Genomic DNA, 57,671 nt, shown 5'->3' on the forward strand with positions numbered 1-57,671 from the left:
TTCCGCCACCTCATGCACCAAACTGTATGAAGCGCTCGGCGCACGCCGTGAAAATATCCTAATGCTGGATAGTAAGGGAGTCATTACCAGCGATCGCGAGAATCTGACCGAGCAAAAACGTTACTTTGCCACCGACCGTCGCGATGTACATACTCTGGCAGAAGCCATCAAAGGCGCCGATGTATTCCTCGGACTGTCAAAGGGTAATGTGTTGACCCAGGACATGGTTCGCAGCATGGCAGACCATCCCATCGTGTTTGCCCTTGCCAACCCTACTCCGGAAATCTCTTACGAAGACGCCATGGCAGCACGTCCGGACGTACTGATGTCCACCGGTCGTTCCGACTATCCTAACCAGATTAATAATGTAATCGGTTTCCCCTACATCTTCCGCGGTGCCCTCGACACGCAGGCAAAAGCCATCAACGAAGCCATGAAAATTGCTGCCGTGCACGCCATTGCCAACCTTGCCAAGCAGCCCGTGCCCGATGTGGTGAACGAGGCATACCACGTAAACAACTTCACCTTCGGTCCCGAATACTTCATCCCGAAACCGGTTGACCCGCGCCTCATCACCGAAGTGTCCTGCGCTGTGGCCAAAGCCGCCATGGAAAGCGGTGTAGCCCGTAAAGACATCGAAGACTGGGATGCCTACCGCCTGCAACTGCGCGAGCTGATGGGTTACGAAAGCAAACTGACCCGCCAACTCTACGACACCGCCCGCCGCAACCCGCAACGTGTGGTATTTGCCGAAGGCATCCACCCCAATATGCTGAAAGCTGCTGTGGAAGCCAAGGCTGAAGGTATCTGTCATCCTATTATATTGGGCAACGACGAAGCCATCGAGAAGCTGGCAAAAGAACTAGACCTTAGCCTTGAAGGTATTGAGATAGTAAATCTGCGTCATCCGGATGAAGCGCCGCGCCGTGAACGCTATGCCCGCATTCTATCTGAAAAACGTGCCCGCGAAGGAGTCACTTACGAAGAAGCCAATGACAAAATGTTCGAACGTAACTACTTTGGTATGATGATGGTGGAAACGGGTGAAGCAGACGCTTTCATCACAGGTCTTTACACCAAATACAGCAATACCATCAAGGTTGCCAAGGAAGTCATCGGCATCCGTCCGGAATACAAGCATTTCGGCACCATGCATATCCTGAACTCCAAAAAAGGTACATACTTCCTGGCCGATACGCTGATTAACCGTCATCCCAATGCCGAAACGCTAATCGATATTGCCAAGCTGTCGGAATATACCGTCCGCTTCTTCAATCATACACCGGTAATGGCCATGTTGAGTTACTCCAACTTCGGTGCGGATAAGGAAGGTAGCCCGGTAAGTGTACACGAAGCAGTGGATTATATGCAACAAAACTATCCTGACCTTGCCATTGACGGAGAAATGCAGGTGAATTTCGCCATGAACCGCGAAATGCGTGATGCCAAGTACCCGTTTACACGCCTGAAAGGAAAAGACGTAAACACACTGATTTTCCCGAACTTGAGTTCTGCAAACTCTGCTTACAAGCTGTTGCAGGCGATGGATACGGACTCCGAACTGATTGGTCCTATCCAAATGGGATTGAACAAGCCTATCCACTTTACCGATTTTGAGAGCTCCGTGCGCGATATCGTTAACATCACTGCAGTAGCAGTTATCGATGCTATCGTAGACAAAAAGAAGGCTGCCAAATGAGACGACCGTTATCAAAATTCCAAATAGTTTGCATTGTGCTGCTTTGGGCAGCACTTTGCTACATTGTTTTGATATCTGTCGAACGAATTGACGGTCCAATTATCCTAACGCTTGCCATTTCGGCGGCTTTAGTGTTTATTCCCGTCATAAAGTCTCTAAAAAGAGGATAAATAATATCTTTTTATTCCATTTTGCGGTATAAAACAATAAAATTGTTGTTTTATACCGCATTTTCTTTATAAAATGTTTGCTCGTTTCATTTTTATGTGTACTTTTGCAACCGCAATGAGAGGAAAAGGAAACAAACCGAAAATCGAATTGTTTTAGGTAACATATAGTAGCAACCAATAAAAGAAATAGATTATGAATGCAGCTAAGGTATTAGAAGACCTGAAAAGACGGTTCCCCAACGAACCGGAGTATCATCAAGCAGTAGAAGAAGTTCTTTCTACGATTGAAGAAGAGTATAACAAGCATCCGGAGTTTGACAAAGCCAATCTGATTGAACGTCTTTGCATCCCCGATCGCGTTTACCAATTCCGTGTTACTTGGGTAGACGATAAAGGTAACGTACAAACCAACATGGGCTATCGTGTGCAGCACAACAACGCTATCGGCCCATATAAAGGCGGTGTTCGTTTCCACTCTTCTGTAAACCTGAGCATCCTGAAATTCCTTGCTTTCGAGCAGACATTTAAAAACTCATTGACAACTCTGCCTATGGGTGGCGGTAAAGGCGGTTCGGACTTCTCTCCGCGCGGCAAGTCGAATGCTGAGGTTATGCGTTTCGTTCAGGCTTTCATGCTGGAGTTGTGGCGTCATATCGGTCCTGAAACAGACGTACCTGCCGGTGATATCGGTGTAGGTGGTCGCGAAGTAGGTTTCATGTTCGGTATGTATAAGAAGCTGGCTCATGAATTTACGGGTACTTTCACCGGTAAGGGCCGTGAGTTCGGCGGTTCGCTGATTCGTCCGGAAGCTACCGGCTACGGTAACATCTACTTCTTGATGGAAATGTTGAAGACTAAGGGTACTGACTTGAAAGGCAAAACTTGTCTGATTTCCGGTTCCGGTAACGTAGCTCAATATACGGCCGAGAAAGTATTGGAATTGGGTGGTAAGGTATTGACCATGTCTGATTCTGACGGTTATGTATACGATCCGGACGGCATTGACCGCGAAAAGTTGGATTACATCATGGAGCTGAAAAACCTCTACCGTGGACGTATCCGCGAATATGCTGAACAATATCCGGGTGTGAAATATGTGGAAGGAGCCAAGCCTTGGGGCGAAAAGGCTGATATCGCTTTGCCTTCTGCCACTCAGAATGAATTGAATGGCGACCATGCCCGTCAGTTGATAGCTAATGGGGTAATGGCAGTATCCGAAGGTGCCAACATGCCCTCTACACCGGAAGCCATCAAGGTATTTCAGGATGCAAAGATTCTGTATGCTCCGGGTAAGGCAGCCAATGCTGGCGGTGTATCAGTATCTGGTCTCGAAATGACTCAGAACTCCATCAAGTTGAGCTGGAGTGCAGAGGAAGTGGACGAGAAATTGAAGAGCATCATGAAGAACATTCACGAAGCTTGCGTGCAATATGGTACGGAAGCCGACGGTTATGTAAATTACGTGAAGGGTGCCAATGTGGCCGGATTTATGAAGGTGGCAAAGGCTATGATGGCACAAGGGATTGTGTAAGGACTAAAGCCATAGTACAACTATAACAGAAGAAAGGTGAGGAGCTCAAAGCTTTTCACCTTTTTTCTGTTTAGATAATATAGAAGAAACAAAAAATTATCTCTTTTCCAATCCATTGTCACATAAATCAGATACTTTTGCAGAAGTTAATGAAAGAAGACCATCATCATTGAATAAAATCAAACGATTATGAATACAACAGAAATCCCCGTACTGCTGTTGACCGGTTATCTGGGTAGTGGCAAAACGACGTTGGTAAATCACATCCTTTCTAATAAACGTGGCATTAAGTTTGCCGTTATCGTCAATGACATAGGCGAAGTGAACATTGATGCAGACCTTATACAGAAAGGTGGCGTGGTGGGAAAGAAAGAGGAAAGTCTGGTAGCTCTACAGAATGGTTGTATCTGCTGTACGCTGAAGACAGACCTGATAGAGCAGATGTTCGAAATCATGAAGATGCAACGCTTCGACTACATCGTGATTGAGGCGAGTGGCATCTGTGAACCGGAGCCTATTGCCCAAACACTCTGCTCCATTCCTCATATGGGAGGAGCGTATACTAAATACGGTATTTGCCGCTTAGACTGCATTACCACCGTGGTGGACGCCTTACGTCTGCAAAGTGAATTTTCTTGCGGAGATGATTTGACACGCAAAGGCATTGATGAGGAAGATATAGAAAACCTCATCATTCAGCAGATTGAGTTCTGCAATATTATCCTGCTGAACAAAGCAGCAGAAGTACAGCCCGAAGAATTAAAACGTATCAAGCAGATTATCCACACCTTGCAACCCGGTGCCGAAATTATAGAGTGCAACTATGCAGATGTAGACCTGGATAAGATTATCCATACCCACCTCTTTAACTTTGAGCGTGCCGCAACTTCTGCCGGATGGATTCGTGGCATAGAGCAACAAGTAAGCGAAGAGGAGGAAAAAGAGGCGCATTACCATCATGAAAAGGGTCATCATCACCATCACGAAGATGAACATCATCATGAAAGCGAACATCATCACGAGAAATGTCATCACCACCATCACGAAGGAGGTGAAGTAGAAGAATACGGTATTGGCACATTTGTCTACTACCGCCGTCCTGCATTCGACATTCATAAGTTCGACCACTATGTCGCTACCAAATGGCCCCGCAGCGTTATCCGCGCCAAGGGTGTCTGCTACTTCAGCCACAACCGCGACATGTCCTTCCTCTTTGAACAAGCAGGTATACAGAAGAAAATAACTGAAGCCGGACAATGGTATGCCACCGCTCCCGAAGAAGACATGATAGAACTGATGCGCCAAGAACCGGGATTGCTAAGAGACTGGGACGAACAATACGGCGACCGCATGCTGAAGATAGTATTCATCGGACAAAATATGGATAAAGAGCAAATCATCCGCGACTTGGACAAATGCCTTGAATAACTTCCTAAAAAAGTGCTCCCCGTCATTCCGATCTTAAGAACAACGGGGAGCATCGTCCCACGCGCGTAACTCTATTTTAAGAATCAGGAACCATATCAATTCTCCGTAAAACGGAACATTTTGAAATACACCTTCTGCTCTGTGTCGGATACATTCACCAACCTCATCTTCGCAACACTCAACTCCTTGAGAGATGCCTTCACCTGCGTTCTGTATCCCGGTTTCAAATCCACCGCCTGCCAGTTTGTACCATCCGAAGTTACTTCCAGTTTAAACTTAGAATTAGCCACCTCCGCATCTCCCAAATCAATAAGTACCGAATTCAACTGGCGGGCATAATCCATCGAAATGGTCAGCACACCGCCTGCCTGCCAGTTGATGACTTCATTGGACGGAATAATTGTATTCACCTTTCCCTTCTGCTGAATAGGAAGCGAAGCCAACTGATTCACGTCGCTCTTCAACGTGTAGGGAGAATAAACAGCCTTTGTATCAAGCCCGGCATGGAACGCTGCATTATAGCCCGTTGTCGCCGCTTCGAACAAAGCATTGAAAGTAGGCATCAGATGCAGGCTGCCGCTCTTTATGCCCGCTTTATATTGGGCATCCGTCTCACCCATCAGCACCAGCAGGGCGCGGGCGTGTTCGTAGCTACCTATAAATGCATCCTTCTGCTGGCGCAGGCGTATCATGTTCAGCACCTCCGCACCATACTCTCCCACTTGTTTGAACTGAATGAGCCAAGGCCTTATTTCAGTTATCAACGGACGATTCTCATTTCCCGATGCAAGCAATCCATCAGCGGCAACGATTATCTTCCGGCATTCCTCAGCTACCTGCCGATAGGCATCTTCATCTATCTCGCTTTTCTCTTGATAAGCTTTCAACAAGGCAGAGAGAGCAGGCTGAATGGCAACGGACTCTTCACGGCGGAAACGATGTCCATTCTGTCCCGGGTCGGAATTATGAGCAGCGAAGATTTCCAAATATTCGGCATGAAGTGGCATAAGGTCTCTGACTGCATGTTTCCAAGAAGTTTCACTATCATAATTCTCCATATTCCAAGTATAATCAGCTACACTGTACAGAGAGATTTTGGAAGCCTCGGCATGTTCCATCGGATTGGAAACAAAAGCAGACATATCATCTTTTATATCAAGCCCGTTTCCATAAACCGGCCCTAGCAGCAAATGGTCTTGTACATAATCCGAAACGGGGAAATTCCACCAAATATACGCCTTACGTTTCAGCAGCGGATTGACGAAGTCCAGCGTAGACTTATCTATAGTAGCAACTACCATATCACCGGTCCACATCACCTTGATACCCTCGTTCAACTTATCACCAAGCGTAGTGAGATAGCCTCCTTCTACATCGGTCCATGACTTGTTGTACTCTGTGGGACACAATATCAATGGTGCAACATCCCGCTTGACTTTTACAAAATGGTCGTCAATATAGTTCAACAGTTCAGCCTGCTTGTCCGCCTTTGTCCCTTCACCCGAAATATCATCAAAGAAAACGGCAAAACCACGCACACCCAACTGGTACATGCTTTCGAACTTCTGCAACAATAACGAGCGGTCTTCTTCATTCCAGCGAATATCCTGACCCGGATGAATGGCCCAATAGAAAATGACATTGTTCTCCTTCGCCCTATTTACCAATACCTTCAGTTGTTCTCCTTCTTGGGCAGGATAAGGCTTGCGCCAGTTGGGAGTCCGGTGATAAGGGTCGTCTTTCGGTCCATAGATATAGACATTCATTTTGTTCCGACCATAAAAATCAAGCTGGCGTATACGCGCCTCCTGACTCCAAGGAGCACCGTAAAACCCTTCCACCACACCCCGATAGGGAACATCGGGATAGTCCGTCACTTCAGCCAAAGGCAGCTTACCCAAAGCAAGCAACTGCGCAAGAGTCTGTACACCATAGTACGCTCCCCGCTCGTCAGCACCGGCTATGACGATGCAGTCTTTTTCAATTTTCAGGAAATAACCTTCGGATTTGCGTGGAATCCTATGTTGGTATTTCTTGATAATCTTATCTCCTTTCACTCCTATATATACACGGAAAGAAGCGCCAAGCACCTCTTCCGGCATCAATGAACGGAGTAAAGGCAACGCAGGTCCGTCCTGCACGGAATTGCCGGAAAGGATCTGGTATTGTTGGGGAATATCAACAGAATCTTTTTGCGTAATATATTCTTGGGGAGTAGGTTGCAAATGAAATTCTTGCGCACAAAGCGTCGCTGTCGTCAACATACCGAATGCTCCCAGTAATAGTAATTTTTTTCTCATAAGCGGATTATTAAATTAAGGAATATCTATGTATTAAGAAAACTCTTCCATGCATTCAAGGTTGATACGTTCAAAAATAAGAAATAAATATGAAAACACGTACAAATACAGACATTTATTTCAGTTTAAAGATTCATTTATTCTGCATCCGTTTGAGTTCATCGCACACTGCCGGATGCAGGAAGTAGCGTACATCTTTTCCCTCCTCCATGGCTCGACGGATAAAAGTGGAGCTGATTTCGAATACCGGAGAAGAAACAGTCCGTACATTCTGCGGTAAAGAGGCAGTCTCTACCGGATAGCCGGGACGAGGATAAACCAGAAGATGATTTTCGGCAATAATGCGTTCCGACTCGTACCAACGGTGGAACAGCTTCCAGTTGTCCGAACCAATGACAAGATGGAAAGTGTGTTGGGGATAAGTCCGTTTCAGCACGTCCAACGTATGAACAGTATAAGAAGGCCGAGGCAGATGGAATTCAAAATCGGAAGCGCGAAACTTGGGATAACCCTCAGTGGCTAGCTGCACCAGCTTCAAACGTAACTTGTCATCCATCAGATCGTTTTCTTCCTTCAGCGGATTGTGGGGGGTGACCATAAACCACACTTCATCCAGGTCCCCGTATTCGCAAAGATAGTTGGCGAGGGCCAAATGTCCGATGTGTATCGGGTTGAATGAGCCACTGAAGATTCCTATATCCACTATTCTATTAATTTAAACAAGAAAATCACAAAGGGTGTCCTTTCAACGCACGCCAGGCAGTCCATGAATTGACAGCCGTCACCACAGCAATAAGAAACATCGGAATGCTTGTCCGAGATTCCTGATAATGTATATACAAGATACCGACAACAAGGGCACAAAGAAATAAGATGCAGTTAATAATCAGCAATGCCCTATTGAGCTTCGGATTATTCTTCTTTTTCGGTGCCAACTGGTTATGCAGTCCTCCATTTTGCTTCATGAGTTCAAAAATTGAGTAATCACTTTCAAGGCTTCCGCTTTAGCTGTTTCCAAGTCATCATTCACAATCACCGTATCAAATCTCGATGCAAAGCCCAATTCATATTCGGCTTTCGCCACGCGACTCTCTATCACTTCGGGAGCATCTGTTCCGCGTCCTACCAGGCGCTTGCGCAATTCCTCCACCGAAGGCGGTTGAATGAAAACAGACAATGCACGTTCACCATAGAATTTCTTAATATTGCAACCACCCACTACATCCACATCGAACACAACATTCTGCCCGGCAGCCAATTGTTTTTCCACCTGCTCCTTCAGTGTCCCGTAAAAACGGTCCTGATACACCTCTTCATACTCCAAGAATTCATCATTGGCTATGCGGTGGCGGAATTCATCGGGAGTCAGAAAGAAATATTCCACTCCATCTTCCTCCGTTCCGCGAGGCGGGCGACTGGTTGCCGAGATGGAAAATGAGAGATTCAGATTCTGAGTCAGCAGATAGTTGATAATCGTCGACTTTCCGGAACCCGAAGGGGCTGAAAATATGATAAGTTTTGCCATGAAATTTAAATCACATTACATTCAATACTTGTTCCTTGATTTGCTCCAGTTCATCCTTCATCTGAACGACAATCTTCTGCATCTCCGCATGATTGGACTTACTGCCCAAGGTATTGATTTCACGTCCCATCTCCTGAGCGATGAACCCTAACTTCTTGCCTTGGCCGGTTCCGGTTTCCAGCGTATTGATAAAATATTTCAGATGATTGCCAAGACGCTGTTTTTCTTCGTTCACATCCAGCTTTTCGATGTAGTAGATGAGTTCCTGCTCCAGGCGGTTCTTGTCATAATCCACACTCAAGGTCTTTTCCAGTGCATCTGTAATACGTTCCTTCACTTTGGCTACACGCTCTTTCTCATAGGGAGCGATAGTCTCCAACAGATGGGAGATGTTGGAGATCTTCTCACGGAACTTCTTTTCAAGGGCAGCTCCTTCCTGCTTACGGAAGTCCACCAGCGCACCGACAGCCTTTTCCACAGCCGAATAAACCACAGTCCATTCTTCCTCACTCAGTTCCTGCGTTTCATTCTTGGTCATCACATCCGGCATGCGGAGCAACGTGGCAAACCAGTCCGTCGCATCCGGTACAGGTATTCCAAGATTTTCGGATATGGCACGAATCTGCTTGTAGTATCCCTCCACCAATGTCTGATTGATGGGAGTGGCACTTTCCGCACTCTCTTTCTTTTCTATCCAAAGGCTGAAATCCACCTTTCCGCGTTCCAGTTTCCGTGATATTTCATTACGGATTTCCATCTCTTTCTCACGATAAAGCGGAGCAATACGAGCAGATAAGTCCATTGCCTTACTATTGAGCGACTTTATTTCAACGTTGATTTTCTTATCAGGCAGTTCGACGGTTGCTTTGCCGTAGCCTGTCATGGATTGTATCATAATGTTATAGTTTTGCGCAAAATTACACGATTATTTTAATTAGTGAAAATAATCACGTAAATTTGCCACAATAAAATCAAGAATAAAAGTTATGTCATGTATCTTGCATATTGAAACGTCCACTTCTACCTGCTCCGTAGCCGTGAGCGAGGACGGACAGAACGTTTTCAAGAAAGAGGACCTGAATGGCCCTTCACACGCCGTTTCATTGGGAGTCTTTGTGGACGAGGCGCTATCCTTTGCCGATAGCCATGCCATGCCGTTGGATGCAGTCGCCGTAAGCTGCGGCCCAGGTTCGTATACCGGGTTGCGTATCGGCGTGTCAATGGCAAAAGGTGTCTGCTATGGACGTAACCTGCCACTTATCGGACTGGAAACCCTGAAAGTTCAGTGTGTACCGGTATTACTCTACCACGATGAGCTACCCGACGACGCACTGCTCTGTCCCATGATTGACGCCCGCCGCATGGAAGTCTATGCTGCCATCTACGACCGTGCCTTGAAACCGGTGCGCGACATTGGAGCCGATATTGTGGACGAAAGTTCCTACCTGAAATTCTTAGAGCAACATCCCGTCTACTTCTTCGGTGACGGTGCGGCCAAATGCAAAGAGAAAATCACGCATCCCAATGCACACTTCATCGACGGCATCCAACCTCTTGCCAGCATGATGTTTCCGTTGGCAGAGAAGGCAATAGCCGAACAAGACTTCAAGGATGTGGCCTATTTCGAGCCCTTCTATTTGAAGGAATTTGTAGCCGGCACGCCAAAGAAACTTATTTAGGGTTTAGCGATTAGGAATTAGGGATGAATACCATGCGGTATCACTGCGTAGCCCATTAATCACTAACCACTAATCGTTAAACCCTAATCACTAATCATTGAACATTAATCACTAATTAAAGATGCAATATAACACCCAACAAAAACGGATGCCCCTGCCCGAATATGGTCGCAGCATCCAGAATATGGTAGACCACGCGCTGACAATCGAAGACCGCGCAGAACGCCAGCGTTGCGCAAATACAATCATCAACATCATGGGAAACATGTTTCCCCATTTGCGCGATGTGCCCGACTTCAAACATAAGCTGTGGGACCACCTTGCCATCATGGCCAACTTCCAACTGGATATAGATTATCCGTACGAGATTATCCGCAAGGACAATCTGAACACTAAGCCGGAGAGTATCCCCTACCCCAGTACCAAAATCCGTTACCGCCACTACGGCCGTACGCTGGAAGTACTGATAAAGAAAGCTATCGAATTCCCGGAAGGAGACGAGAAACAGAACTTGATAGCCCTCATCTGCAATCACATGAAGAAAGATTACATGGCATGGAATAAAGATACCGTCGATGACCGTAAAATTTCAGATGACCTCACCGAACTCTCTGACGGAAAACTGCAAATGACAGACAGCATCGTCCGACTCATGGCCGAACGTATTGACCAGAACTACCGTCCGAAGGTGAACAACCAAAATAACCGGAATAACAACCGGAACAATAAACGAAAATACTAAAATTGAATGATTAGCGATTAGTGGTTAGTGATGAATGTCATGTGGCATCACCATGCAGACCACTAATTACTAATCACTAACCCCTAATCACTAACTTCATGGCATCATTTGTAATCGAAGGAGGACACAGACTTTCCGGTGACATTTACCCCCAAGGAGCAAAAAACGAGGTGTTGCAAATTATCTGCGCCACATTGCTCACTGCCGAAGAGGTGACTGTGCACAATATCCCGGACATACTGGACGTCAACAACCTTATCCAATTGATGCGGGATATGGGAGTCAGCGTATCTAAAAAAGGCATTGACACTTACAGTTTTCAAGCTGCCGACATTGATTTCGCCTATCTGGAAAGTGACGCGTTCCTGAAAAAATGTTCCAGCCTGCGCGGTTCCGTCATGCTGGTGGGGCCGATGGTGGCACGTTTCGGCAAGGCCATGATTTCCAAGCCGGGCGGAGACAAGATAGGACGCCGCCGTCTGGATACACATTTTATTGGTATCCAAAATTTAGGAGCCAACTTCATCTATAATGAGAAACGTGGCATCTACGAAATATCAGCCAAACAACTGCATGGCAGTTATATGCTACTCGACGAGGCATCTGTAACGGGAACCGCCAATATTGTAATGGCAGCAGTCCTTGCCAGAGGCAAGACCACCATCTACAACGCCGCCTGCGAACCCTACGTGCAGCAACTTTGCAGAATGCTGAACCGGATGGGAGCTAAGATAGAAGGCATCGCCTCCAACCTCCTGACTATCGAAGGAGTGGACGAGCTGCACGGAACCGAGCATACCATCCTCCCCGACATGATTGAAGTGGGCAGTTTCATCGGCATGGCAGCCATGACCCGTAGCGAACTGACCATCAAGAATGTCTCCTACGAGAACTTGGGAATTATCCCCGACAGTTTCCGCCGCCTCGGCATCAAGATGGAGCAGCGAGGAGATGACATTTACGTGCCCTCACAAGAGACGTACCAGATAGAGTCCTTTATCGACGGCTCCATCATGACCATTGCCGACGCACCCTGGCCCGGACTGACACCAGACTTGCTCAGTGTGCTGCTGGTGGTTGCCACCCAGGCAAAAGGCAGTGTACTCATTCACCAGAAAATGTTCGAAAGCCGCTTGTTCTTTGTGGACAAGCTGATAGATATGGGAGCGCAAATCATCCTCTGCGACCCGCACCGTGCCGTTGTCATCGGACATGACCACGGCTTCAAACTACGCGGCGGCAACATGACCTCGCCCGATATCCGTGCCGGTATCGCCCTGCTGATAGCTGCCATGAGTGCGGACGGCATCAGCCGCATCCATAATATAGAGCAGATAGACCGGGGATATCAGAATATTGAAGGACGACTGAATGCACTCGGAGCAAGAATAACAAGAATAGAATAAGATGATAAAGAGAGAAGAAGTATATAAGATAGGTATATTCAACAAGCCCCACGGTATTCACGGAGAATTGTCGTTCACTTTTACGGATGACATCTTCGACCGGGTGGAGGCCGAATACCTAATCTGCCTGCTGGACGGTATACTGGTGCCTTTCTTCTTGGAAGAATACCGTTTCCGCTCCGACACCACCGCCCTTGTCAAACTGGAAGGCGTAGACACGGCAGAACGCGCCCGCATGTTCACCAATATTGAGGTCTACTTCCCCGTAAAGCATGCGGAAGAGGCAGGACCGGGTAAACTGAGTTGGGACTTCTTCGTCGGTTTCCGTATGGAGGAAGTACATCACGGCGCGCTGGGAGAAGTGACGGACGTGGACACATCGACCATCAACACACTGTTTGTGGTAGATTATCAGGGAGAAGAACTGCTGGTGCCGGCACAAGAAGAGTTTATTATAGACATTGACCAGAAGCACAAGGTCATCACCGTAGACCTGCCGGAAGGTTTGATAGCTTTGGACGAAACAGAAGAGGTATGAAAAAGAAACGGAGAAAAGCATTTTGGAGCAACATCAAGTTCAAGTACAGACTGACAATTACAAACGAAAATACCCTTGAGGATATCATCACGTTACGCGTATCCAAGCTGAACGGACTGTCCGTATTACTCTCCGTGTTGTTCATATTGTTTCTCATCGCCTCCTTGATTGTAGCCTTCACCCCGCTGCGCAACTACCTGCCCGGATATATGAACAGTGAAATCCGTGCCCAGGTAGTGGAGAATGCCTTACGCGTAGATTCCCTTCAGCAACTGGTGAACAGACAGAACCTTTATATCATGAATATCCAGGACATCTTCCAGGGCAAGATAAAGGCAGATACCATACACTCCATCGACTCGTTGACCAACCTGCGCGAAGATTCGCTCATGGAACGTACACAACGGGAAGCCGAATTCCGCAAGCAGTACGAGGAGACAGAAAAGTACAACCTGACGAGCATCACCGCCCGCCCCGAAATAGACGGACTGATTTTCTACCGCCCCACACGCGGCATGATTTCATCTCCCTTCAATGCCGAAACAAAACACTTCGGCACGGACATTGCCGCCAATCCGGGCGAAAGCGTATTGGCCACCTTAGACGGTACCGTCATACTGAGTACCTACACTGCCGAGACGGGTTATCTGATAGAAATACAGCACAACCAGGACTTCGTGTCAGTTTACAAGCATTGCGGCTCTCTGCTGAAGCGAGAAGGCGATGCGGTGAAAGGGGGTGAAGCCATCGCACTGGTAGGAAACACCGGCGAGCTGTCCACCGGTCCCCATCTTCACTTCGAGCTGTGGCATAAGGGCAGGGCCGTAAATCCCGAGCTTTACATCGTATTTTAATCTCCAAATAGTAAATTGTAAATAGCATAATAGTAAATGAAACAGATTGCCATACTCGGTTCTACCGGTTCCATCGGTACACAAGCGTTGCAGGTCATCGAAGAACATCCCGACCAGTACGAAGCATACGTATTGACCGCCAATAACCGCGTAGAGGAACTCATAGCCCAGGCACGCAAATTCAAGCCTGAGGCAGTGGTAATAGCCAACGAATCGAACTACACGCAACTGAAAGAAGCGCTTGCCGACCTACCTATCAAGGTATATGCCGGCGCAGATGCCCTCTGCCAGATTGTGACCGAAAATCCCATCGATATGGTATTGACCGCCATGGTGGGATATGCAGGGCTGAAGCCTACCATGAATGCCATCCGCGCCCGTAAGCCGATAGCCCTTGCCAACAAAGAGACGCTGGTGGTGGCGGGAGAGCTCATCAATGACCTGGCACGCTTCAGCGGTGTCCCCATCCTGCCCGTCGACTCCGAGCACTCCGCCGTTTTCCAGTGCCTGGCCGGCGAGATAGGCAACCAAATAGAAAAAGTGATACTGACTGCCTCCGGAGGTCCGTTCCGCACCTGCACCATGGAGCAACTGGCAACCGTCACCAAAGCGCAAGCACTGAAACACCCCAATTGGGACATGGGCGCCAAAATCACGATAGACTCTGCTTCCATGATGAACAAAGGGTTCGAGGTTATCGAAGCCAAATGGCTGTTCGGTGTACGTCCCAACCAGATAGAAGTCGTGGTACACCCGCAATCCGTCATTCACTCCATGGTACAGTTTGAGGACGGTGCCGTGAAAGCACAACTGGGAATGCCGGACATGCGCCTGCCCATCCAATACGCCTTCTCCTACCCCGACCGGTTGAAAGCCTCTTTCCCGCGCCTGGACTTCAAGCTGTGTACGGAACTGACGTTCGAGCAACCGGACACCACCCGTTTCCGTAACCTCGCCCTGGCCTACGAAGCATTGCATCGTGCAGGCAATATGCCTTGCATTGTCAATGCCGCCAATGAAGTGGTGGTAGCCGCCTTCCTGCAGGACAAAATTTCGTTCCTTGGCATGAGTGAAGTAATAGAAAAGACCATGTCGCGTGTATCCTACTTACAGAAGCCCACCTATGAAGACTATGTGGCTACGGATGCCGAAGCCCGACGGATAGCAGAAGAGCTGATTTGATAGATACACCGGAATGAAAAGAATTATAAAAAACATCTACTCATTTGATACGTTAAATAAGAAAACGTACCTTTGCGAAAATTATAAAAATCGTAAAACAGCAAATAATTAGATGGAAACATTCTTGATTCGTGCCCTGCAACTCATTATGAGCCTCTCGTTGCTCGTTATTGTTCATGAGGGGGGGCACTTCCTTTTTGCGCGTCTGTTCAAGACGCGGGTAGAAAAGTTCTGCTTATTCTTTGACCCTTGGTTCACATTATTCAAGTTCAAGCCCAAACACAGTGACACGGAATATGGTATCGGGTGGCTACCCTTAGGTGGTTATGTAAAAATAGCAGGTATGATAGACGAATCTATGGATACCGAACAGATGAAGCAACCCATGCAGCCATGGGAGTTCCGTGCCAAGCCGGCATGGCAGCGCCTACTGATTATGGTAGGCGGTGTATTGTTCAACTTCCTGCTCGCATTGTTCATCTATTCCATGATACTTTTTACTTGGGGCGACGAATATATACCAGTACAAAAAGCCCCATTGGGTATGGATTTTAACGAAACAGCCAAAGCCATAGGCTTCCGCGACGGCGATATCCTAATATCTGCCGACGGGGTACCGTTCGAACGCTATGACGGCGACCTGCTGACCAATATTGTCGATGCCCGCCAGGTAAGCGTATTGCGTGACGGGGAAGCTGCTTCAGTCTACATCCCCGAAGACATGATGAACCGCTTGCTGGCAGACAGTGTGCGTTTCGCCAGTTTCCGTTTCCCTTATGTAGTCGACAGCCTGATTGTAGGATACCCTGCCGCTTCCGCCGGTCTGCAAGTGGGCGACAGCATCACCCACTTGGATGGAAAGTCAATAAGCTACTACGACTTCAAAGAAGAGATGCTGAAGCGCAAGAAAGCCAACGCATCCCATGAGGTAACCTTAACATACGTCCGTAACGGTGTAACAGATACTTTGAGCATGATAACCAATGCCGACTATGAAATAGGCGTGGCAGCACGTACAGCAACCGACAAGCTGCTGCCCGTTGTCCGTAAGGAATACAGTTTCCTTTCCTCTTTCCCTGCCGGCGTATCTTTGGGGGTAAAGACTCTGAAAGGCTACGTAGGCCAGATGAAATATCTCTTCTCCAAGGAAGGAGCCAAGCAACTCGGAGGTTTCGGAACCATCGGCAGTATTTTCCCCGCCACGTGGGACTGGCACCAGTTCTGGTACATGACGGCATTCCTCTCCATCATCCTTGCCTTTATGAATATTCTGCCCATCCCCGCACTGGACGGCGGACACGTGTTATTCCTCATTTACGAAATCATTGCACGCCGCAAGCCCAGCGACAAGTTTATGGAACGTGCGCAGATGGTGGGCATGTTCCTCTTGTTCGGTTTGCTGATTTGGGCAAACTTCAACGATATACTGAGGTATTTCTTTTAAAGAACAAGACATAAAAAAACGCATCATCCATTCGCAGTAGAACGGATGATGCATTTACATCAAACAGATGATGTGTTCGGGGCAAGCAGACGATGCGTTTGAGCCAAACACATCATCTGTTTTTTCTGTGTCTTATACCAAATGGCCGATCCACTCTTCTCTATCGCCCGGAAGCAGGTCTATTACCGGAACTTCAACCATTGTATAGCAACCCGGCTGCTGACGCATAGCGGCACGCGCCACACATACCAGCACTTGTGCCGTGAGGGCAGGATTGTTAATACGCATGTTGAACTCAAATAGCTGGTTCTGCGTCTTGCCGGACACACCCTTACGGGTCAAGTTTACCCCATGACCCATATCGAGCAGTGCATCCACACTCGGAACCAATTTTACATGTGTTTCGTCATTCACGAAGTACGGGTCGGCTTTGATGGCTGCAGCCACCTTATCAAATTCGTAACCATCCTTCAACTCAATGTACACCATACGACGGTGAATGCCGGTTCCTGTAGGAATAGTCATGGAAAGAGCGGCTTTCACACCTTCGATGGCCTTTACAGCCACGGTGTGTCCCATGCTCATACCCGGACCAAAATTAGTATAGGTAATGCCTTTCGGAGCAATGGCTTCCAGCATAGTGCGGACAATGGAGTCACTACCCGGGTCCCAGCCGGCAGAAATGATGGATACCGTATTATGCTTTTTAGCCTCTGCATCCAGTGTGCGGCGCAAGGCAGTGATACCCGTATGGATATCGAAACTGTCCACAGTATGAATGCCTAAAGCAAGGATCTCCTTTGCATACTCTTCCACCTTGCGGGTAGGCGTACAAAGGATAGCAACATCCACGTCTTTCAGTTCCTTGATATTCTTCACAACGGGATATGCACTCAGTTCCGCAGGACAGTTTTCAGCTCCGGCACGGCGTACTACACCGGCAATTTCGAAATCGGGAGCTGCTTGCAGGGCTTCGAGCACATAATGCCCGATATTACCATAGCCAACGATGGCCGCTCTTACTTTTTTCATTCTTTTTATGAATTTATTTATCAGTTTTCTACTTTATCGGCGCAAAAGTAAGCATTTTAATTTATTATATCGGCAGAACTCCCTGCTGTTTCACACAGTTTTTCTTTTTTTAGTGAGTGAAAGTCCAATAATAATTCATACATTCGCAGATGATATGTATGCAAGGCGCATTTTGGGCCGACAAGTAAAAGAATTATGATAGAATACATCAGAGGCGGAATTGCCGAACTAAGTCCGGCAACCGCAATAATAGACTGCAACGGATTGGGATACGGCGTCAATATTTCATTGAACACGTATGCCGCCATCCAGGGCAAGAAAGAATGCAAACTATATATATACGAAGCTATCCGTGAAGACGCCTATGTCCTCTACGGATTCGCCGACAAGCAGGAACGCGAACTATTCCTGCTGCTCATCTCCGTTTCAGGCATCGGCGGAAATACAGCCCGCATGATTCTCTCGGCACTCTCGCCATCCGAACTGATAAATGTCATCAGCACGGAAAATGCCACTCTACTGAAAACAGTCAAGGGTATCGGGCTGAAAACAGCCCAACGGATAATTGTGGATTTAAAAGACAAAATCAAGACCGGCAGCGTTGTAGCCGGCAACGCAGGGACCATAGGTACACTGGTATCGGCAGCCAACGCACAAGTACAAGAAGAAGCCGTAGCCGCCCTTACCATGCTGGGCTTTGCACAAGCCCCCTCACAAAAAGTAGTGCTTGCCATTTTGAAGGAAGAACCAAGTGCACCGGTGGAACAAGTCATCAAATTGGCATTAAAAAGACTATAACCTTTATCTAAAACAAATCATGACAACAATCAACATGCAATATTGGTTGGGGGCCAATGAACGCACCCGCGTACTGCCAACAGACAAATGGTACCTCGACTTCGCCACAAGCATCCTGCCCCTCGTCAAAGCCTCTCCTCTGTTCAACAAGGAAGAGCTGCGTACCCAAATTGACGCAGCCATCTCCCTCGGCATGTACTTTCAAGATGCCATTGCCCAAAGCGGAGGCTGGAAACTTTTCTCCGAAGCCTTTCAGGGAGTATACGGAACTTACCTGCCGTTCTATCCGCTGAGTGACGATTATACGCCCGATGAAATAAATCAGGAAGACATTGCATTCGTACTGTGGACATTGAAATCACAATTCAGCATTTTTGACAAGGAATACACCTTGTTCAGTCCTTATGACAAAGACCTGCTTGCATTAAGCCAAAGCGCCTATGAACTGATGGATGCACGTTTCGAAGAAGCTCCCATCAGCAAGGGAGAATCTTCCTTCCTTTGGGTAATGGGACTTGATTTACTGGATATACCCATTACTCCGCTGCCGGAAGTCACTCCGGAAACCAAACTGAGCAAAGATGCCGCCCACTGTCTGGAATACAGCCAGGGGAAACCGCTGCTATACTTCACCGATTACAAGGAGCTTTGCACTTTCTTTGTCAATGTCTTGGGATGGGAAAACAAACGGTCCGCATTATTGCCCGACCTGGAATACAAAAAAGAGTTCGTGATTTATGCCAACGCCAAAGGTATGCTCGTAGCCCACAACGTGGCCGCCTATTTCTGTGAAGAACATAACCCGATGTACGATGCCAAACGCGCTGCTGCAGAGGGTTACAAGATGTTCTGCCAACCTGGAGAGTGTCCGTTCGACCTGCTGAAATACGGAATGACCAAAGGAATTCTACCCGATGTGGAACTTCCCTTCTTGAAAGGAAAAGAAACACTGCATCAATATTGGGACTTTATAGCCCGCTACTACTTATGTGAATATTATGAAGGCGAGTAACCATTCCGGCATAAAGCCCAAACGGAGCAACAAGGCCAAGCCAACCGGAAAACGGATTGGTAAATCCAAACCTTCGAAAGCGAATAATCAGCTTAACAGAAGGGTAAAATAATTGAAAATGGATAATGGAAAAATAAACAGTGCAGCGTATTTATTGAAACCGCATGGCAATTTTCCATTATCCATTATCAATTTTCAAAGTTCCACAATCTCTTCCTTACACAACGTCAGTTTCTCCACTCCTTCCGCTGTTATAACCCAAGAGTTTTCGATACCAACGGGACCAATGCCCGGCAAAACAATTTTCGGCTCCAATGCAAAGACCATACCCGGCTCCAACTCCTGCTTCATACGCGGAGCCAATACCGGCATTTCATTGATTTCCAAACCGATGCCATGACCGATAAACTTGGCCTTTTGAGTGGCTCCCATAAAGTTGTCGGCAAAGCCTGCTTTGGTGACAATATCGATAGCGAGATTGTAAAGGTCCTCACAAACAGCACCCGGTTTCGCTTTTTCTACAACAGCCTCTTGTATGTCCAGGCAAACTTGATGGGCAACATATGCCTTTTCCGGCAGCTTTCCGATAGAGAATACACGGCTCATGTCTCCCATATAGCCATAGAAGTTACCCCCCATATCAACCATAAAGCTCTGACCGGGCTGCAACAGTGCACCGTTCACACTGATAGGCAGTGACGGGTCAAGTCCCTCGCCTCCCAGAGCAAAATCATAGGGGGCAGGCGCAGTGGCATTGTCTCCTGCCAGCAGACTTCCCATAAAAATCTCCATACTTTGTCCGAAGGTACGAAAAATACCCAGACAACCTTCCAGACGCATCAGGCGCTCTATTTCGATGGATAACTGGCGGTCTGTCATTCCTGGTCTATAAACCGAGGGTATTTGTTCGTAAGCTTTAGCATGTGCAATGCCGGAACGACGGAACATCTCAATCTCTATTTCAGTCTTGACACTTCGGGCCTTCCGGATAAGTGCCGTACCACAAGGAAGCACCTCCGTTTCAGGGAAACACGCAGCCAAACGGTTATATTCCGTAAAAGACAACTCATCCCCCTCCAGCATCAACCTCGCAGGTATGGGCAAACCACATTCCTTTAGTAAGTCAGGCAGTTGTTCCGGTTTACGGATAGGATGAATATGTTCCCCTTCAATATTGTTAGGACGTTTGATGAATAAACGGGCGGGAGCATTCAACGGCAGATACAAGTAACCGCTGACGACACGTCCGTACGTATAGATTAAGTTTACATTGCAAGCGATAAGAGCGGCATCAATCTCTTGTTGAGCCATGAGAGAGCGTATTTTATCACGTCTCAGTTTCAATTCAGGTAGTAACATCTCTTTGTCATTTATGGTTTCTCGGATACAAAGATACAACTTTTTTAATTGAGAATAAAAAAAGTACTGCCCGATACCTTCACAGGCGTAGAGCAGCACAAACCACAAATACAAATACAACTAAACAAAGTTTCTCTCTTAGATAATTCCCTGACCCATCATGGCATGAGCCACCTTCATGAAACCGGCGATATTCGCTCCCTTCACGTAGTTGATGTAGCCATCGGGTTCTGTCCCATATTTTACGCATTGAGCATGAATTCCGTGCATGATGGCGTGGAGTTTTTCATCCACTTCGGCTGCACTCCAGCTGAGGTGCATGGCGTTCTGCGACATTTCCAGTCCGCTGGTAGCCACACCACCTGCATTGACAGCCTTGCCCGGTGCATACATAATCTTATTTTCAATGAAAAGATCGATAGCTTCGGGCGTACATCCCATATTGGAGATTTCTCCTACACATGTCACCTTGTTGTCAATGAGATGTTGTGCATCTTCGCCGTTCAGCTCGTTCTGAGTAGCGCAAGGCAGAGCGATGTCCACTTTCACTTCCCACGGGCGTTTGCCTGCCACGAAAGTAGAGCCGGGGAATTCGTCGGCATACGGTGCCACAATATCGTTGCCCGATGACCGGAGTTCCAGCATATAATCTATCTTTTCGCCACTGATACCGTTCGGGTCGTAGATGTAACCGTCGGGACCGGAGATGGTAACAACCTTAGCACCCAATTCGGTAGCCTTAGTAGCAGCACCCCAAGCCACATTTCCAAAACCGGAGATGGCCACGGTCTTGCCCTTGATGTCAATGCCTTTTGTCTGTAACATTTGGTTTACAAAATACAAGCCACCAAATCCTGTTGCTTCGGGACGAATCAGCGAACCGCCAAATTCCAAGCCTTTACCAGTAAATGTGCCCGTAAATTCGCGAGTCAACTTCTTATACATACCGAACATATAGCCCACTTCGCGACCGCCTACACCGATATCACCGGCAGGAACATCCATATCCGGACCGAGGTGACGCCACAACTCCAGCATGAAGGCCTGACAGAAACGCATAATTTCAGCATCGCTCTTTCCGCGCGGAGAGAAGTCGGAACCACCCTTACCTCCACCCATAGGCAATGTAGTCAAGGCATTCTTGAAGGTCTGCTCAAATCCCAGGAACTTGAGGATAGAAAGATTTACGGAAGCATGGAAACGAATACCGCCTTTGTACGGGCCAATGGCATTGTTGAACTGCACACGATAGCCGAGGTTCGTCTGAACTTCACCTTTATCATCCACCCACGTTACGCGGAAAGTAAAGATACGGTCAGGTTCAACCAGACGTTCTATAATTTTCGCTTTCTCGAACTCGGGATGTTGGTTATAGATATCTTCGATGGAAAGAAGAACTTCCTTTACGGCTTGAAGATACTCAGACTCGCCGGGGTGCTTTGCCTCTAAAGAGGTCATGATACGTTCGATATTCATAATATTACGTTTTAAAGGTTATTACCTTGTTGACTTTACGCTATTCAAACAAAATGTCAATGAATAACACCGCAAATATAAGAAAACTTTTCAAAACAGCTAAATTTTACGGTTATATTTTGATTAAAGAATGATAAAATGTCAAATCCCCGGCATTCTTTCCTCATCCCAAAGTGTTCCATTCTTCCGTTTTTCAGCCAACAATTCGCTATAACGGTATAAAAATAGAAAAAATATAAAAAGAGAACAAGCAAAATGACAATAATGTCATAATTCCGGGTTTAAAAAACACTTTCCGAGGTTCACCTTCCATAAAATTTCGCTACTTCGGATAGCTTTTAAAGCTTTTATGGCAGTTTTCAAACCTCCTTCTGCCTAATAATGGCTAACATTGCAACCGAAACCAAAGGTTGACATCAACATGAGAAAGACATTATTATTTTTATATCTTTTATCTCTCGGCAGTATTGCCGCATACGGTCAGACACGTCTGACCCAAGACCCCAAACTGGAACGACAACTCCACGAAAGCGGACTGATACATCAACCCCTCCCCCTGGATATTGAAAACTCTTTCGAAACCAACGGATGGAAAAAGGAGGTCTTGCAAAGCGCTCCTCTCACCCGCTCGGCAGGTACAGAGGGATGGAGTCATTCCGGCGCAGGAAGCATGTCCTTCAGTACGGAAAAGACCGTTTCCGGCAAAGGCAGCATCAAACTGCAATTCCCCACATTCACCGGGAAAAGGGCGACCGGCTCTCCTTCCGACCCAGACTATGCCACCTACGGAAACAGCAGTGTTACCTATCATCTAGACGGCGCCAATCTGGAGAAGTACAACCGCATCGTATTCTCCATCTATCCCGATTGCGACGGCGCGCGCATCGTCAACATGAACCTCACGTTTCGCAATGCAGATACTCCTGCCAAGAAAGGATATAATCAGCCTTCGGGTTCACACCTCATTAACCTTATTAATAAGGAGTGGAACCAATGCTTCCTCGAAATAGACGAGTATCAGCGCGACAAGGTGATGTCCATCACCTTCAGCACAGCCCTCAAAGGCAAAGACCGGACAACAGGAGATTCAGCTATCTACTACCTGGACAATCTACAACTGCAAACGGTGAAAGCCCCTGAGAAAGTCAGCGGATGGATACCTGCCGATGGAAAAATCTCCTACTCGACAACCGGCTATGCCGTCAACCACCCCAAAACCGCCCTCATCAACACAAACCTCACCATAGACGCCGGAAAGCGCTTCCAACTGCTTACCCCAACCGGAGAAATAGCTTACGAAGGAGACATCCGAAAAGAGAAAACCACTCTCGGAGAATTTGGCCTTATTGATTTCACCTCCTTCAATAATCCCGGAGAGTATCAGCTGAAGGTCGGAACATCGCTAACTCCCACCTTCCGGATTGGAGAAAGACTTTGGGAAGATTCACAATGGAAAGTGCTGAACTTCATCTTCTGCCAGCGCTGTGGACATCCGGTTCCCGGCAAGCATTCCACCTGCCACGTAGACCTCATGTCCCGACATGACGGACGCAGCATCTCCTACTCCGGCGGATGGCACGATGCAGGAGACTTGTCCCAGCAAACCTTGCAGACGGGAGACGTGACCTTTGCTCTGCTCGAAGCCTATAATAAACAAAGAAATATCAACCCAGCCCTCGCCGCCCGCCTACGTGAAGAGGCGGAATGGGGAGTAGAGTTCATCCTAAAGAACCGCTACGGCGATGGTTACCGCGCCAGCAGCATGGGATTGCTTATCTGGCAAGACGGTGTGTTCAATACATTGGACGACATATCTTCCGTACGTGTACAGAACATGGCATTTGACAACTTTCTCTATGCCGGATACGAAGCTTACGCCTCCATGACGCTGGACAACGACCCGATGCTGCAGGAATACCTATTGCGCGTGGCCGAAGAAGATTTCGCTTTTGCTATGGAGAAGTTCAAAAAAGATGGCTTCGACCAGTTCGTCCAGCCTTACGAACACAGTTACAACACTTCGAAAAGTCAGTATATGGCTACCATCTCCTGGTCGGCAAGCCAATTATACAAGCTGACCGGAAAACCTTCTTATGCGGACATCGCCGCCGAATACATCCGCTACACCCTCGACTGCCAGCGCACGGAACCGCTGAAAGACAAAGACGGGACACGCGGATTCTTCTACCGGGACAAATCCCGCAAATCCATCGTACATTACATACACCAGTCGCGCGAGCAGGTCTATATGCAGGCTATGGTGATGCTTTGCGAAACCCAGAAGGAGCACCCCGATTACCCTAAATGGGTGAATTCCATACAACTATATGGAGACTATCTGAAAGGAATGATGAAGTATACCCATCCCTACGGTATGATTCCAAGCGGTGTTTACCATGCAGAGGAATATAAGGATACCACCAACTTCTACGCCCTCCATCTGTTTCCCCCTGCCAATGCCAAGGAACTGTACACGGAACAGATTAAACGAGGAGTACAACTGGACAAAGAGCACTACATGAAACGTTTCCCCGTGTGGTTCAACATTTTCAACGGCAATACCGCCATCCATCTTTCCAACGGAAAGTCCGCCGCCATCTGCGGAAACTTCCTGAAGGACAAGGAACTGCTCAACATCGGTCTGGAACAGTTGTACTGGACCGTAGGCAAGAATCCTTTCGGACAATCCTTGATTTATGGAGAAGGACACAACTATCCGCAACTGAATACCTTCTCTTCGGGAGAAATGACAGGAGAGATGCCCGTTGGTATCCGTACCCTGGGTAACGACGATGTCCCCTATTGGCCGCAAACCAACAATGCCTGTTATAAAGAGGTATGGATTACCTCGGCAGGCAAATGGCTGTCTCTGATTGCGGAATATTAGATAATGGAGAATTAATAACTTATAAATTATAAATTACAAATTATGAAACATCTGTTTATTTTATTGTTTACGGCTTGCACCCTGCTGACGTACGCACAAGTCCCCGAAGGTTATCCGGCAAACTATGCCAAAGCTCCTCGCTTCAAGGCCTTGATTTATTACACGCAACATGCGGAAGAAGCACACGTACAATTTGCAGAACAAGCAACCACTTTCTTCAAGAAGCTCAATTACGGTGACGGCTTTGTTCTGGATATTACTACCGATTTTTCAAAATACCCATACGAGAAACTGAAAGAATACAATGTCATTATCATGCTTAACACATCCCCCAACACCAAGGCCGAACGCGATGCTTTTGAGCAATACATGGAAAACGGAGGCGGTTGGGTAGGTTTCCACGCAGCTGCCTACAACGACAAAAACACGCATTGGCCCTGGTTCGTTAAGTTTCTTGGTGGTGGGGTGTTCTATTGCAACAACTGGCCTCCCCAGCCAGTATTGGTCGAAGTCGACAACGAAGAACATCCCGTTACCAAGAATCTGCCTGCATCATTCGTGGCTCCCGCCAGCGAATGGTACCAATGGACTCCCAGCCCCCGCCAGAACAAGGACGTAGAAGTACTCTTGTCCCTATCTCCCAAGAACTATCCACTGGGAATCAAGGATGTAGTGAATTTTGGCGACTTCCCCATCGTATGGTCCAACAAGAATTACAGAATGATTTACCTGAATATGGGACATGGTGACGAAGAGTTTATCGACGGTACACAGAACCTGCTATTGGTTAATGCTTTCCGCTGGGTAGTGAGCAAAGACAAGAACGGTGACCCGTTCCTCAAATGAAACAACTCCCATAACAGTAATCAAAAGAATAAAATAGGATAGTATTCTTCAAATCTTCTCCAAAATACAACACTTTTATGCCGAAACAGATACTTTTCGAAGGAAAAGGTATCTGTTTCGGTTGTTTCATATAGATACCCTTGCTGGTCCCGACAAGTTGGAATGATAGTTTCCTATAGTCGAAACCAAGAGTTTTAACCTTTGAAACGAATGGTTTTATCGAAAGAAACTTTTGGTTTTGCTTGTTGAAACCAATAGTCTTACTTGTCGAAACTTTTCGTATTTAGTCTTGAAACTAAAAGTTTCATGCTGAGAACTAAGATTATAACTATTTCAACGACCCACGAAACAAGTATGCATACCATCTTTTACAAAAATTGGAAAGCGTGATGGATGGTTGTAGTGTTTTTTATCTATCACAGGTATCCATCACACTTTAATTAACTTATAATCAAAAGAATAATCTCTTCGCGTGACAGCATGACAGATGTTTTGCCGAAATAAACTTTAGTGAGAGATACCGCCACTGCCTACACATAAAAATCCCCAGTATTCCAAAAGGAAATACCGGGGACTCTTCAGAAAGAAAACCAATCTAAACTTATAACCAGCCAGGGTTCTGTGTCAAGCCACCTTTAGCTCTATCCATTTCCGACTGGTCAATCGGGAAGTACCTGAACTTCTCCGTCCAACCTTTGTTACCTAAAATCTCTGTTCCTTTATCGAAACGCAGAATGTCAAACCAACGCTGCATTTCATCCATAAACTCATACCCACGCTCTTCAAAAAGAATATCCAACAACTCCTGCTTGCTCTTTCCCGCCAAGTTGATACGATGCTCTTTGTCTTTGAAAGCGCGGTCTCTGACCTGGTCGAACCAGCCTTGCGCATCGGCACTGGCAGTTCCGTTGATGCGTACATCAAGCTCCACAGCCAGCAGCAAAACATCGGCATAACGGTAAATACGCCAAGAGTTATAATAGTTATCCGTAGGGTTCACCGTAGACGTCGTCTCCTTTCTCGGATGAATCTTATAGTGCCCCAGGCCTTCGTAATTTTCCTGCTGGTCACTGACTTGGAAAGCACTTCCTGCCGGCAGTTCACCTTTGGCCACCATTTCTGCCACTTTCTTAGCCTCGTCCGCATAGACAATGACTGTTCCTTCTCGGCGCGTATCGCCTTCCTTAAACATGTTGTAAACGGAACTCGGCATGGTATTCTGCCCATAACCTTCGCCCAAGCCGCCCTGCTCGGCACTTCTCGGGTCAACAATGTTACGACCACCCAAAGAACGTGCAAGACCAAACCCTTCACCGGAGTTATTGCCGGCATAACATACCTCAAAGATAGATTCCGCACACCATTCTCCGTCTTTCACCCATAAGCTTTGATAATCAGGGTTCAACTGGTATCTTCCACTGGTGATTATTTCTTTCATGTCATTCAATGCCACCTGATATTTAGTCTCATCACGATGGAACAAAATAATTTTAGCACGAAGCAGCTTGGCAGCATCCCGGCAAACGCGTCCCTGCTGTGTAGCACTGCGCTGGGGCAGATACTTAGTCACTTCGTCATCCAAGTCACCTATCATAAACTCATAAATTTCTTCACGGGTTCCTTTGGCAACGCTATACATTTCACTGGCTGCCAGATAATGTTTGATAAGCGGGAATTGCTCATACCCCATAAACAGATGGTAATAGAAAATGGCACGGTAAAAGCGCGCTTCGGCAGAAATGGAATTGACAAAGTCTGCACTGAGGTTGCATCCAGCCAATTTGTCAATCAACAGATTGGCAGCAATGACTCCATTGAACAAGCCAAAATCCCACTCATTCCACCAAGAACCATATCCCCATGCACCGAAACAAGAAGTCGCGTCATAGGTAAAAGTATCCCATTTCGTCTTGTAAGACCCCTCACCGATACCACCGCCGGTTTCGGACTCATCACCCAGCAAAGAAGAGTAAGACCAAACCTCCGGCATACGGGTCTGCATTTCATTCATCACGGCATACAAGCCCTTCATCATATCGTCTTCCGTCTTATAGAATTCGGTTTCCGACACCTGAGTTCTCGGATTCACTTCCAGAAAATCTGAACAAGCTGTGGTCGACAAAGCCATCGCACCCAAAGCCAATACCTTTAATATCTTATTCATTGTATCTAATTTTTAGGTTAATCAAAATGTAATATTCGCACCGATAGTATAAGTACGTGCTTGCGGATATGTTCCCCCGTCAAATCCATCACGTGTTCCCACTTCAGGATCATAACCGCTGTAGTTGGTAATTGTAAACAGATTTTCGCCCTGCACAAAGAAACGCAGCCCCTTGACGCCGACACGCTGCAACATCTGTCCGGGCAGACTATAGCCAATCTGCAACACTTTCAAACGCATATACGAACCATCTTCCACAAAAAAGTTTGAAACCTGATAGTTATTGTTGTCACCATCTATCACACGTGGCACCCAATTGGAAGTGCCTTCACCATGCCAACGGTTCAGCCAAGATTTGTCGTAGTTACCAAAAGTCACATTGGAACGTCTGTACAGTTTATAAATGTCGTTTCCGATACTTCCCTGGAAGAATGCACTGAAATCAAATCCTTTCCAATCGGCAGAAAGAGTGAATCCATATGTCCAGTCAGGGTTCGGCTTGCCTATCATGGTACGGTCATCACCATTCAACCCATTTTCACCATCCAAATCTTTAAAACGAATATCTCCAGGCTTGGCATTCGGCTGTATCAGCTGAGTCTTTCCGTTAGAATCTACGTAGGTATAGCTATCTATCTCCTGCTGATTCTGGAAAATACCATCATGCAAGTAACCGTAGAAGAAGCCGTACGGACGCCCGTTCTCTCTCCAACTGACCTGGCCGCCCATACCACCGCCGATATTATTGAGACCGACACGGTCGGGGCCCTGGTCTGTTACGGTATTCTTCACATAAGAAGCATTTCCATTGATACCCAGATTCACTTCACCCACCTTAAAGCGATAGGACGCTTCGAACTCGATACCTTCGTTCTTCACTGTACCCGAATTGACCGTCATACTGCCATAACTGGTATAAAGAGGAATCGGCATGGAAAGCAGCATGTCCTTCGTCTTCTTCACGAAATAGTCGGCAGAGAATGTCAATGCACTGTTGAAGAAACGCAAGTCAATACCCAAGTCGGTCTGTTCGGAGGTCTCCCATTTCAAATCGGCATTGGCATAGCCACTGGGCAGCATGCCCGTATATACCTTTCCATTTATGACTGCATTCTTACCCTGACTCATCATACTTGTATAGGCAAAGGAGCCAATACGTTCGTTACCATTCTGTCCCCAGCTTAGACGTATCTTGGCAAAATCCAACCAGGAAGGTCTGTTCTCCATGAACTTCTCACGAGTCAACACCCAACCCAAAGAAACCGAAGGGAATGTAGCATATTGGTGCTCGCGACTGAAGTTTGACGAACCGTCCCGTCTCACTACCGCTTCGAACAAATACTTTTCATCATAATTATAATTGATACGTCCGAATATGGATGCAATGCGGTGATCTTCCGCCCCACCCCATACTTTGGACTGTTCTTCGGGCGCTGTGGCCGTGTCTATATATCCCTTGTCTATATCCACCACCAGCAGATTATAATCTTCCGCTTCCAAATTGGAGTAATGGTAGGAAGACATACTTGTACCGAACAGTGCACCTATATTATGACGGCCGAAAGACTTTGTATACGACAGTACATTTTCCCACTGCCAATAGGAAGACTCCCTTTTCTTATCCTCTACCTTGGAAGTGGCATTCTTACTGGTAGCATTCAGCTCGTAGACCGGAGTTACATTCTTGATGGAATTGAACACCCATTCCGCACCATAGGTAGTCTTGAACTTCAAACCCGGTAACAAGTCCACATCAAGGTTAAAGTTCGCACCGAAATTCTGAGGCATAGTCCTCTGGTTATGACTGACCTGCATGGCTGCCAGCGGATTGGTTATTTCACGCATCTCGATGATATTGTATGCCAGGCCGTTGGGAGCAATGACATGATTTGGATAAGTTACGGCATATTGCTCCAGTATAGCAGGGTCGGTCTGATAAACCGGCTCGGTAGGAGGCAACATATTCATGGAAGTAATCAAGCCCGCTGCTTCACTATTGCCAATAGTATTACCAGTCTGGATTGACTTGGAATAGCTTGCAATTGCACCAAAACTAATCTTATTCAACCAATTTCGTGATTTCGTGTCCAGTAATACATTATTGTAATTCAAGCGTACATTGTAGCGTTCATAATCAGCATGTCCTTTGGCATAAATACCTTCTTGCTTTACATAACCGAAAGAAGCATAATAGGTAGAGTTGTCCGTACCGCCACTCAACGAAACCTTGTGGTTCATAATAGGAGCATTCTTGTTCTGCAGTTCCTTTTGCCAGTCGGTATTGACGCTGGAAACAGTCGGGAAATAAGGGTCCTTACCTGCGTTGGCAGCCATTTCATTCATCAACATCTGATAATCCGCACTACCCAGCAAATCCACCTTCTTGGAAGGATTCTGAATACCGTACGTAAATTCATAGTTCAAAGTAGCCTTCCCTTTAGTACCCTTCTTCGTAGTTATTAGCACAACACCGTTAGCACCACGGGCTCCGTAAATAGCGGCGGAAGCTGCGTCTTTCAGCACTTCAATAGACTCTATATCAGAAGGATTCAAATGACTGATACCACTTTCAGACGGCATGCCGTCTACTATATAAAGCGGATCGGAGTTGTTGACCGTACCGGTACCTCGAATACGAATCTTTGATTCCGCACCGGGCTGACCTGAATTAGAGATAATCTGTACACCGGAAACTTTACCTTTCAAGGCATTCTGAATATTTGTAGGATTACCTTTATCCAACTCTTCACTGGTAACACGGCTCACAGCAGACGAAAGTACACTCTTCTTTTGTACACCATAGCCTACTACCACTACCTCGTCCAGCAACTCTGAAGAATCAGTAAAACGGACTTTCAGATTTGTATCTGCAGCAGTCAGTTTATACTCAATAGGCTCATAACCGATAAAAGTGAAAACCAACACATCACCCACAGAAGCTTTCAGACTGAAATTTCCATCAATATCCGTCACCGTACCGATAGCCGGATTACTTTTCATACTGACATTAGCACCCGGAACCGTTTCTCCGGAAGGGTCATAAACGATACCCTGCACATTAATTTGTTGTGCGAAGAGCTGCAAAGTGCAACTGAGAATGCAAAGCAGCAAAAGGACTCTTTTTCTTTTCATGATAATAGTATTAGTTTATAAAATAGGAAATTATTCATATTGTATTGATACAAATTCCAATACTTCGATAAGCGAAATTACGTAATAAACAAGAAATAGAAGTTGAATATTTCTCATAAGGAGTTCATTTACTAACACATCCATAAAAAACGTTTTATTTTAAACTTAAAGTGATAAAGTTTAAACCCATAAAAAAACGGATACGTTTCTGTACGTACCCGTTTTCTTCCAAATCCATTGAGAATAAAGAGGATTACCTTCCTAAAGTCCAGTCAATGGCATTTCTGAACATGGTCGTAAACCCTTCCGTTTCGTACAATTTGCTGCTATGCCCTATCTGGAAATAAACATTGCGTGCCTTTTTGTTTTCATTGACCCAAACCACCGGATGATCGCCCATCTTGATGTCCGACGCAGGCGTATAACTCGACTCATCCACATTGGCCAGTACATGTACATTGGGACGCGGACTCTTGTCATAAGTATACCACTCGTCATCGGGCACAACGAAAGAGGCCGGAACACCCTTCATTACCGGATGCTGCTCATCTTCTACAATCAGCGTACCGTCGGCCAGCGGAGCTATGTAATTCTTGAAACGCACGCCACCCATAAAATCAGAGAACCATTGCCACATGGGATAACCGTCAAACTCGCCCAGCAAAGTGGCATGATGGAAACCAATCCAGCCGCCATGCCCTTCTTCTATATACTTGACAAAAGCATCTTCCGCTTCCTTCGGCCAAGTATAAGGTGGGAAATCCAATTGGATAACCAGGCTGAACTGCGACAAGTAAGCCTCCGTTATGTTCCTGGCATTGTTTATCTCGGTAATACTGAAATTCCTTTTTGCACCTTCGGCCGCCAACCACTTCAAGCCAGCATCCGTAAATCCTCCGTGCTGTCCGCCACGTTCCGTCAACACCAGCACCTTCGTCTTGTGCAGCTTGCCCAACAGGTTTTCTGCCACCGTATGGCGCAAATCACCCTGTTCATTGTCTCCACTATAGTCCCAATACATGCCTCCCAGCAAATCCTTATCCAGAATATACTGGCACTTGATGGCAAGTGAACGGGGATTCTCAAAACCAAATACCAACGTATCGTTCTTATCGGCCAGATAAGGCACTTGAGCCACATCATCCCACTTCTCCGTATATTGGGTATCCGTATTCCCTACCTTATTATAATCCTGGAAACTGGGATAACCATTGCCACCACGACCATAGAAGGGCATACCCATCACCAGCTTGGAAGGCGGTACGCCTGCTTTCAAATGTGCGGTAACGGCACCGTCCGAAGTAATATCACCGCTATGTCCCGACGGATAAAGCGCCGAATGGTGCTTGGGAGCGGAAGCCATGTCATAAGCCATGATATTCACAAAATCAACGAAAGGCAAGATAGCCTTGAAGTCAATGTAACGGGCAGAAGCTACGGTGGCAAGTGTCAGTTCCTTTTCATTGCCGATGGCAGCTCTGATAGCCTGCATCAGAAGTGTAAAATTCTCCGTATCGTCCGGTGACGAGGATATATTTGCCATAGAGCTGGTGGGATATTCCCAATCGATGTCAATGCCATCCAAAGCGAATTCCTTCACCACACGGTCACAGTCCGCGGCAAAGGCACGGCGATACTCATCATTGGCAGCCATCTCACTGAAACGTCCGCTTCCCCAGCCGCCGATGGAAAGCAACACTTTCAGCTCCGGCTTCTGTTTTCTTAAATCAACAATCTGCTTCAAACGCTTCTCATTGTCAATCTTGACGCCATTGAAATTCTCGTTTACATGCCCGAACGCATAGTTAATATGCGTCATGTACTGCGGGTCGGGCATCACCTCACTCCACGAAGTGACGTAAGCAACCACGACCTTTGAATCGCGGGAAACCGCAAGTGCCTCTTCTCCGGACTTAACGCTACCGCATGAAGCCAATACGCCTAAAGCGACAGCCATCATCATTTTAATTTTTTTCATAAGTACTATCTTTAATTACAAATTATCGCAGGTCTGACGGACCCGTGAACCTATCAATGCATAATACAGCATAAACGCTTCTCCAAAGAGGACAATGAACCATGACCATCTCCAGCCTCCAAGAACATCGGCAAGCACTCCCTGCAACAAGGGCAATATGGCACCGCCTACCACTCCAATCATGAACACACCCGAAGCCACCGAAGTGTATTTTCCCAAATGGGCAACGGACAATGTAAAGATAGCTCCCCACATGATGGAATGAAACAGACCTACTGCCGTGAGCAGCCACGGATTATTCAGAAGAATAGCCAGCAAGGCAAGTACTCCTGCCGATACCGTAGTAACCGTCAACTGCACGCGAGGAGAAATCTTGCTCAGGCTGCTCCCCACCAGGCGGCCCACAAGCATGCCACCCCAATAGAGCGTAGCCATCAGCGCCGGAGAAGCATAATCCATCTCAATGGCATACAGATTGATATTGGCTCCGATACAGACTTCCACTCCCACATAAAAAAAGATAGCCACCACACCCAATGTCAGATGGCGGAAGGACCATACACTCTTTTCCAACCTCTCCCCTTTTTCTACCCTGGTTCCCTGAATATCGGGTAAAGACAATTTCATCAACAGCAGCACAATTAAAGAAATAACCACCATCAATGCCAGAAACGGAACCATCAACTGGTCAATCTGAATATCCTCCATAGACAAACCGCCAAACACGACACCAGTTACGAAATAAGGAGCAAGCGTAGTTCCCACAGAATTGGCAGAACCGCCTATAGCCAAACGCTGAATGGACTGGGTACCCTTGACATGGCAAGCCGTCAGATAAGGATTTATAACCACTTGCAGAATGGTAGCCGAAGCCCCTACCACGAAAGAACCCAGTAAGAAAATCAAGAACCCTCCAGGGATAACATTATTTCCTGCATGCCAATTCGCTTCAGGAAAGTGTACTGTGAAATAGGAAGAGGCAAAGAATAAACCAAGTCCCACAATCATCACCAGCAATCCACGCATCAATGTTCCTTTATATCCGTATTTACTAATCCACGACGAGCCTACCCCTCCACAAACCGGATAAGCAAGGAACCAGGAGAAAGTAATCAAAGTAGCAAAAGTATTTTTCAACCCGCCCACTTCCGAAAGAAAAGTTTCTTTTAAAGGCCCTTGAAACTGAGTATTGGCAGTCGTAAGGAAACCTACAATAAAGAACAAGAACACCATCGTGATGAATGGCCCCATATAGTTTATTTGTTTTTCTTGTTGTGTCATAGTATTTTGATTATTAATTCAAATAATTAGTTATCAGCCGCCTGCAAGGCGACTTAGCAGTTAAGCATGCTTGCCGCCGCCTCATCCAGCAGAAATTCACAGTTGGGATGAAGCTGAAGGATGGAAGCAGGAACATCTGTTGTCACAGGCCCTTCAAGCATCCGCTTGACAATATTCGCTTTATTAGTCCCTTTGGCAACCAGTACAATCCGGCGTGCCTGCATAATGTTCTTTATTCCCAAAGTAGCCCCTCCCAACTCTTTATCGGGAGGAGTACCCGTTTCTCTACGGATGCGTTCTTCCAGTTCCACATTCATCCGGGTCACCCATGCTTCACCGCCAAAGGGAGATTCCGGCTGGTTGAATCCCAGATGTCCGTTCTCACCCAACCCTAAAATCAGCAAATCAATGCCGCCACGGTTCGCAATTTCCTGCTGGAAATCCCTGCATGACTGTTCAAAATCACCAGAAATGGTAGGCAGCATCAAAAAATTCTCTTCCTTGATGCCCAATGTATCCATCAACTCCGTTTTCAGCATCGTGTAGCATGCTCCGGCATATTCGCGCGGCACATTCATTACCTCATCCAATCCGAAGAAAGTAACGGTATCCACCTTAAACGGATATTTAGTATAGATTTCTCCCACCAACCGATGAAGATTGCCGGTAGTACGTCCCGTCGAAAGTCCTATCACACTCTCCGGTTCATTCAACATCTGCCCGATGATGCGCCATGCAGCCGTGCAGTCAAACTCCTTTTCATTCTTTGTTATTGTTATTTTCATATTCTTAATCATTAATTCCTAATCACATATTCATCGCCACCGCGCCGGCCCCCAGAAGCCCGATAAATCCGGGATTCAGTTTCGTAATGACAACCCCGTTGCTGACAAAACGCATGGTCGTAGGATGAAGTTTCTCCAGAATCTTCTCGTGCATATACCCGTCGGCCACAATGCCTCCACCCAACACCACCGTGTCCGGGTCAATCACACGTACCAGATTCATGATAAGATTGGCAAGCGCCTCAGCTGCATTCTCCACCAGCACCGTACAGAGAGGGTCACCTTTCTGACTAAGTGCAAACACCTCACTCACAATCACCCGTTCCCCTTTTTCAGCCGGAATATGCAGGCCGGTCTCATACTGGTTGCGGAGCAGACGGGCACAATTGTCAAAACCTATGCCGGCAGCAATCGCCTCCACACAGTCCATCCGTCCACAACCGCATTTAATGCCTATGTTCACACCTACACGCACGTGTCCCACTTCGCCGGCATTGAAATGGCTGCCACGGATTTGTCTCCCATTTATCACCGTACCCACGGCAATGCCTGTACCTACATTTACGTATATGAAGTTTTTGGAAATTTGTCCGAATCCCCAGACGCGTTCGGCTCTTGTAGCGCTCTTCACATCATTGTCTATATGGCAAGGCATGCCATATATATCCGACAGTTCCTTTGCCAACTCAATCCGCTGTGTCCTGCTCGGGTCAATCTGCAGCCAGACACCTTCGTTGGGATCTACACGCCCTATCAGCCCAACACCCATCGCTACCGGTTTCTGGTCATACCAGCCCACGGTACGGATATAATCATCGAGCGACGACTTGATGATTTCCAGCGCAGCCTGCTGATTAAAGTAACCGGAGTCATATTTCTTATACCTCAAAATGTTGCCACGGCTATCCATTTCGCCAATCAGCAACTTCGTGCCTCCTAAATCAAGACCTAAATACGTTTCCATTTTTTATATGCGTTTTTTAATATTGTTTACTGTCCACAATATTACGCACTATCAGGGAGACAAGGGTTTATTCTCTGACAAAAAAGGTTTAATACTTGTCAGCAGTGGTTCAAAAGCAGTCTTCATGGCTCTAAATTTTGCTGGGACTGGTACCAAACTGCTTTTTGAAGCATGTACTGAAATATTTCGGGTCAGAAAATCCGACCATATTCGCCACTTCCCCTATCGAATATTTCCGGGAAACCAGCAGCTCTTTTGCCTTGTTCAAACGGACAATGCGGATGAAGTCATTCGGTCCCTGCCCGGTCAGCGTCTTTATCTTATTGTAGACAGAAGTGCGGCTCATGCCCAGCATCCGGCAGAAGTCATTGATGGAGAATTCCGAATCGGACAACTCCTCCTCAATCACCTTCATAACCTTGTCCAGAAACTCCTTGTCCAACTGGCTGGTATAGTCTGTCTCTTCGGGCTGCGCATCCATCGCCAACACGGTTTCGCGCAAATGCTGCCTATTCTGAAGAATATTCCTAATACGCACTTTCAGCACAGACAAGTCGAAAGGCTTGATGATGTAGTCATTGGCACCGGCTTCCAGTCCGAAGATGATATTTTCCCTCTCACTCAGTGCGGTCAGTAATATAATAGGTATATGGCTTGTATCTACCGATGACTTCAGAATCCGGCACAATTCATCACCTTCCAGTACCGGCATCACAATGTCCGAGATAATAATATCAGGATTGATTTCCCTTGCCGTCTCCAATGCCTTTCCGCCGTCGGGCACGGCAACTACCTTATATTCGGAAGACAAGCTGTCCACCAGATACTCCCTCATATCCGCATCGTCCTCCGCCAGAAGAAGGACATTCCTCCCGGCACGTTCCGTTTCTTCATGCACAGCCCCGGTAGCGGCCTGAGCTTCTTCCTGGCCGTCAGCCTTCGCTTCCACCGCCACGCTCGCCTTTATCCTCTGCGGGAAAGTTACCGTAAACGTAGTTCCCTGTCCCTCCACGCTACTGAAAGAGATGGTGCCGTGATGCTGTTTCACAATGCGGCGCGTAATCATCAGACCGATACCCGAACCGGTTTCCTCAAAGTTCATGGCATTCTGGGCTCTATAATATTCGTGAAAAATATTGCCCTGCTCCTCTTTTGGAATGCCGATACCCGTATCCTTCACTTCAATAGTCCACTTCTTTCTTGCAGTCTTCACCAGTATGTGAATGACTCCCTTCTCTGTATACTTCAAGGCATTGGAGAGCAGATTGTCTATGATATGATCCATCTTCTCCCGGTCAATCCAAACCTTGGGCATATCCGGCTCCACCTCCAACTCTATCCCGACGCTCTTCTGCATGGCGGCTAAGTGAAACTCCGCCATTTTTTCCTCCAGATAAGCCTTAATGTCGTATGGAGAAACCTTCAGACACTCCTCGGCATGCAGTTCCGTTTTCTGCAACTCAAGCAGTTGAGTAATCATTCCCATCAGTTTTTCCACATTCTTCATTGCCACCGCAACGGTTTTCTTACCCTGCTCCGGAAGTCCCTCCTGCGCTTCGAGCTCGCTCAGCGGAGCCTTTATTAAAGTAACCGGTGTACGGATATCATGGGCTATACTGATAAAGGAACGTATCTTGTCCCTTATACGCCCCTCGTTCACCTTATGCCTCCTATACTGCACAAATATGTAGACAAAGACAGACAACAAGATGAAATAGATGAACAGCGCCCACCACGAAACCCAGTAAGGGTTATGAATGACAATGTCCAGACTTCTTTCTCCCACCTGCTGCCCGGTGTATTTATCAAATGCCCGCAAGCGGAATACATACTTACCGGACGAGAGATTCATATAGCTCACGTTCCGCACTGAATTGGAGTGTTCCCACTCCTCATTGTGATTTTCGAGCCTATACTCATATCTGATACGATGCGGGACTGCAAAGTTGATGGCAGAGAAGGAAATAGAGAAGGAGTTTTGATTATACTTCAAATCTATTTTCCGGGTATCATTGATATTCGTTTGCAAAAGAGAGCCTTTCATTCCCGCTTTGACCGATTCATAAAGCAGTTTAAAGTCTGTCAGAATCAGCTCAACGGGTGCATGAGTCCCCAAGTCCAAAGACGGAAGGAAGGAAAGGCCCCCTTCTGCGGTACCGAAAGCAAGGCATCCATTCTTCAACTTAAGGGCAGCATTCGGGTTGTAATATCCCCAGCTGACATCCAAAAAATCATTGGCACTGATGATAATATCCCGGGAACAATCCAAGCAATACAATTCCTTCTCCGTACTGAACCAGATACGCCCTTCGTTATCCTCCAGCAGACTATTGATGGAATTGGAAACCAGATTGTCATCTACGGTATATGCATGCGCCTCTTTCCCATCCAGACCAACACGTATAAGGCCTTCCCCGTCTGTCGCCAGCCAAATATCACCGGATGAAGACTGCATCAAGCAACGGATAGGATAATGCAGAGAGATGTCTCCAAACGTCTGATGCCACTGCGTGTCTCCCGACTTCTTATCAAAGACGGCCAACCCACTACAACCGGCAATCAGTAATGAGCCCCCCTTACCCGGCTTTATGTCACCTATGCAATCAATCGGGTAATATGTATAAGTATCCGTCCGTATATCGTAACGGGTAAACTCTCCTTCAATACCACCGAACCAGATATAATCCCCTTCCGCATAAATGGCATAAACATAGTCGGTGGCTATTCCCTTCTCCGGATGTACATTTCTTTTCTCTTTCTTCTGTACCCGTCCGGTCTGTTTATGAATACAATAGACACCGATACCATAGCCACCTACCCAGATGTTTCCCCCGGAGTCTTCGGCAAGCGCCAATACCACTTTGCCACTATATTCCGTACTGTCCAGATAGTGGGTCCATTTGCGTGACCGAGGTTGATAGAGGCTGACGCCGTTGTTTGTACCATACCAATAATCTCCCTCCGAGTCCTGAAACATTACATTTACATGGTCCGACTTCAGGGAATTATCATTATTGCGTTCGTGTCTGATTCTATAGACATCCGGCATCTCCGGATCCAGATAGCTGATACCATTCGTAGAAGTGCTAATCCACACAACTCCGGATTCATCCACACAAATATCGGATACCGTATTACCACTCAAGCTTTTGTCATCATCCCCGTTATTCATGTAATGGTTCAAAAGTTTTCCGGTAGCGACATCCATGCAAAAAACACCTGCACCGTCGGCTCCCACCAGCAGCAAATTATCCTTTGTCCTTGCAAACGAACGGATAGGTACATGAGGAATCCGGTCATTCAAGGGATGTATCCGCCCGTCGGGACCGTCAAGCACAAATACCCCGTTTGAAAAGGTACCGATGAACAGCTTCGCTCCGAAGACATAGAGCGATTCCACATGCATCTCTGTATGCAGGCCAACCGGCCTCGTCTCAAAAGACGAAGCACCTGCCGTTCCTACCCTCGTCAGCCGGAAGACACCCTTGTCGGTGCCTGCAAAAAACACTTCATCTTCCATTTGGACCATGCAACGGACAGATTGCCCCTTCAATCCGGCAAAAGACAGCCCTGCACTTTCTTCCCAAGAATAAAGCCCCTTCGACATACACAACCACAAACGGTTTTCGTCATCAAACAGAATATTATACAATACCGGAGAAGGCAAGTAATCGGCCAAGTCCACACGCAATTGGAAAGAGTCCGTCAGTTTGTTGTATGCATAGATTTTTCCATTCTTCAATGCAACCCAGACAATACCCTCCTTATCACACATCATGGTAGTGGAAGACTGGATATTGTCCCTGGAATCAACCATTCCGTCCAACTTGTAATGCTTGATTTCATTCCCGTCATAACGATCTATCCCGACATGAGTATACACCCAGACAAATCCGGCTGAATCCTTGTTTATCTGGAATACTTGCCGACTGCCCAATCCCTCCTTGATACCCAAGGTGCGGAATGAACCGGCAAACAAGTCAGCGGACAAAAAAACGGACACCCATAACAGCAGAAATGTACATGCAACGGATTTATATGGAAACGGATATGGAGCAGACATAGGTCATATATTGTTTTTTTGGATGCAATATTACGCATAAATATAAAAAAAACGGTCGAAAAACTATCCGAATAGGTTCGATTTCTATTACTTTTGCCTTCCGAAACCAACAAATCATGAGAAGCCATGCTCAGTAAGTTCAAATTAAACCAGCTCTATTTCAAGGACACACAGTTTGCCAACCTCATGACACGGCGCATTTTCAATGTCCTTCTGATAGCCAATCCTTACGATGCCTTCATGCTGGAAGATGACGGCCGCATCGACGAAAAGATATTCAACGAATACACTTCGCTTTCCTTGCGCTACCCTCCCCGTTTCACGCAGGTTTCCACTTGCGAAGAGGCGCTGACACAGCTGTCCTCCATCTCTTTCGACCTCATCATCTGCATGCCGGGTACGGGAGACAACGACAGCTTCGACGTGGCACGATACATCAAAAGCCTATATGAGCAAATTCCGATGGTGATACTTACCCCTTTCAGCCACGGCATCACCAAGCGCATTGCCAATGAAGACCTCAGTCCCTTTGAGTATGTGTTCTGCTGGCTGGGAAATACCGACTTGCTGGTTTCCATCATCAAGCTGATAGAGGACAAGATGAACCTGGAGCACGACGTCAACGAAGTGGGTGTGCAGCTCATCCTGCTGGTGGAAGACGGCATCCGCTTTTACTCCTCCATCCTGCCCAATCTGTATAAATTCGTATTGAAGCAGAGCCAGGAATTCTCTACCGAAGCACTGAATGCCCACCAGCGCACGCTGCGCATGAGGGGACGTCCCAAAATTGTACTGGCACGTACGTACGAAGAAGCCTTCGGCATCTACCAAAAATATAAGAATAATATATTAGGTGTCATCACCGACGTACGCTTCCCCCGCGTAGAACGGGGCGAGAAGGACGGACTGGCCGGTATCAAGCTCTGTGCCGCCATCCGCAAGGAAGACCCGTTTGTACCCCTTATCATACAGTCCAGCGAATCGGACAACGTAGCGTATGCAGCCAAATACGATGCCGCCTTCATCGACAAGAATTCCAAAAAGATGGATGTGGACCTGCGCCGTATTGTATCAGACAATTTCGGCTTCGGCGACTTTATCTTCCGCAACCCGGACACGCTGGAAGAGATTGCCCGCGTAAAGAATCTCAAAGAGCTGCAGAACATTCTTTTTGCTGTTCCGGCAGAATCATTCCTTTACCACATCAGCCGCAACCACGTCAGCCGCTGGCTCTACTCGCGTGCCATGTTCCCCGTGGCAGAGTTCCTGCGGCCCATCACCTGGAATAGCCTGCAAGACGTGGATGCCCACCGTAAAATTATCTTCGAGGCTATCGTGAAATACCGCAAGATGAAAAACCAGGGAGTAGTGGCAGTCTTCAGGCGCGACCGCTTTGACCGATACTCCAACTTTGCCCGTATTGGAGACGGTTCGCTGGGAGGCAAGGGGCGCGGACTGGCTTTCATCGACAACCTGGTGAAGCATCACCCCGAGTTCGAAGAGTTTGAGAATGCCCGTGTCGCCATCCCCAAGACCATCGTGCTCTGTACCGATGTGTTCGACGAGTTTATGGATACCAACAATCTGTATCAGATAGCCTTGTCCGATGCCGACGATGACGTCATCCTGCGCTACTTCCTCAAAGCAAAGCTGCCCGACCGCCTGGTGGAGGACTTCTTCACCTTCTTCGACGTGGTGAAGTCGCCGCTTGCCATCCGTTCGTCCTCGTTGTTGGAAGACTCGCACTACCAACCCTTCGCCGGCATCTACAACACCTACATGATTCCCTATCTGGACGACAAGTACGAGATGCTGCGCATGCTGAGCGATGCCATCAAGGGAGTATATGCTTCGGTCTACTTCCGCGACTCGAAGGCATACATGCAGGCAACGAGCAACGTTATCGACCAGGAAAAGATGGCTGTCATCCTGCAAGAGGTAGTGGGCAACCAGTATGGTGACCGCTACTACCCCAGCATGTCCGGCGTGGCACGTTCGCTCAACTACTACCCCATCGGCGACGAGAAGGCAGAAGAAGGTATCGTCAATCTGGCGCTCGGTTTAGGTAAATACATCGTGGACGGTGGCATGACGCTCCGCTTCTCGCCCTATCACCCCAACCAGGTGCTGCAAACCAGCGAAATGGAGATTGCCCTCAAAGAGACTCAGACCCGCTTCTATGCCCTCGACCTGCGCAATGCCGGTCACGACTTCTCCATCGACGACGGCTTCAACCTGCTGAAACTGCACGTCAAAGAAGCGGAAAAGGATGGAGCACTGAACTACATAGCCTCCACCTACGACCCTTACGACCAGATTATCCGCGACGGGCTTTATCCCGGCGGACGCAAAGTCATCACCTTTGCCAACATCCTGCAACACGACGTATTCCCCCTGCCACGCATCCTGCAACTGGCTTTGAAATACGGAGAGCAGGAGATGCGCCGTCCCGTAGAGATAGAGTTTGCCGCCACCATGAGCCGCGAGAAGGACAAAACCGGCACCTTCTACCTGCTGCAAATCCGCCCGATAGTCGACACCAAGGAGATGCTGGATGAAGACCTTACCGCTATTCCAGACAACCAGGTACTGCTCCGTTCCAACAACTCATTGGGACATGGCATCATGAACGAGATACATGACATTATCTATGTGAAGACAGACGACTATAGTGCCTCCCACAACCAGGAGATTGCCTGGGAGATAGAGAAGCTGAACCAGCAGTTCCTGGACGAAGGCCGCAACTATGTCCTTGTAGGTCCCGGACGCTGGGGTAGCAGTGACACCTGGCTCGGCATCCCCGTGAAGTGGCCGCACATCAGCGCTGCCCGCGTGATAGTGGAAGCCGGACTGACCAACTACCGGGTAGACCCCAGCCAGGGAACCCACTTCTTCCAGAACCTGACCTCCTTTGGAGTGGGATACTTTACCATCAACGCCTTTATGAATGACGGCGTATACAATCAGGAATTCCTGAATGCACAGCCTGCCGTACACGAGACGAAGTACCTGCGGCATGTACATTTCCACCAGCCGATGGTGGTAAAGATGGATGGCAAGAAGAAACTGGGAGTGGTGCTGATGCCCGAAGAATAAATCAGTCCGTCAGCCGGTGCAGCACAATCATCACCACCTCTGCGGGGGCAAACATGCGGATGGCCTTCTGCGAAGTGCCGATGCCGTTGGTGACAATCATCGGGATGTTCTTTGAGTTGTACTTCAGCCCGGAGAGGAACCGCTGCCCGTAGTGCGAGGGGACTATCGGTGCATAAAGCCCGAACAGCGTCACCTGCCCGCCATGCGTGTGTCCGGCCAGAATGAGGTCGGAGTTTGTCACCGGGACGTCCTCGGCATAGTCCGGCGTATGCGTCAGCAGGATTACGAAATCGTCGGGCGAAAGGCCGAGTGTGGGCGATGTGCCGTTCTTGGCCAAGTCGAAAGGATTGCGCACGCCCGCCACAAGAATCCGCTCGCCGCCACGCCGCAGGGTGTCCACCTTATGCTCCAGCAGATGCATGCCATAATGCCTCATTTCGCGCACGATGTCGTCATAGCAAGCCTCGTAGTCATTGTTGCCAAGCACGGCATAGGTGCCCAACGGCGTCTTCACTTGCGCCAGGGCAGCCATGACGGGCGGCACGTACTGGCAGCCTTCGTGAAAGTCACCGCCAATCAGCAGCACGTCGGCCTTCTGGTCTATGAGCAGGCGGACCAGGTCCTTCAATCCCTCCTCCTTCAGCAGGCTTTTGTAGTGCAGGTCGGAGACAAAGGCGATGCGGAAGCCCTCGAAGGCGGCAGGCACGTCGCGATGCGTGAAGTCGTACGTCTTAATGCGGCTGACGCCCTTATAGGCCGAGCCTACGTGGGTGGTTTTCGATGTGATTCTTGTACCTCGCTGCACAATTACCTTTTGTACCGGTGCCGTTTTCTTTATCTGCTGTTTCTTTACCTCGCCCTTCGCCGGCTGGCGGCGGACATTACGCAAATCAGACTGGTCAAAGGTGAACATCGGCGAAAGGCGGGCAGGCAACCCGATAGTATCGCCAAGCTGCGTGCTGTCTGCCTGCATGACTGGCTGCGGCAACGACACGGTAATCATCCGCTTGGAACGGCAGGAAGACAAGAGCAGCAGAGAAAGAATGGATATGTAGACTAACTTCTTCATCATAAGTGGGTACAAATATAGGGATTTTCAGTATTTTTGCTGGCAGATGCCGAACTAAATTGGAACTACGATGAACGAGATTAAACAGAATTCACCCTACGCATGGTTTCTCGCCGCCCGCCCCAAGACGTTGACGGGAGCCATCATCCCGGTATTGCTGGGCAGTGCCCTTGCCTTCAGCGACGGACAGTTCAAGACCGCACCCGCCCTGCTGTGCGCCCTCTTTGCCTGCGGCATGCAGATTGCCGCCAACTTTATCAACGACCTCTTCGACTTCCAGAAAGGGACCGACCGTCGGGAAGACCGGCTGGGGCCGCAGCGCGCCTGCGCCGAAGGTTGGATTACGCCGGCAGCCATGAAAACCGGCATCGGCATCGCACTGACACTGTCGTGCCTGGCAGGGCTGGCAGTGCTGTTCACCGTCTGGGGGCAGCTGCCCCACGGAGGCTGGGAACTGGTGGTGCTGGGCGTGGTGTGCATACTGTTTGCTTTCCTCTATACCACGCTGCTCTCCTATCGGGGCTGGGGCGACGTACTGGTGCTGGTGTTCTTCGGCTTCGTGCCCGTATGCGGCACCTACTACGTGCAGGCCTATACGCTGAATATGGATGTGGTGGTGCTGTCGCTCGTCAATGGCCTCGCCATAGACACCTTGCTGATGGTGAACAACTATCGCGACCGCGAGCAGGATGCCGTAAGCGGCAAGTGTACGCTGGTGGTACGCTACGGCAAGAAGTTCGGTGAGAATATGTATCTGGCACTGGGCATCGCCGCCGTGCTGCTCTGCTTCTGGTTTGTCTACACGGGCAAGCTGACTCCACTGGAATTTATCTGGGCTCCCTGCGTCTATCTCTATATGCACGCACTGACGTGGCGCAAAATGATACAGATAGGTAGCGGTAAAAAGCTGAACAGCATACTGGGCGAGACGTCGCGCAATATGCTGTTCTTAGGATTACTGTTAGCGGTGGCGCTGAATTGAGAGGTTAGAGGTTAAGGATTAGCGGTTAGACCCTAATCCCTAAACCTTAACCTCTACCTCCATACATCTGTTCGTAATACTTCTGATAATCACCGCTGGTCACTTCTTCCACCCACGGCTGGTTGTTCAGGTACCATTCAATGGTCTTGACGATGCCGACCTCGAACTTCGTCTCCGGATACCAGCCCAGGGCATTGGTAATCTTTGTGGGGTCGATGGCATAACGCTGGTCGTGACCTAGGCGGTCTTTGACGAAGGTGATAAGGTCTTCGTTTATCCAGCTGATGTCAATCGTGCCGTCGGCGGCTTTTACTTGTTTCTTCAGCACTGCACGGTAACGGGGTTCTTCCTCCATCAAGCGGCGGACGGTGGCAATAGTCAGCTTCACGATTTCAAGATTGGTCTTTTCGTTGTGACCGCCTACGTTGTAGACTTCGCCTTCCACACCCTCGCGGACAACCAGGTCGATAGCTTTGCAGTGGTCTTCCACGTAGAGCCAGTCACGCACGTTGCTGCCGTCGCCATAGACGGGGAGGTTCTTGCCTTCGAGAATATTCTTGATGATAAGCGGAATCAGCTTTTCGGGGAAGTGATAAGGACCGTAGTTGTTGGAACAGCGGGTGATAGTGACGGGCATCTTATAGGTATCGTGATAGGCCATCACTACCATATCGGCACTCGTCTTGCTGGCGCTGTAAGGGCTGTGCGGGCAGAGCGGGGTTTGCTCTGTGAAGTAGCCTTCGGCACCAAGTGAGCCGTAAACTTCGTCGGTAGACACTTGATGGTAACGAACGCCTTTGCGCCAAGTGGGATAACCGGACTCGTCCTTGCCCGTGACCCAGGCACGGCGGGCGGCGTCGAGCAGGTTTTGTGTACCCAGGATGTTGGTCATCAGGAAAAGCTGGGGATTCTCTATGCTACGGTCTACGTGGCTCTCGGCAGCAAAATTCACTACGTAATCGAATTTATACTTGGCAAACAGTTCGTCGGCAAGCACGCGGTCGCAGATGTCACCTTTTACAAAAAAGCAACGTTCATCGTCAATGTCATTGGCAATGGTGCCCAGATTGCCTGCGTAGGTCAAGGCATCCAGTATCACCACTTTAATATCATTATGTTTTGCCAGGATGTATTTAATATAGTTGGCGCCGATAAAACCGGCGGCACCGGTTACGAGATAAGTCTTCATGAGAATTAAAAATTATAAATTAAAAATTAAAGTCAGCGGGCCTTTATAGGAGAACTATTCTCCTTCTCTTTTTGGGGAACAAAGAGTTCATCGCTTCGATTCAGCCAGTTCCATCAGGTATTTGCCATATTCGGTCTTGCCAAGCTGTTCACCCAAGCGATACAGCTGGTCTACATCTATCCAGCCCTTGCGCCAGGCAATCTCTTCGATACAGCTCACGCGGAAGCCTTGACGGTTCTGGATGGTGGCGACAAAATTGCTGGCTTCCAGCAGGCTGTCGCAATTGCCGGTGTCGAGCCAGGCAAAGCCACGGCCGAAGAGCTCCACTTTCAGTGTGCCCTCGTCCAGATAGAGACGGTTGAGGTCGGTAATTTCGTATTCGCCGCGAGCAGAGGGCTTCAAGGAGGCGGCTTTCTCTGTCACGGTGGAGTCGTAGAAGTACAGTCCGGGGACGGCATAGTTGCTTTTAGGATTGGCAGGCTTTTCTTCCAGCGAGACGGCTTTGCCGTTGGCATCAAACTCCACTACACCGTAGGCACGGGGGTCCTTGACGTAATAACCAAAGATGCAGGCACCCTTGTCTATGGAAGCGGCACGCTTCAGCATGGCGGAGAAGCCTTGACCGTAGAACATGTTGTCGCCCAGAATAAGGCAGCCCGGTCCGCCGTCCAAGAACTCTGCACCCAGCACAAAGGCTTGTGCCAGTCCGTTGGGATTCTCTTGTATCTTATAGGAAAAGGACATACCGAGTTCTTCGCCGGTTCCCAGCAGCTCGCGGAACATGGGTAAGTCACGTGGAGTAGAGATAATAAGCACTTCGCGAATTCCCGCCAACATCAGTGTAGAGAGCGGGTAGTATATCATCGGCTTGTCGTAGACGGGCATTATCTGCTTGGAGATAGCCTTGGACAACGGATAGAGACGAGTGGCACTGCCACCTGCAAGAATAATTCCTTTCATATTTCAGTTCTTTTTCGGTGATACTTCAAAATGGAGAATAAAATAAGAAGGAGGACGATGCCCCACGGCTCTACTTGCTATTCGGGTACAAAGATAATGGAAAAATTCGATTAAGTGAAGGCTTGGTTTCATCTTTTTACTTCATTGCTTTGCTTACTCCGGTACATTGTTTTGCTTACTTCAGTGCGTAACGGCCGTCACCCCTTGATGAAACGGTCTTCACCTCAGCGTGTAACGACCTTTACCAAATAGTGTAACGGCCTTTACCCAATAGCGTAACGACCTTTACATTAGCATGTAACGGCTTTTACACTACAGCGTAAACAATCGGTAAATACAATCCATTGAAAATAAACAAACTACATCATCGGTCAGCAAGTTCTATCACCTCCAAATCTTTAAACGTTCCCCCATCAACCGCAAAGCGTACCATCGTACGCACCTTATGGAAACCTTGAATGCCCGCAGCGCCCGGATTGATGTGGAGTACATCCAACGTCTTGTCATACTTCACCTTCAGTATATGCGAGTGCCCGCTGATGAACAGCTTTGGGGGACGCACCAGAATGCTGCCCTTGATGGAAGGGTCGTAGTTGCCGGGATAACCGCCGATATGCTTCATCAGCACCTCCGCCCCATCCACCGTGAAACGGAGAATCTGCGGATAGAGCTGCCGTATCTCCTGCCCGTCAATATTGCCATACACGGCACGGAAGGGACGGAAAGCCGCCAGCTTCTGTGCCACTTCCAGCGAACCGATGTCACCGGCATGCCATATTTCGTCACAGCCCTCAAAATATTGCAGGTACTTTTCATCCCAGTAGCCATGCGTATCCGATAATAAACCAACTTTTGTCATCTTTCCTTTGTTTATTAAGACAAAGGTAATTATATTTGGGAAAGAAATCAATATGCTAATGTGATAATGTGCCAATATGCTAATTGGCTGCGCACCATCCGCGAACTTCTCTTCATTAGCACATTGGCACATTAATCACTTTAGCACATTAAACTATGGAAAACAGATATTTCAAACGTGACATCAGCTGGCTTTCCTTCAACTACCGCGTACTGCTGGAAGCGGAAGACGAGACATTGCCGCTATACGAACGCATCAACTTTATTTCTATATACTCTTCCAATCTGGAAGAATTCTACAAGATACGCGTAGCCGACCATAAGGCCATAGCCACCGGAGCCTCGCAAAGCGATGAAGAGACTATGCAGTCTGCCGCCGAACTGGTAGATGAAATCAACCAAGAAGTCAACCGCCAACTGGAGGAACGTATCCGCATCTACGAACAGAAGATACTGCCCGCCCTGCGGAAACATCACATCATATTTTATCAAAGCCGCAACGTAGAACCGTTTCACCGCGACTTTGTGCGCAGCTTCTTCCGCGAAGAGATATTCCCTTATCTGGCCCCGGTGCCCGTAAGCAAGGACAAGGTGATTTCATTCCTGCGCGACAACCGTCTCTATCTGGCCGTACGGCTTCATCTGAAAGGAGCTCCCGCCAGTTCTCCAAACCGTATCCAGTATTTCGTGATGAAACTGCCGTACAGCAAAGTGCCGCGCTTCATCCAGCTGCCTAAGGTGGGGAAAGACTATTATCTGATGTTCATTGAAGACATCATCAAGGCCAATCTGGATACCATCTTCCCCGGTTATGAAGTGGACAGCAGTTATTGCATCAAGATTTCACGCGATGCGGATATTCTGATAGACGATGCCGCCAATACCTCCGAAATCATCGAGCAGGTGAAGAAGAAGGTAAAGAAACGCAAGATAGGCGCCGTGTGCCGTTTTGTATACGACCGCGCCATGCCCCAGGACTTCCTCGACTTTCTGGTAGATGCCTACCGCATAGACCGCCGGGAGCTGGTGCCGGGAGACAAGCACCTCAACATGGAGGATTTGCGGCATCTGCCCAATCCCAACCAAAGCGTACGTCCCATCAAGAAACCCCAGCCCATGAAGCTGACCTGCCTGGACGAACGCGAATCCATCTTCCGCTATGTGGAGAAGAAGGACCTGCTGCTGCATTATCCCTACCACTCCTTCGACCACTTCATCCATTTTCTATATGAAGCCGTCCACGAACCCACCGTGCGTGAAATCATGGTGACCCAGTATCGCGTGGCAGAGAACTCCACCGTCATCAACACCCTGATAGCCGCCGCACAGAACGGAAAGAAAGTCACTGTCTTTGTGGAACTGAAAGCCCGCTTCGACGAAGAAAACAACCTCGCCACCGCCGAGATGATGAAAACCGCCGGCATCAACATCATTTTCAGCATACCGGGACTAAAGGTACATGCCAAAGTAGCCCTCGTGCTACGCCGCGACAAGGAAGGGCGCAAACTGACAAGCTACGCCTACATCAGCACCGGCAACTTCAACGAAAAGACCGCCACCCTCTATGCGGACAGCGGACTATTCACCTGCAACCCGGTGATTGTAAACGACCTGCACAACTTGTTCCGTACTCTGCAGGGAAAGGAAAATCCGGTGTTCCACCGCCTGCTTGTGGCCCGCTTCAACCTGATTCCTGAACTGAACCGCCTCATCAATCACGAAATAGAACTGACCCGGCAAGGCAAGCAAGGACGGATTATCCTAAAAATGAATGCCCTGCAAGACCCCGCCATGATAGACCGCCTCTACGAAGCCTCGCAAGCCGGTGTAGAGATAGACCTCATTGTCCGCGGCATCTGCTGCCTCATCCCCGGGCAGGAGTACAGCCACAACATCCGCGTGACACGCATCGTGGATACCTTTCTGGAACATGCCCGTGTGTGGTACTTCGGCAACGGCGGCGCACCCAAGCTCTTCCTCGGCTCGCCGGACTGGATGCGGCGTAACTTGTACCGCCGTATCGAAGCCGTCACCCCCATTCTAGACCCGGACTTGAAGCAAGAGCTCATCGATATGCTATCCATACAACTGTCAGACAAACGGAAAGCCTGCTTTGTGGACGACCGGTTGCGAAACCGCTGGAAGTCGTCGCGACCGCAAAAGGAGAAGGTACGGTCGCAATATAGCTTTTACGAATACTTGAGAGAGAAAATATAAACAACTCTGCCCCAATATACCTCCGGCTCAACTGTCTTTTATAGGACACAGACGTACGGCAGTTCCTCCACTACGTGCTTGCCGAATGGTGAGGGTATCACTATAAGTCACTTCGCGCTCTTCTATAAGTATAGCAGCAGGACATGTCTCATAATCGGCCTCAGGAGCATCACGATAAATAGTAGCCAGATATCTTTTATCTGTATCGAGAAAAGACAGACTGATATTAGCCGTTCGTTCCTCATCTCCCGTGATACTGCCTATATACCAGTATCCCTCTCCTTTATCACAACGGGCAATAGTAACATAACTGCCAATGCATGCTTCCGGCACCACTGTTCTGCTCCAATCTGTAGGACAAGATACTATAAAATTAAAAGGTTCCGGATTAGCCTCGTAATTCTCTATTTCATCCGAAGCCATTTGTAACGGTGAATAGAGCACCACAAACAGCGCCAATTGTTTGGCCAGTGTGGTATGTACACGTGTCTGTGGCATTACATCGTTAACAAACCGAAACGTCACCGGTGTAAAGTCCATCGGGCCTGCCAACCCACGAGTGAAAGGCAATATTACGGTATGAGAGGGAGGATTTCCACCATCTACATCCCAAGCGTCCCATTCTTGTCCACGTACTCCCTCTTGTGTCATCAGATTAGGAAAAGTACGCTGCAAACCTGTAGGAATCACCGGTTCATGATTATCAATACAGATACGGTGACGGGCAGCAGCCTCTATTACCTTGCGATAATGAAGTACACCAAACTGACTGCTATGATATTCTTTCCCATCAAGCAAATCGCCCACATAACCCGTTTTTACTTGATGCACACCATATTTCTCATAGAACTTGAAACCATCTTCCATCTGATTTTCATAATTGGAAACATTACCGCCAGTTTCATGATGTCCTATCAAAGCTACTCCTTTGCTACGCCCATAATCAGTAATACGTTGTATATCAAAATCGGTATAAGGTTTTGTGAAACTAAACTTCCAAGTAGCCCAGTCTTCATTCCACCCTTCCACCAGTACACCTCCCAGGTTATTGGCAGCAGCAAAATCGATGTGACGCATTGTATTCTCTGTTGTGGCCCCATGATGGGGACCGGCATGCCAGGTGTTATGCTTCATGTGATAAGTCCACCAAATTCCAATATAGCGCATAGGTTGTATCCAGGAAGTATCGGTTATACGACAAGGTTCATTAAGATTTAACATGAGACGGGAAAGAAGCAAATCACCGGCAGATTCAGCCACTATCATTGTACGCCAAGGAGATACACGGGTATCGGTAACACGTACTTTCTCACCTGTACTCCAAGGTGTAAGAGCCGCACGTAATGTAACCGTTTTATTATCTTCAACTTGTTCAACCGGCTTCAAGTTCATGGCAGCATAATCTGTAAGATTTGCTTCATGAATAGCCAAATAAAGGCTATCTGTTGTCTCAATCGTCACCGGAGTGCTTACCCATCCCATCTTACTAAGAGTTTTTTTCTCAAATAAGGCCTCGTAAAAACGAACTCCTTTCACTGGAATACTCCAAGCATCATAATCTGCAGGAAAAACGAATTCAGTCACTTCGTCATCAATAAGAAACTCTTGTAGCTGTTGCTGGCGCGGGAACTCATACCGGAATCCCATCCCATCATCAAAAAGACGAAAAATAATATTCAGTTCCCGCTCCAACGATGTTTCTTCCTTGAGGCATACCCTCAATTCATTATAATGATTTACAATTTCAGCCTCTTCCCCCCATACTGGTTGCCACACATCATTATGCGAATCATGCTTAACCTCTTTTAGAACGAAACCAGTCAAAAGATCTGGCGCATCCTTCAAAACCAATCCCAGACGTGAAGGAAGTAAAATATTCTTCCCCGCATGTCTTAAACAATATCGGGGAGCACCTTCTTCATCAAGTGTAAACTCTAAAGAAAGTTTTCCATTTGGAGAGGTCAACTTGATATGTTCCTGCTGGCATGAAATCATCCATAGGCCTAAACATAAAGCAAGTATAATCTGTAGCGTTTTTTTTAGTTTCATAGTCATTACCGAATTTAATTTTATATATCCAATTCTTATTTTATAAGTCTACTGATAAACAGTCCCTTTCCTTCCTCAGCCGGAATAACACAGAAGTTTACGAAACCACAGACAGACTCCGGTTCAAGCAACGTGGCAACCAAATTTCCTAAAGGTTGTGCCAAAGGTACCAACCAACTACCTATTGGAAGTTCTACATTATCTTCATAGACATCCGTTTCTACATTTACCGGATGAATCCCCTCCCATTCCTTCTCTGCACGATACAGACGGGTTACTTTGTAACGCTCAACTTTTGCTTTTTGTACACGGGTAACTTGCTCAATGTGTACACCCAACGCTCGAAGCTTACATACTGCTTCTGTACAGGGAGCATCGAGCAGATAAGCCTTAGGGCGAGTACGCATCAATTGAGGTGTTGCCTGCATGGCATCAAGGGTTGGCAGTTCAGTCTTAAACAGTTCATTGGCCTTATAATCGATAAAAGAGACTACATGACGTACAGTATCCGAAGTGAAAGTAACATATATCGGTTCAGTAGCTTTCAAGGTGCGCTTCCTGGCTTGTTCTATCTTACGTTTAATTGAAGCACGATGTTGCGCAGCAGTAACCAACGTTTGCCGTGCCACCAAGAAACCGCACTCACTACGACGTGCAAAACACTCCGGTCCCAATCCAATACCTCTTATTTCGACAAAAAGCGATACAGCCCCCGTCAATGCTTGAAAAGTAGAACTGGACTGCGGACTTTTGGCACCTTTTACAAGAACAAGGGAACCATCTGCCACACGAGGAGTAAAGTAGAAACCGGAAGCATAACCGGCACTATTTAAAACGACCTCTGCCTCACGACGAAAAAGTTCTTCAGACAGCGTACGTAAAGCTAAAGGCGCATTAAGATGTCCTGTAGGTAAAAAAAGTACATCAGCAGCATTTGCTGTCGGCACTCCACGTAATAAGTTAAACTCACGACGTAAAGGTGTATATTCATGAATATCAAGAGCTACGTCCGGATTCCATTGCTGATAGGACTGCTTCAACAGCAAAGTGACAGTATCCTCTAATTTGCTCTGATCGCGATTCAAATCGTAACCATCGGCTGAACGACGTTGCTGAATGGCATAACCATCAACATTGGCTATAGGAACCAAAGCCACAGCTATATGATTCAGCAATTCACGTCCTTCTTTTTCACAAAGTAAGTAACGGACAAGCATGCATACAGCCTCAGCACCTGCCGGCTCGTTACCATGCAGTGCCGCTTGAATCCATACCCTTACCTTCTTCTTGTCGGGAGTACCCAAATAAAGTACCGGAATGGTACGTCCTTGTTTGGTAACACCAATATTCTCCATATATGCCAAACCCGGAGAACGTACAACCAATTGTTGTAAATAGTCCTTTATCTCATCAACCGATGCCAATCCGCTACCGTAAGGTTTACTTAGAGTAGGTGTCTCACGGTCAAATTTGGGGTCAGGATAGAAACTTGCAGTTACTCCGGCAGGTTGCTTCGACTGATTTCTATTCCATAACACAAGATTAGCTAATACCACTTCTTGTGCTATCCTCTGTAAATAAAGAGCCGTTTCAGACGGTAGACCTGCATAATAATCGCTGCTAAAAGGCTCACCAAAAAAAATTGCATAAAAGACACAAGCCGCCAGATAACTGCCTGCAGGACTAGGGTGGCTGCCATCAGAATTATACAACTGCAAACTTGGACACTCTCTACGTACACGTCTCCATGCCTCACCCACAGGAGCACAATAAGCATCAAGGACATCAGCCATTTCCAAATAGTTTTCCGTAAGTTGCTGCTGCATTCCTTCATAAGTATCATTATTACGCCCCCATGTCATATAACAGACACTTTTTCCTTTTGGGGCATAAAGACGGAGTAAACTATCTAACTGCGCCGCAGGATGGAATACATTCTTCTTTACCCATTCCTTTTCACGAGTAGGTGCCTTGCTCTGTTCCTGCATCACCATATAATCCCATCCTCCTTCACGAATCGCCTCTAATGTTTGCGTATTGGCTGCATGCTGTCTCAAGTACCAACCAGGGTTAGCAACCTGGCGCACTGATATTTTTTTTCCACATGAGGATGCTAACGATTGGACTTGCCATGGCAAACGATTAAAAAAAGTATAGCTGTTACCTATAAAAAGTACCCGTAAAGAATCTGTCGTCAATAATGGCACAGCTTGTTTCCCCATAGGGACAGCCTCATGCCCGATGCCGCACTCTTCTATCTTGCGCCAATGGCATTCCCAACCACGGGATGCAGCCAACTGGTGAATATAAAGCCAGAAACTACGCCCACGCTCCATACGGTTTCGTCCTTGTCGTTCAGCTTCAGGAGTCTTGCGTAGAAAAGACTCACGTATCGTATCTCCCAAAGCCAGCTGTAGTATGATAGGTTTTGACAAGTATTTTTTTATCTGTTCAGATGAAATATAGGGGATACCAGCCGTACCATAAGGATATGTCTGGGCCAAATCAGGAAAAGTATACCAACCGGGAGAACTTATAATAGCTTTTTCCACATAAGGACTATCGTGAAAAAGCATGAAACGCTGTACGAATTGCCCACCAGCAGAATGACCATAAATCATATATCCTTTGCGCATGCTTCCCGTAAATTGACGCACATATTCAAATAGTTTATCAACCAACACTGGTGTAATTTTTTCGGGAGCATTAGCTACTGTATGGGCAGCATTCATCACCCCCACCTCCTGATAGTCTGCCAAAGGATAAGATTTCAAATCAAAGTGAGGTATAAAAAGCATAAAACCCTTTCTCTCCGCTTCTTCTTTCCAACCGTCCAAAAGATAACGATAGCCGCGGTCTCCTCCTTCAAAGACAAATACAATAGGCATTTGTTTAATATCCCCCTGGGAAGGTATATAATAATGTACATCTACCGGGCGATCGGCAAAAGGAGGGTATTGACTATAAGTGAAGAAATGTTCACCTCTTGGCCTTTCCAAAGTCTGTTTCGCTATTGCAGATAAACAAATACAGAGGAATCCAATACAAAATATAATCAGCTTCTTCATAATTCGTACCTTCCCTTCTTTACTATTGTACCATCTTGCATTACAAATTTACCACGGGCAATGACATCTGTAAGCTGCAAATCTTCCGCCAAAAAACACAAGTCTGCATCTGCTCCTTGTGCCACAATACCTTTAGCTCGTAATTTCAGATTACGAGCCGGATTGGATGTTATCAATGTAATCGCCTGTTCCAATGGTACCCCCTCCTCATTGACTAATGCAACTACCTCCTTGAAATTTAAATTCAAAGGAGCAGGACGATAAGTTATTTCTCCAGTTTCAGGATTCACTCTGCGTACGCCACCATGGCCATCACTAGAAAAAGTAATGCGATCAAGGGGGACACCAGCTCGCAATGCACGTATCACACAACGATGGGGAGTATCAAACTTTGAGCCACCAGTCGAAAAATCAATCATTCCACCTAATTTACCAAATTCTACAGCCTGCATAAAAAGAGCTTCAGTACGTATCAGATGAGTAGGAGACAGATAAGATATCAGTGTAGGATAGTGACGAGCAATATTGAGTAAGGGCTCAATACCTTCCGGAAGTGCTCCCAAATGAATGTGGAGAATTCCTCCTTTACCAGATGTAAATCCCCCTAAACGTACCTGATGTATAATACGTAATATCTCTTGCTCTGTCGGAAACGGACTACGGTCATCACTCATCGCCAGCTTACAGCCAATAACTTTATCTATGAAGATAAGATCGTCAGCCACACTATTCATCAATGTTTTGGTAGGCAATCCGTAATAACTTGTCAGCATATAAGCCGACAATCCGTCATCGTCAATAGCTTTGGCCTTGGCATAAAGCGTAGTAAGTTCTTTGGCAAATCCATCAGTACCAAGCATACCCAATACAGTAGTAGTACCACATGCCACCAGTTCGCTCATAGTCACCTCGGGGACTAATGAGGCATAACCTTGTTGCCCTCCTCCACCAGTAATATGTACATGCTGATCTATAAATCCCGGAGTAACAATTTTACCTTGCACGTCAATAGTATGGCAAAATGATTCATTCAGTTCAATTGTCTTTGAAATATGCGCAATCTTTTCTCCGCATAGCAAAATGTCTGTTTTACCAAGATAGGCAGGAGCATATAAATTTGCATTCTTTATCAATGTAAACATAGCTGTCGATTAATTTTAGAAAGTGATAAGATGATAAAGTATCAAGAAAACAATTCCTCCTATTAAAGGAAATGTATTACGCCTTGCCAACTCCACTGATGACACACCGGCTACCCCGGCAATGGCAACAATGACTCCGGCAATAGGAGATGCGGCACGTCCCATGCTTGCCGCCAACTGCAAAGGAAGTATCAATGAAAAAACCGGCAAACCAAGCTGAGTGGCTATACCCGGCAATAAAGGACCAAATGAAAAAAAGGCTGCATTGCCACTTCCCATCAGCATGGCAGCTCCAAAAATAATGAGAGTAAAGATTGCGGCAATAGCTAATCCCGAAAGTCCGATATGAGAGGAATAACCCACCAATGAATCAATAAATCCCAAACCAATCAGTCCTTTAGAGAAAACTTCTGAAGCTACAATCAATGTTACAACTGAAGTAAACACATTTCCCATGCCTTTCCAAAAACTTGCAAAAACGTTAAAAGTAGTACGCACACTACGAGTATGAAACAACACAAATACCAATGATAAGAACAGAGAAAAAAGCATAGCAGTAGTGGTACCCAATGTTACAGTAGGCTGAAACAGTCCCACAAAAGGTGAAAAGAAAATGAGAAGAGCCAAAGGTAATACCGGGAGTAGCGCAAAAGCCAATGGAACATCCGGTTTTTCTACTAATGAGGTTGCAGTCACATTTGACACCTGCAATATGCCATCCTGCTGTTTCTTTGCATCTTTTTTATCAAAATAACGGTTATTGAAA

General features: G+C 47.4%; 40 protein-coding genes (2 of these 40 cut by a window edge). 17 read left to right on the forward strand and 23 right to left on the reverse strand.

Annotation, left to right across the window (positions count from 1 at the left end; all coding sequences use genetic code 11):
• The 3 genes from H1A11_RS11335 to H1A11_RS11345 form a co-directional block, all read left to right on the forward strand.
• Positions 1 to 1,699: the 3' portion of an NADP-dependent malic enzyme gene (locus H1A11_RS11335; RefSeq protein WP_181757223.1), read on the forward strand. It extends 590 nt beyond the left edge of the window; 1,699 of the gene's 2,289 nt are visible here — the last part of the coding sequence; its start codon lies off the left edge, out of view; its stop codon occupies positions 1,697 to 1,699.
• Between the two features lie 363 nt (positions 1,700 to 2,062).
• Entirely contained in the window at positions 2,063 to 3,400 is a 1,338-nt protein-coding gene (locus tag H1A11_RS11340) for an NADP-specific glutamate dehydrogenase (RefSeq protein WP_117964151.1), read from the forward strand.
• 189 nt (positions 3,401 to 3,589) lie between these two features.
• Positions 3,590 to 4,828, forward strand: a complete 1,239-nt coding sequence (locus H1A11_RS11345) for a GTP-binding protein (protein WP_181757224.1) — start codon at positions 3,590 to 3,592, stop codon at positions 4,826 to 4,828.
• Between the two features lie 95 nt (positions 4,829 to 4,923).
• Here the strand turns inward: H1A11_RS11345 and H1A11_RS11350 are convergent, their stop codons facing one another.
• The 5 genes from H1A11_RS11350 to H1A11_RS11370 form a co-directional block, all read right to left on the reverse strand.
• Positions 4,924 to 7,128 (reverse strand): beta-N-acetylglucosaminidase, encoded by a 2,205-nt coding sequence (locus H1A11_RS11350; protein WP_178291856.1) that lies wholly within the window; start codon positions 7,126 to 7,128, stop codon positions 4,924 to 4,926.
• Between the two features lie 133 nt (positions 7,129 to 7,261).
• The gene (gene nadD, locus H1A11_RS11355; RefSeq protein ID WP_174647102.1) at positions 7,262 to 7,831 is read right to left on the reverse strand and encodes a nicotinate (nicotinamide) nucleotide adenylyltransferase; all 570 of its coding nucleotides are present in this window, start codon (positions 7,829 to 7,831) and stop codon (positions 7,262 to 7,264) included.
• A 25-nt stretch (positions 7,832 to 7,856) separates the two neighbouring features.
• Entirely contained in the window at positions 7,857 to 8,093 is a 237-nt protein-coding gene (locus H1A11_RS11360; RefSeq protein ID WP_117600501.1) for a hypothetical protein, read from the reverse strand.
• Positions 8,090 to 8,653 carry a guanylate kinase gene (gene gmk / locus H1A11_RS11365; RefSeq protein WP_117600502.1) on the reverse strand — a complete coding sequence of 188 codons (564 nt, stop codon included), beginning with the start codon at positions 8,651 to 8,653 and terminating at the stop codon, positions 8,090 to 8,092. The genes H1A11_RS11360 and gmk overlap by 4 nt, the downstream gene beginning before the upstream one ends.
• 10 nt (positions 8,654 to 8,663) lie before the next feature.
• The gene (locus tag H1A11_RS11370) at positions 8,664 to 9,548 is read right to left on the reverse strand and encodes a YicC/YloC family endoribonuclease (RefSeq protein ID WP_174647103.1); all 885 of its coding nucleotides are present in this window, start codon (positions 9,546 to 9,548) and stop codon (positions 8,664 to 8,666) included.
• Positions 9,549 to 9,639: 91 nt separating this feature from the next.
• On the opposite strand from H1A11_RS11370, the gene tsaB reads away from it, so the two are divergent.
• From tsaB to rseP, 7 genes are all read left to right on the forward strand, one after another.
• Positions 9,640 to 10,332 carry a tRNA (adenosine(37)-N6)-threonylcarbamoyltransferase complex dimerization subunit type 1 TsaB gene (gene tsaB, locus H1A11_RS11375; RefSeq protein WP_174647104.1) on the forward strand — a complete coding sequence of 231 codons (693 nt, stop codon included), beginning with the start codon at positions 9,640 to 9,642 and terminating at the stop codon, positions 10,330 to 10,332.
• A 121-nt stretch (positions 10,333 to 10,453) separates the two neighbouring features.
• Positions 10,454 to 11,074 carry a DUF4290 domain-containing protein gene (locus tag H1A11_RS11380; RefSeq protein WP_117600504.1) on the forward strand — a complete coding sequence of 207 codons (621 nt, stop codon included), beginning with the start codon at positions 10,454 to 10,456 and terminating at the stop codon, positions 11,072 to 11,074.
• A gap of 98 nt (positions 11,075 to 11,172) precedes the next feature.
• Positions 11,173 to 12,480 carry a UDP-N-acetylglucosamine 1-carboxyvinyltransferase gene (gene murA, locus H1A11_RS11385; protein WP_117600505.1) on the forward strand — a complete coding sequence of 436 codons (1,308 nt, stop codon included), beginning with the start codon at positions 11,173 to 11,175 and terminating at the stop codon, positions 12,478 to 12,480.
• Position 12,481: 1 nt separating this feature from the next.
• Positions 12,482 to 13,018: a ribosome maturation factor RimM gene (gene rimM, locus H1A11_RS11390; protein WP_181757225.1), complete on the forward strand. Its 537-nt coding sequence runs from the start codon at positions 12,482 to 12,484 to the stop codon at positions 13,016 to 13,018.
• Complete coding sequence (locus tag H1A11_RS11395) at positions 13,015 to 13,872, forward strand: M23 family metallopeptidase (RefSeq protein ID WP_181757226.1); 858 nt, start codon at positions 13,015 to 13,017, stop codon at positions 13,870 to 13,872. The genes rimM and H1A11_RS11395 overlap by 4 nt, the downstream gene beginning before the upstream one ends.
• A gap of 36 nt (positions 13,873 to 13,908) precedes the next feature.
• Positions 13,909 to 15,054: a 1-deoxy-D-xylulose-5-phosphate reductoisomerase gene (locus tag H1A11_RS11400; protein ID WP_181757227.1), complete on the forward strand. Its 1,146-nt coding sequence runs from the start codon at positions 13,909 to 13,911 to the stop codon at positions 15,052 to 15,054.
• A gap of 112 nt (positions 15,055 to 15,166) precedes the next feature.
• A complete protein-coding gene (gene rseP, locus H1A11_RS11405; protein ID WP_181757228.1) occupies positions 15,167 to 16,498 on the forward strand; it encodes an RIP metalloprotease RseP in 1,332 nt (443 codons plus the stop codon).
• Positions 16,499 to 16,630: 132 nt separating this feature from the next.
• Here rseP and H1A11_RS11410 read toward each other — a convergent pair whose 3' ends face one another.
• Positions 16,631 to 17,530, reverse strand: coding sequence for a diaminopimelate dehydrogenase (locus H1A11_RS11410; RefSeq protein WP_044467617.1), 900 nt, complete (start codon positions 17,528 to 17,530; stop codon positions 16,631 to 16,633).
• Positions 17,531 to 17,725: 195 nt separating this feature from the next.
• Here H1A11_RS11410 and ruvA point away from each other — a divergent pair, with 195 nt between their 5' ends.
• Positions 17,726 to 18,328 carry a Holliday junction branch migration protein RuvA gene (gene ruvA, locus H1A11_RS11415; RefSeq protein ID WP_005833022.1) on the forward strand — a complete coding sequence of 201 codons (603 nt, stop codon included), beginning with the start codon at positions 17,726 to 17,728 and terminating at the stop codon, positions 18,326 to 18,328.
• A gap of 19 nt (positions 18,329 to 18,347) precedes the next feature.
• On the forward strand, positions 18,348 to 19,340 hold the full coding sequence (locus tag H1A11_RS11420; RefSeq protein WP_009038001.1) for a DUF3843 family protein: 993 nt from the start codon (positions 18,348 to 18,350) through the stop codon (positions 19,338 to 19,340).
• A 195-nt stretch (positions 19,341 to 19,535) separates the two neighbouring features.
• On the opposite strand, the gene H1A11_RS11425 is transcribed toward H1A11_RS11420, so the two are convergent.
• Together H1A11_RS11425 and gdhA are read right to left on the reverse strand one after the other, a co-directional pair.
• On the reverse strand, positions 19,536 to 20,699 hold the full coding sequence (locus H1A11_RS11425) for a Xaa-Pro peptidase family protein (protein WP_117964235.1): 1,164 nt from the start codon (positions 20,697 to 20,699) through the stop codon (positions 19,536 to 19,538).
• 138 nt (positions 20,700 to 20,837) lie between these two features.
• Positions 20,838 to 22,175 carry an NADP-specific glutamate dehydrogenase gene (gene gdhA / locus H1A11_RS11430; RefSeq protein ID WP_181757229.1) on the reverse strand — a complete coding sequence of 446 codons (1,338 nt, stop codon included), beginning with the start codon at positions 22,173 to 22,175 and terminating at the stop codon, positions 20,838 to 20,840.
• A 421-nt stretch (positions 22,176 to 22,596) separates the two neighbouring features.
• On the opposite strand from gdhA, the gene H1A11_RS11435 reads away from it, so the two are divergent.
• A complete protein-coding gene (locus H1A11_RS11435) occupies positions 22,597 to 25,062 on the forward strand; it encodes a glycoside hydrolase family 9 protein (protein ID WP_181757230.1) in 2,466 nt (821 codons plus the stop codon).
• Positions 25,063 to 25,104: 42 nt separating this feature from the next.
• Positions 25,105 to 25,908: a ThuA domain-containing protein gene (locus H1A11_RS11440; RefSeq protein ID WP_022401156.1), complete on the forward strand. Its 804-nt coding sequence runs from the start codon at positions 25,105 to 25,107 to the stop codon at positions 25,906 to 25,908.
• A 601-nt stretch (positions 25,909 to 26,509) separates the two neighbouring features.
• Here H1A11_RS11440 and H1A11_RS11445 read toward each other — a convergent pair.
• From H1A11_RS11445 to H1A11_RS11475, 7 genes are all read right to left on the reverse strand, one after another.
• Entirely contained in the window at positions 26,510 to 28,072 is a 1,563-nt protein-coding gene (locus tag H1A11_RS11445) for a RagB/SusD family nutrient uptake outer membrane protein (protein WP_181757231.1), read from the reverse strand.
• A gap of 21 nt (positions 28,073 to 28,093) precedes the next feature.
• The gene (locus H1A11_RS11450) at positions 28,094 to 31,204 is read right to left on the reverse strand and encodes a TonB-dependent receptor (RefSeq protein ID WP_181757232.1); all 3,111 of its coding nucleotides are present in this window, start codon (positions 31,202 to 31,204) and stop codon (positions 28,094 to 28,096) included.
• A 253-nt stretch (positions 31,205 to 31,457) separates the two neighbouring features.
• Complete coding sequence (locus H1A11_RS11455) at positions 31,458 to 33,182, reverse strand: glycosyl hydrolase family 18 protein (protein ID WP_181757233.1); 1,725 nt, start codon at positions 33,180 to 33,182, stop codon at positions 31,458 to 31,460.
• 15 nt (positions 33,183 to 33,197) lie between these two features.
• On the reverse strand, positions 33,198 to 34,463 hold the full coding sequence (locus H1A11_RS11460) for an MFS transporter (RefSeq protein WP_181757234.1): 1,266 nt from the start codon (positions 34,461 to 34,463) through the stop codon (positions 33,198 to 33,200).
• A 53-nt stretch (positions 34,464 to 34,516) separates the two neighbouring features.
• Positions 34,517 to 35,248: a 6-phosphogluconolactonase gene (locus H1A11_RS11465; RefSeq protein WP_120138000.1), complete on the reverse strand. Its 732-nt coding sequence runs from the start codon at positions 35,246 to 35,248 to the stop codon at positions 34,517 to 34,519.
• Between the two features lie 22 nt (positions 35,249 to 35,270).
• Positions 35,271 to 36,212 (reverse strand): ROK family protein, encoded by a 942-nt coding sequence (locus H1A11_RS11470; protein ID WP_005833057.1) that lies wholly within the window; start codon positions 36,210 to 36,212, stop codon positions 35,271 to 35,273.
• 130 nt (positions 36,213 to 36,342) lie between these two features.
• A complete protein-coding gene (locus H1A11_RS11475) occupies positions 36,343 to 40,275 on the reverse strand; it encodes a two-component regulator propeller domain-containing protein (protein WP_181757235.1) in 3,933 nt (1,310 codons plus the stop codon).
• A gap of 126 nt (positions 40,276 to 40,401) precedes the next feature.
• Here H1A11_RS11475 and H1A11_RS11480 point away from each other — a divergent pair, with 126 nt between their 5' ends.
• The gene (locus H1A11_RS11480) at positions 40,402 to 43,371 is read left to right on the forward strand and encodes a PEP/pyruvate-binding domain-containing protein (protein ID WP_181757236.1); all 2,970 of its coding nucleotides are present in this window, start codon (positions 40,402 to 40,404) and stop codon (positions 43,369 to 43,371) included.
• Position 43,372: 1 nt separating this feature from the next.
• Here H1A11_RS11480 and H1A11_RS11485 read toward each other — a convergent pair whose 3' ends face one another.
• Positions 43,373 to 44,440, reverse strand: coding sequence for a metallophosphoesterase (locus H1A11_RS11485; RefSeq protein WP_181758091.1), 1,068 nt, complete (start codon positions 44,438 to 44,440; stop codon positions 43,373 to 43,375).
• Positions 44,441 to 44,510: 70 nt separating this feature from the next.
• On the opposite strand from H1A11_RS11485, the gene menA reads away from it, so the two are divergent.
• A complete protein-coding gene (menA, locus tag H1A11_RS11490; RefSeq protein ID WP_181757237.1) occupies positions 44,511 to 45,422 on the forward strand; it encodes a 1,4-dihydroxy-2-naphthoate octaprenyltransferase in 912 nt (303 codons plus the stop codon).
• Positions 45,423 to 45,468: 46 nt separating this feature from the next.
• Here the strand turns inward: menA and rfbB are convergent, their stop codons facing one another.
• The 3 genes from rfbB to H1A11_RS11505 form a co-directional block, all read right to left on the reverse strand.
• Positions 45,469 to 46,611: a dTDP-glucose 4,6-dehydratase gene (gene rfbB, locus H1A11_RS11495; protein ID WP_005827045.1), complete on the reverse strand. Its 1,143-nt coding sequence runs from the start codon at positions 46,609 to 46,611 to the stop codon at positions 45,469 to 45,471.
• A gap of 87 nt (positions 46,612 to 46,698) precedes the next feature.
• The gene (rfbA, locus tag H1A11_RS11500) at positions 46,699 to 47,571 is read right to left on the reverse strand and encodes a glucose-1-phosphate thymidylyltransferase RfbA (RefSeq protein WP_005827046.1); all 873 of its coding nucleotides are present in this window, start codon (positions 47,569 to 47,571) and stop codon (positions 46,699 to 46,701) included.
• Between the two features lie 364 nt (positions 47,572 to 47,935).
• Positions 47,936 to 48,430, reverse strand: coding sequence for a metallophosphoesterase (locus H1A11_RS11505; protein WP_005827049.1), 495 nt, complete (start codon positions 48,428 to 48,430; stop codon positions 47,936 to 47,938).
• Positions 48,431 to 48,585: 155 nt separating this feature from the next.
• On the opposite strand from H1A11_RS11505, the gene H1A11_RS11510 reads away from it, so the two are divergent.
• The gene (locus H1A11_RS11510) at positions 48,586 to 50,646 is read left to right on the forward strand and encodes an RNA degradosome polyphosphate kinase (RefSeq protein ID WP_181757238.1); all 2,061 of its coding nucleotides are present in this window, start codon (positions 48,586 to 48,588) and stop codon (positions 50,644 to 50,646) included.
• A 27-nt stretch (positions 50,647 to 50,673) separates the two neighbouring features.
• On the opposite strand, the gene H1A11_RS11515 is transcribed toward H1A11_RS11510, so the two are convergent.
• The 4 genes in view from H1A11_RS11515 to dcuC are tightly spaced (at most 29 nt apart) and all read right to left on the reverse strand, a layout consistent with a single transcriptional unit that may run on beyond the window.
• Positions 50,674 to 52,701, reverse strand: coding sequence for a glycoside hydrolase family 97 protein (locus tag H1A11_RS11515; RefSeq protein ID WP_117600056.1), 2,028 nt, complete (start codon positions 52,699 to 52,701; stop codon positions 50,674 to 50,676).
• 29 nt (positions 52,702 to 52,730) lie between these two features.
• The gene (locus H1A11_RS11520) at positions 52,731 to 55,763 is read right to left on the reverse strand and encodes a M14 family zinc carboxypeptidase (protein WP_138345801.1); all 3,033 of its coding nucleotides are present in this window, start codon (positions 55,761 to 55,763) and stop codon (positions 52,731 to 52,733) included.
• Positions 55,760 to 56,905, reverse strand: a complete 1,146-nt coding sequence (gene iadA / locus H1A11_RS11525; protein WP_009037984.1) for a beta-aspartyl-peptidase — start codon at positions 56,903 to 56,905, stop codon at positions 55,760 to 55,762. The genes H1A11_RS11520 and iadA overlap by 4 nt, the downstream gene beginning before the upstream one ends.
• Before the next feature lie 15 nt (positions 56,906 to 56,920).
• On the reverse strand, positions 56,921 to 57,671 hold the 3' portion of the coding sequence (gene dcuC, locus H1A11_RS11530; RefSeq protein WP_022401143.1) for a C4-dicarboxylate transporter DcuC. 644 nt of this gene lie beyond the right edge of the window; only the last 751 of its 1,395 coding nucleotides appear in the window; the start codon falls outside the window, past its right edge; it ends in the stop codon at positions 56,921 to 56,923.

The sequence above is a fragment of the Bacteroides sp. CACC 737 genome (assembly GCF_013874375.1).
GTDB lineage: Bacteria > Bacteroidota > Bacteroidia > Bacteroidales > Bacteroidaceae > Bacteroides > Bacteroides uniformis.

Coding starts and splice junctions, on each gene's coding strand:
- H1A11_RS11480 (WP_181757236.1), top strand. CDS start 40,402: ATGCTCAGTAAGTTCAAATTAAACCAGCTCTATTTCAAGGACACACAG.
- gdhA (WP_181757229.1), bottom strand. CDS start 22,175: ATGAATATCGAACGTATCATGACCTCTTTAGAGGCAAAGCACCCCGGC.
- H1A11_RS11340 (WP_117964151.1), top strand. CDS start 2,063: ATGAATGCAGCTAAGGTATTAGAAGACCTGAAAAGACGGTTCCCCAAC.
- H1A11_RS11350 (WP_178291856.1), bottom strand. CDS start 7,128: ATGAGAAAAAAATTACTATTACTGGGAGCATTCGGTATGTTGACGACA.
- H1A11_RS11420 (WP_009038001.1), top strand. CDS start 18,348: ATGACAACAATCAACATGCAATATTGGTTGGGGGCCAATGAACGCACC.
- H1A11_RS11370 (WP_174647103.1), bottom strand. CDS start 9,548: ATGATACAATCCATGACAGGCTACGGCAAAGCAACCGTCGAACTGCCT.
- H1A11_RS11440 (WP_022401156.1), top strand. CDS start 25,105: ATGAAACATCTGTTTATTTTATTGTTTACGGCTTGCACCCTGCTGACG.
- rfbB (WP_005827045.1), bottom strand. CDS start 46,611: ATGAAGACTTATCTCGTAACCGGTGCCGCCGGTTTTATCGGCGCCAAC.
- H1A11_RS11345 (WP_181757224.1), top strand. CDS start 3,590: ATGAATACAACAGAAATCCCCGTACTGCTGTTGACCGGTTATCTGGGT.
- H1A11_RS11380 (WP_117600504.1), top strand. CDS start 10,454: ATGCAATATAACACCCAACAAAAACGGATGCCCCTGCCCGAATATGGT.
- H1A11_RS11475 (WP_181757235.1), bottom strand. CDS start 40,275: ATGTCTGCTCCATATCCGTTTCCATATAAATCCGTTGCATGTACATTT.
- H1A11_RS11485 (WP_181758091.1), bottom strand. CDS start 44,440: ATGAAGAAGTTAGTCTACATATCCATTCTTTCTCTGCTGCTCTTGTCT.
- H1A11_RS11455 (WP_181757233.1), bottom strand. CDS start 33,182: ATGAAAAAAATTAAAATGATGATGGCTGTCGCTTTAGGCGTATTGGCT.
- H1A11_RS11400 (WP_181757227.1), top strand. CDS start 13,909: ATGAAACAGATTGCCATACTCGGTTCTACCGGTTCCATCGGTACACAA.
- H1A11_RS11470 (WP_005833057.1), bottom strand. CDS start 36,212: ATGGAAACGTATTTAGGTCTTGATTTAGGAGGCACGAAGTTGCTGATT.
- iadA (WP_009037984.1), bottom strand. CDS start 56,905: ATGTTTACATTGATAAAGAATGCAAATTTATATGCTCCTGCCTATCTT.
- H1A11_RS11520 (WP_138345801.1), bottom strand. CDS start 55,763: ATGAAGAAGCTGATTATATTTTGTATTGGATTCCTCTGTATTTGTTTA.
- H1A11_RS11460 (WP_181757234.1), bottom strand. CDS start 34,463: ATGACACAACAAGAAAAACAAATAAACTATATGGGGCCATTCATCACG.
- H1A11_RS11450 (WP_181757232.1), bottom strand. CDS start 31,204: ATGAAAAGAAAAAGAGTCCTTTTGCTGCTTTGCATTCTCAGTTGCACT.
- H1A11_RS11360 (WP_117600501.1), bottom strand. CDS start 8,093: ATGAAGCAAAATGGAGGACTGCATAACCAGTTGGCACCGAAAAAGAAG.
- H1A11_RS11435 (WP_181757230.1), top strand. CDS start 22,597: ATGAGAAAGACATTATTATTTTTATATCTTTTATCTCTCGGCAGTATT.
- H1A11_RS11515 (WP_117600056.1), bottom strand. CDS start 52,701: ATGACTATGAAACTAAAAAAAACGCTACAGATTATACTTGCTTTATGT.
- ruvA (WP_005833022.1), top strand. CDS start 17,726: ATGATAGAATACATCAGAGGCGGAATTGCCGAACTAAGTCCGGCAACC.
- murA (WP_117600505.1), top strand. CDS start 11,173: ATGGCATCATTTGTAATCGAAGGAGGACACAGACTTTCCGGTGACATT.
- rseP (WP_181757228.1), top strand. CDS start 15,167: ATGGAAACATTCTTGATTCGTGCCCTGCAACTCATTATGAGCCTCTCG.
- H1A11_RS11510 (WP_181757238.1), top strand. CDS start 48,586: ATGGAAAACAGATATTTCAAACGTGACATCAGCTGGCTTTCCTTCAAC.
- H1A11_RS11465 (WP_120138000.1), bottom strand. CDS start 35,248: ATGAAAATAACAATAACAAAGAATGAAAAGGAGTTTGACTGCACGGCT.
- H1A11_RS11410 (WP_044467617.1), bottom strand. CDS start 17,530: ATGAAAAAAGTAAGAGCGGCCATCGTTGGCTATGGTAATATCGGGCAT.
- rfbA (WP_005827046.1), bottom strand. CDS start 47,571: ATGAAAGGAATTATTCTTGCAGGTGGCAGTGCCACTCGTCTCTATCCG.
- menA (WP_181757237.1), top strand. CDS start 44,511: ATGAACGAGATTAAACAGAATTCACCCTACGCATGGTTTCTCGCCGCC.
- H1A11_RS11425 (WP_117964235.1), bottom strand. CDS start 20,699: ATGTTACTACCTGAATTGAAACTGAGACGTGATAAAATACGCTCTCTC.
- H1A11_RS11395 (WP_181757226.1), top strand. CDS start 13,015: ATGAAAAAGAAACGGAGAAAAGCATTTTGGAGCAACATCAAGTTCAAG.
- H1A11_RS11505 (WP_005827049.1), bottom strand. CDS start 48,430: ATGACAAAAGTTGGTTTATTATCGGATACGCATGGCTACTGGGATGAA.
- rimM (WP_181757225.1), top strand. CDS start 12,482: ATGATAAAGAGAGAAGAAGTATATAAGATAGGTATATTCAACAAGCCC.
- tsaB (WP_174647104.1), top strand. CDS start 9,640: ATGTCATGTATCTTGCATATTGAAACGTCCACTTCTACCTGCTCCGTA.
- gmk (WP_117600502.1), bottom strand. CDS start 8,653: ATGGCAAAACTTATCATATTTTCAGCCCCTTCGGGTTCCGGAAAGTCG.
- H1A11_RS11445 (WP_181757231.1), bottom strand. CDS start 28,072: ATGAATAAGATATTAAAGGTATTGGCTTTGGGTGCGATGGCTTTGTCG.